Source organism: Flavobacterium plurextorum, from assembly GCF_002217395.1.
In the GTDB taxonomy this organism is placed as follows: Bacteria; Bacteroidota; Bacteroidia; order Flavobacteriales; family Flavobacteriaceae; genus Flavobacterium; species Flavobacterium plurextorum.
This window is the reverse complement of the sequence record NZ_MUHD01000006.1, coordinates 115,344-169,171: the sequence shown is the minus strand read 5'-3', so window position 1 is coordinate 169,171 and position 53,828 is coordinate 115,344. Positions and strand designations below refer to the sequence as shown.

40 protein-coding genes, 1 tRNA gene and 1 pseudogene (1 of these 42 only partly in view) are annotated in these 53,828 nt (G+C 34.9%); 28 read left to right on the top strand and 14 right to left on the bottom strand.

Annotated features, from left to right (window positions below; all coding sequences use genetic code 11):
* Positions 1-353 precede the first annotated feature (353 nt).
* On the bottom strand, positions 354-626 hold the full coding sequence (locus B0A81_RS21790; RefSeq protein ID WP_244281273.1) for an alpha/beta hydrolase family protein: 273 nt from the start codon (positions 624-626) through the stop codon (positions 354-356).
* Positions 610-1,368, bottom strand: a complete 759-nt coding sequence (locus tag B0A81_RS04490) for a proline iminopeptidase-family hydrolase (RefSeq protein ID WP_244281271.1) — start codon at positions 1,366-1,368, stop codon at positions 610-612. The genes B0A81_RS21790 and B0A81_RS04490 overlap by 17 nt, the downstream gene beginning before the upstream one ends.
* Positions 1,369-1,506: 138 nt before the next feature.
* Between B0A81_RS04490 and B0A81_RS04485 the strand changes: the two genes are divergently transcribed.
* The 22 genes from B0A81_RS04485 (at position 1,507) to B0A81_RS04380 (ending at position 36,106) form a co-directional block, all read left to right on the top strand.
* Positions 1,507-1,944 carry a PepSY-like domain-containing protein gene (locus B0A81_RS04485; protein WP_089056903.1) on the top strand — a complete coding sequence of 146 codons (438 nt, stop codon included), beginning with the start codon at positions 1,507-1,509 and terminating at the stop codon, positions 1,942-1,944.
* A 71-nt stretch (positions 1,945-2,015) separates the two neighbouring features.
* Entirely contained in the window at positions 2,016-3,047 is a 1,032-nt protein-coding gene (locus B0A81_RS04480; protein WP_089056902.1) for a LacI family DNA-binding transcriptional regulator, read from the top strand.
* Positions 3,048-3,073: 26 nt separating this feature from the next.
* Complete coding sequence (locus tag B0A81_RS04475) at positions 3,074-3,910, top strand: helix-turn-helix domain-containing protein (protein WP_089056901.1); 837 nt, start codon at positions 3,074-3,076, stop codon at positions 3,908-3,910.
* Positions 3,911-3,998: 88 nt separating this feature from the next.
* Positions 3,999-4,553, top strand: a complete 555-nt coding sequence (locus B0A81_RS04470) for a YbhB/YbcL family Raf kinase inhibitor-like protein (RefSeq protein ID WP_089056914.1) — start codon at positions 3,999-4,001, stop codon at positions 4,551-4,553.
* A gap of 297 nt (positions 4,554-4,850) precedes the next feature.
* Positions 4,851-7,004 carry an alpha-glucuronidase family glycosyl hydrolase gene (locus B0A81_RS04465; RefSeq protein ID WP_089056900.1) on the top strand — a complete coding sequence of 718 codons (2,154 nt, stop codon included), beginning with the start codon at positions 4,851-4,853 and terminating at the stop codon, positions 7,002-7,004.
* A gap of 162 nt (positions 7,005-7,166) precedes the next feature.
* A complete protein-coding gene (locus tag B0A81_RS04460; protein WP_089056913.1) occupies positions 7,167-7,904 on the top strand; it encodes an SDR family NAD(P)-dependent oxidoreductase in 738 nt (245 codons plus the stop codon).
* A gap of 160 nt (positions 7,905-8,064) precedes the next feature.
* A complete protein-coding gene (uxuA, locus tag B0A81_RS04455; protein WP_089056912.1) occupies positions 8,065-9,228 on the top strand; it encodes a mannonate dehydratase in 1,164 nt (387 codons plus the stop codon).
* A 183-nt stretch (positions 9,229-9,411) separates the two neighbouring features.
* Entirely contained in the window at positions 9,412-12,015 is a 2,604-nt protein-coding gene (locus B0A81_RS04450) for a glycosyl hydrolase 115 family protein (RefSeq protein WP_089056899.1), read from the top strand.
* Positions 12,016-12,062: 47 nt separating this feature from the next.
* Positions 12,063-13,172: an endo-1,4-beta-xylanase gene (locus tag B0A81_RS04445; protein ID WP_089056898.1), complete on the top strand. Its 1,110-nt coding sequence runs from the start codon at positions 12,063-12,065 to the stop codon at positions 13,170-13,172.
* A gap of 319 nt (positions 13,173-13,491) precedes the next feature.
* Positions 13,492-14,925 (top strand): MFS transporter, encoded by a 1,434-nt coding sequence (locus B0A81_RS04440; protein ID WP_089056897.1) that lies wholly within the window; start codon positions 13,492-13,494, stop codon positions 14,923-14,925.
* Between the two features lie 23 nt (positions 14,926-14,948).
* Positions 14,949-15,983: a glycoside hydrolase family 43 protein gene (locus B0A81_RS04435; protein WP_089056896.1), complete on the top strand. Its 1,035-nt coding sequence runs from the start codon at positions 14,949-14,951 to the stop codon at positions 15,981-15,983.
* Between the two features lie 23 nt (positions 15,984-16,006).
* Positions 16,007-17,749 (top strand): glycoside hydrolase family 43 protein, encoded by a 1,743-nt coding sequence (locus B0A81_RS04430; protein WP_089056895.1) that lies wholly within the window; start codon positions 16,007-16,009, stop codon positions 17,747-17,749.
* Between the two features lie 404 nt (positions 17,750-18,153).
* A complete protein-coding gene (locus B0A81_RS04425) occupies positions 18,154-19,161 on the top strand; it encodes a GntR family transcriptional regulator (RefSeq protein WP_089056894.1) in 1,008 nt (335 codons plus the stop codon).
* 2 nt (positions 19,162-19,163) lie between these two features.
* Positions 19,164-20,645: a xylulokinase gene (locus B0A81_RS04420; RefSeq protein ID WP_089056893.1), complete on the top strand. Its 1,482-nt coding sequence runs from the start codon at positions 19,164-19,166 to the stop codon at positions 20,643-20,645.
* Positions 20,646-20,654: 9 nt separating this feature from the next.
* Entirely contained in the window at positions 20,655-21,980 is a 1,326-nt protein-coding gene (gene xylA, locus B0A81_RS04415; protein ID WP_089056892.1) for a xylose isomerase, read from the top strand.
* Positions 21,981-22,506: 526 nt separating this feature from the next.
* Positions 22,507-23,163, top strand: a complete 657-nt coding sequence (gene fsa, locus B0A81_RS04410) for a fructose-6-phosphate aldolase (RefSeq protein ID WP_089056891.1) — start codon at positions 22,507-22,509, stop codon at positions 23,161-23,163.
* 575 nt (positions 23,164-23,738) lie between these two features.
* Positions 23,739-26,906, top strand: coding sequence for a SusC/RagA family TonB-linked outer membrane protein (locus B0A81_RS04405; RefSeq protein ID WP_089056890.1), 3,168 nt, complete (start codon positions 23,739-23,741; stop codon positions 26,904-26,906).
* A gap of 10 nt (positions 26,907-26,916) precedes the next feature.
* Entirely contained in the window at positions 26,917-28,548 is a 1,632-nt protein-coding gene (locus B0A81_RS04400; RefSeq protein ID WP_089056911.1) for a RagB/SusD family nutrient uptake outer membrane protein, read from the top strand.
* Positions 28,549-28,581: 33 nt separating this feature from the next.
* Positions 28,582-29,952 carry a glycan-binding surface protein gene (locus B0A81_RS04395; protein ID WP_089056889.1) on the top strand — a complete coding sequence of 457 codons (1,371 nt, stop codon included), beginning with the start codon at positions 28,582-28,584 and terminating at the stop codon, positions 29,950-29,952.
* 12 nt (positions 29,953-29,964) lie between these two features.
* Positions 29,965-32,172 carry an endo-1,4-beta-xylanase gene (locus B0A81_RS04390; protein WP_089056888.1) on the top strand — a complete coding sequence of 736 codons (2,208 nt, stop codon included), beginning with the start codon at positions 29,965-29,967 and terminating at the stop codon, positions 32,170-32,172.
* Between the two features lie 140 nt (positions 32,173-32,312).
* The gene (locus B0A81_RS04385) at positions 32,313-33,935 is read left to right on the top strand and encodes a GH35 family beta-galactosidase (protein ID WP_089056887.1); all 1,623 of its coding nucleotides are present in this window, start codon (positions 32,313-32,315) and stop codon (positions 33,933-33,935) included.
* Between the two features lie 257 nt (positions 33,936-34,192).
* Complete coding sequence (locus B0A81_RS04380) at positions 34,193-36,106, top strand: sialate O-acetylesterase (protein ID WP_089056886.1); 1,914 nt, start codon at positions 34,193-34,195, stop codon at positions 36,104-36,106.
* 238 nt (positions 36,107-36,344) lie between these two features.
* Here the strand turns inward: B0A81_RS04380 and B0A81_RS04375 are convergent, their stop codons facing one another.
* The 11 genes from B0A81_RS04375 to mobA all read right to left on the bottom strand — a co-directional run bounded on the left by B0A81_RS04375 (position 36,345) and on the right by mobA (position 47,075).
* Entirely contained in the window at positions 36,345-38,819 is a 2,475-nt protein-coding gene (locus B0A81_RS04375) for an AAA family ATPase (protein WP_089056885.1), read from the bottom strand.
* A gap of 11 nt (positions 38,820-38,830) precedes the next feature.
* Positions 38,831-39,664 carry a hypothetical protein gene (locus B0A81_RS04370; RefSeq protein ID WP_089056884.1) on the bottom strand — a complete coding sequence of 278 codons (834 nt, stop codon included), beginning with the start codon at positions 39,662-39,664 and terminating at the stop codon, positions 38,831-38,833.
* 427 nt (positions 39,665-40,091) lie between these two features.
* The gene (locus B0A81_RS04365; protein WP_089056883.1) at positions 40,092-40,937 is read right to left on the bottom strand and encodes an RteC domain-containing protein; all 846 of its coding nucleotides are present in this window, start codon (positions 40,935-40,937) and stop codon (positions 40,092-40,094) included.
* A 52-nt stretch (positions 40,938-40,989) separates the two neighbouring features.
* Positions 40,990-42,126: a tetracycline-inactivating monooxygenase Tet(X) gene (tet(X), locus tag B0A81_RS04360; RefSeq protein WP_089056882.1), complete on the bottom strand. Its 1,137-nt coding sequence runs from the start codon at positions 42,124-42,126 to the stop codon at positions 40,990-40,992.
* A gap of 25 nt (positions 42,127-42,151) precedes the next feature.
* Positions 42,152-42,529: a nuclear transport factor 2-like protein gene (locus B0A81_RS04355; protein WP_089056881.1), complete on the bottom strand. Its 378-nt coding sequence runs from the start codon at positions 42,527-42,529 to the stop codon at positions 42,152-42,154.
* A gap of 57 nt (positions 42,530-42,586) precedes the next feature.
* Entirely contained in the window at positions 42,587-43,831 is a 1,245-nt protein-coding gene (gene fabF, locus B0A81_RS04350) for a beta-ketoacyl-ACP synthase II (RefSeq protein WP_089056880.1), read from the bottom strand.
* Positions 43,831-44,169, bottom strand: a complete 339-nt coding sequence (locus B0A81_RS04345; protein WP_089056879.1) for a hypothetical protein — start codon at positions 44,167-44,169, stop codon at positions 43,831-43,833. Before B0A81_RS04345 ends, fabF begins: the two co-directional genes overlap by 1 nt.
* Before the next feature lie 30 nt (positions 44,170-44,199).
* A complete protein-coding gene (locus B0A81_RS04340) occupies positions 44,200-44,385 on the bottom strand; it encodes a TetR/AcrR family transcriptional regulator (RefSeq protein ID WP_089056878.1) in 186 nt (61 codons plus the stop codon).
* 206 nt (positions 44,386-44,591) lie between these two features.
* Positions 44,592-45,221, bottom strand: coding sequence for a type B chloramphenicol O-acetyltransferase (catB, locus tag B0A81_RS04335; protein ID WP_089056877.1), 630 nt, complete (start codon positions 45,219-45,221; stop codon positions 44,592-44,594).
* A 125-nt stretch (positions 45,222-45,346) separates the two neighbouring features.
* Complete coding sequence (gene mobB, locus B0A81_RS04330) at positions 45,347-46,636, bottom strand: conjugal transfer protein MobB (protein ID WP_089056876.1); 1,290 nt, start codon at positions 46,634-46,636, stop codon at positions 45,347-45,349.
* Positions 46,637-46,640: 4 nt separating this feature from the next.
* The gene (gene mobA, locus B0A81_RS04325; protein ID WP_089056875.1) at positions 46,641-47,075 is read right to left on the bottom strand and encodes a conjugal transfer protein MobA; all 435 of its coding nucleotides are present in this window, start codon (positions 47,073-47,075) and stop codon (positions 46,641-46,643) included.
* Positions 47,076-47,605: 530 nt separating this feature from the next.
* Between mobA and B0A81_RS04320 the strand changes: the two genes are divergently transcribed.
* From B0A81_RS04320 to B0A81_RS21970, 3 genes and pseudogenes are all read left to right on the top strand, one after another.
* Positions 47,606-47,830, top strand: coding sequence for a hypothetical protein (locus B0A81_RS04320; RefSeq protein WP_089056874.1), 225 nt, complete (start codon positions 47,606-47,608; stop codon positions 47,828-47,830).
* A 344-nt stretch (positions 47,831-48,174) separates the two neighbouring features.
* Positions 48,175-48,411: a hypothetical protein gene (locus tag B0A81_RS04315; RefSeq protein WP_244281269.1), complete on the top strand. Its 237-nt coding sequence runs from the start codon at positions 48,175-48,177 to the stop codon at positions 48,409-48,411.
* Positions 48,362-49,150: pseudogene (locus B0A81_RS21970) on the top strand (recombinase family protein); the annotation flags it as partial. The gene B0A81_RS04315 and the pseudogene B0A81_RS21970, both read left to right, overlap by 50 nt.
* A gap of 725 nt (positions 49,151-49,875) precedes the next feature.
* Here B0A81_RS21970 and B0A81_RS04305 read toward each other — a convergent pair.
* A tRNA-Ser gene (locus tag B0A81_RS04305) sits at positions 49,876-49,960 on the bottom strand.
* A 416-nt stretch (positions 49,961-50,376) separates the two neighbouring features.
* Between B0A81_RS04305 and B0A81_RS04300 the strand changes: the two genes are divergently transcribed.
* From B0A81_RS04300 to B0A81_RS04285, 3 genes are all read left to right on the top strand, one after another.
* A complete protein-coding gene (locus B0A81_RS04300) occupies positions 50,377-50,748 on the top strand; it encodes a hypothetical protein (RefSeq protein WP_089056872.1) in 372 nt (123 codons plus the stop codon).
* A 311-nt stretch (positions 50,749-51,059) separates the two neighbouring features.
* On the top strand, positions 51,060-51,983 hold the full coding sequence (locus B0A81_RS04290) for a hypothetical protein (RefSeq protein WP_089056870.1): 924 nt from the start codon (positions 51,060-51,062) through the stop codon (positions 51,981-51,983).
* A gap of 4 nt (positions 51,984-51,987) precedes the next feature.
* Positions 51,988-53,828 carry the 5' portion of a TonB-dependent receptor plug domain-containing protein gene (locus tag B0A81_RS04285; RefSeq protein ID WP_089056869.1) on the top strand. Its footprint extends 139 nt past the window's final position, so the window shows 1,841 of its 1,980 coding nt (coding positions 1-1,841); the start codon lies at positions 51,988-51,990; its stop codon lies off the right edge, out of view.

The window sequence follows — 53,828 nt, the reverse complement described above, 5'->3', positions numbered from 1 at the left end:
TGATGAGGATTTTTTGTTTTTACGCAAATACCAAAAGGTATGGTGTATTGCGGGAGCCCCGACAGCCATCGGGGTCGTCGCCTTTCTTTTAAGAATCCTCATTATTTACTTGATGAGGATTTTTTTTGTTTTTAGCGGTTTTAGTTTTTTTTGAAAACTAAAGTGTATCATTTATTTGATATTGAGCTAGGGATAATACCTTTTACAAGGAAAAAAGTTTTTTAACGTCCTTGTCACGAGTTCTTATAAAAGATTTGGCAATGAGTAAGAGTATTGCTCAGAAGAAAGCTCCATAGTAATTATTTAGCTAATGTTATGGTTGTGAATGTCAGTGAATTGGGTTTTATTGATGCTTATATTTTTTTATTATCAACATCGCGTACAAACTGAATTACACCATTCATAAAGACTTTTTGGTCATCCCACATAGCTAAATGGCTTCCATTTGGGCAGTATAAATAACGTCCTTTTTTGACTAATTTGCTTTGTTCTTCCATTGCTTTTGGATCCATTGTATCGTATTTTGCACCAATCATTAGCGTCGGAATTGTAATTTCTTGGAGTCTATTTTTAATATCCCACTTGGCTAATCTTCCGCTGATGCCAAATTCACTTGGGCCTTGCATTAAGGTATAAATTTTCCCATTTACATGTTTGCTGGCACGATTTAATCCGTCTGGCCATTCTTTTAATCGACATAAATGTTTTTTTGTAAAAGTTTGGAAGCAATAATTCCATATATCGTGGATTTCCGAAATCTTTTTTGGCTTCTAAGGCTCTAATTTCTGCAAGAATTTTTGGTTCCATTTGTTTTGCTAAAACTTCATCAGCGTATTTTCCGTACTCAGGAGCGCTTGCCATCATGTTAGATACTAATAATCCTTTCATGTTTTGTTGATATTTCAGTGCATATTCCATTGCAAGGATACCTCCCCAGGAATTTCCTAGAACATAAAAGTTTTCTTTATTGGCATTAATTGCTTTTCGTACTTGCTCAACTTCATCAACAAATCTATCAATTGTCCATAAACTGCTATCTTTCGGCTGATCGCTGTAGTAAGATCCTAATTGGTCATATTCGTAAAATTCAAAACCTTCTCGTTGAAAAAATGTTTCAAAGCATTCCATGTATTCATGTGTCATTGCCGGGCCTCCGTGTAACAATAAGATTTTTATTTTGGGATTATTGCCAAAACGTTTTGTCCATACTTTAAATTCTCCTATCGGTGTTTTTATGGGAATCATTTTTACTCCCGCAGATTCTGGATTGTTTTGATCGTAAGTAAAATAATTGGAAAGATCAGTACTATTTTCTCTTTTACAAGATGTCATAAATAATATAATCGTAAAAGCTAGAATGTAACGCATGTAGTTATAATTTAATGGTTTATACTAAGTTACAAATTATAGGTTCTGGATTCTAAAAACTTTAAAAGTTTCTTAAATAGATTTGATCGGGTTTTTTCTTGCCGTAAATTAGTAATGCTATGTATAAAGTAACGAATTATGAAAAACAGGATATTTATAGCCGTGGTATTATTATTTCTTGCAATTTCAGCAAGTGCACAGAAGAAAATTGAAGTATCGGAACTGCCAAAACCTGCACAAGATTTTTTGAAAAAACATTTTAGCTATACTACAGTTGTAAGTGCTAAAAAAGATGCAGAACACGGTGAAAAAGGTTTTGAAGTAAAACTGAAAGACGGGACAGAAGTTGAGTTTTGGAAAGACGGATCATATCGTGAAGTTGATGGAGGAGATAAACCAATTCCAACTGATTTTATCCCTAATAACATCAAAGAGTATGTCGGGAAGAATCATCCTAACGAAAAAATAACGCACATTGATTACGGACACAAAGATTTGGATGTTGATTTAACAAATAATATTGATTTAGAATTTACAAAAGAGGGAAAGATTCTAAAGGATAAAAAGAACAAATAAAATTTAGTGTCGCAGATGATTAATCCCAATGAGATAAAATAGTTTATATTTACAATTCTATTTTTTATTTTATGGAAGAAAATAAACATGTAACGATTTATGATATTGCTGAGCGTTTAAATTTGGCAACATCTACTATTTCGCGTGCTTTAAAAGATCATCACACCATTAGTGATAAAACAATTAAAAAAGTAAAAAAAACGGCCGAAGAAATGGGTTTTGTACCCAATACTTTAGCAGCAGGTTTACGCGGAAATAAAACTAGAACGATTGGTGTTTTAATTCCAACGGTTACACAGCCGTTTTTATCTTCTTTAATCAGTGGTATTGAAATTACGGCTCAAAAATCTGATTATACTGTAATTATTATGCAATCGCATGACTCGTATGAGGAAGAAGTAAATATGGCCAAATCATTGTACAGCAATCGTGTAAGCGGTGTAATTTGTTCGCTGGCAATGGAAACTAGAGATACAGCGCATTTTCATCAGTTTTCGAACAATAATATTCCACTGGTTTTTGTTGACAGGGTTCCAAAAGATTATAATACTTTTCGAGTTGTGATTGATAATTATTCGGCAGGTTATAAAGCAACTAAACACCTTATAGAACAAGGCTGTATTCGTATTGCACATTTAACTGCTGGCTCTGAATTAGGGAACCTTTATAACGAAAGAAAAAGAGGATATATAGAAGCCTTAAAAGATCATAATATTTCCGTTGAAGAAGAATTAATCATTAATTTGAATTCAGTTACCTATGAAGACGGAGTAAAAGCCAGTAACTCTTTATTTGATTTAAAGCCTATGCCGGACGGATTATTCGCTCCTGGTGATATTTTGGCTGTAAGTGCTGTTCAGACTGCTAAAAAGCGTGGTATTAAAGTGCCCGAAGAGTTTAAAGTAATTGGTTTTAATAACGACCCAATTTCACAAATTATTGATCCTAATCTATCGACTATAACGCATCCGGCGGAAAAGATGGGAAAAGCAGCAGCAGAAATTATTATCAAAAATTTGAAATCGTCTAAAAATGATGATGCAAAAGAAATTACTTTTTTAAATACAGAAGTACTTGCCAGAGAATCATCTAGTAAAGAATAAATGAGAGAGAACTAAATTATTCATTAATGCAAACGGTTATACTTCCAGATGAATTGAATTTTGAAAATTCAAAGCAGGTTTATGTTTTTGATTACAGTAGTTCGAAAGAAATTTCTAAACAACAGATTGTTTTAAATCAAAATACAATTAGTTTTCTTCTTGAAGGAAACAAAGAAGTATTTTTTGATACAACCGCTTTGGCAATAAGTCCTTCCCAATTTTTGATAATGAAATCTGGAAATTGTTTAATGACTGAAAAACTTTCTGAAATTTCAAATTACAGAAGTATACTTTTGTTTTTCTCAAATGAGATTGTCCTGCGATTCATTAGAAAGATTGAATTGAGTAAAATTGAAGCTAGAGAATATAAATCAGTTTATGCTTTTGAGTATGATGCTTTTTTACAGCGATTTGTATGCAGCTTAGTCGATATTTCTGGACTTTCGGGAGAAATTAAATTCAAATTACTAGAAGTTAAGTTTGAAGAAATCATGCTTTATTTAACCGAAAAGTATGGAACCGAATTTTTGTATTCCTTAACTATAAACAGTGATGATGTCTCTCAAAAATTTATTCAGGTAATCGAAAATAGTCATTTGAGTAAATTAACCGTAAAAGAACTAGCATTTTTGTGCAGTATGAGCGTTTCAACATTCAAAAGAGAATTTGAAAAGCATTATGCTGAGTCTCCAATAAAATGGTTTCAAAATAAAAGATTGGAATTTGCACATCATTTACTGCAGCAAGAAAAAAAGAATCCATCAGAAATTTACTTTGAAGCAGGTTACGAAAACCTATCTAGTTTTACGCAAGCTTACAAATTAAAGTATGGCGTCACGCCAAAGCAAAATCAGAAAAATTGAACTTTTATCAATAGTTTTTGATCCTTTCTCTAAAGTTTCTTTGGCATCACTGAACCTAAATTTGCTTAAAATTTTAAAACGAAGTAAAATGAAAAAGCTAAATTTAATTTTGGTGTTGTCTTTAATTTTCACAACAACAACAACAACAATTTTTGCCCAAAAAACATTTACCCTAACCAGTAAAGATTTAGGAGGAGAAACTACTAAGATTCAGGAATTCAACGGATTTGGATGCTCAGGTGAAAATCAATCTCCAGAATTATCATGGAAAAATGCTCCAGAAGGAACAAAAAGTTTTGCCATCACGATGTACGATCCAGATGCGCCAACAGGAAGCGGATTCTGGCATTGGGTAGTTGTTGATATTCCGGTAAACATAAATGAATTGGTAACCAATGCAGGAACAAAAAGTAATTTAATTCCTAAAGGCGCTATTCAAAGTATTACAGATTATGGTATTAAAGGATTTGGAGGTCCTTGTCCGCCAGCTGGTCATGGGTTTCACCAATATATAATTACAGTTTATGCATTAAAAACAGATAAATTAGGAACTAACGAAAATACAAATCCTGCTGTAGTTGGTTTTAATCTTTGGAACCAAACCTTGGCAAAAGCAAGTATTGTAGCGTATTATAAACGATAAAAAAAAATTAAGAATATCGAAATTTTAGGATTTTAAATCTTGGATTCAACCCCGTTAAAGCAGGATAGTTTTTATAATTATCCTGCTTTTATTTGTTATGAAAATATATTTTAATAAAAAAAGAGAGCTAAAATTTTTTTCTTAAACAACAATCTTATATTTTTACGCAACCGATTGCAATTGTTGTTTTATTTAGAATAATATATTTTTTAAATTAAAATTTTATCAAATAGTATTATTTGTATGTAAAATGTTGATTCGGTAAAAATAAAGTTTTATGAGTAAACTAATCAGTAAATGACTTCAATAAGAATTGTTTTCCTGTTTCTTTCGATTTCCTTTTCCGCTTTAGCGCAGAAGGATTATAAATTATGGCTTCAATATGATAGAATAAACAATTTGGATATTACTTTAGAATATAAAAGTAATATCCAAAGAATTGTTTCTCTGGGAAATTCTGAAACTTCTCATATTTCTGTAAAAGAATTGGAAAACGGAATTGTTGGCATGCTGGGAAATAAATTAGAAGTTAAATCAGAAATTAAAGGAGAAAACAATCTGATTGTTGGTTCTCAACTTTCTTTAAATTCTGATTTGCAAAAGGCATTACAAACAGATTTTGATAAAATAAGCAGCGAAGGTTTTATAATTAAATCTATCAACTTAAAAAATAAAAAGCAGTTGATCATTTCAGGAAAAAATGATGTTTCAGTTTTATACGGTGTTTTTACTTTTTTGAGGTTAATGCAGACAAATAAATCAATCCAGAACTTAAATATTACGGATTCACCAAAGACAAATATCCGAATCTTAAATCATTGGGATAATCTGGACAGAACCGTAGAGCGTGGTTACGCAGGTTTCTCGTTATGGAATTGGCAGAAACTGCCTGATTTTATCGATCAACGCTATATTGATTATGCAAGAGCAAATGCGTCAATAGGTATTAATGGAACAGTTTTAACGAATGTAAATGCAAATGCTTTAATCCTGACGCCGCAATATTTAGATAAGGTTGAAGCATTGGCGAATGTTTTTAGACCTTATGGAATAAAAGTGTATTTAACGGCACGTTTTTCGGCACCAATTGAAATAGGGAAGTTAAAAACTGCGGATCCAAAAGATGCTGAAGTGATTAGTTGGTGGAAAAATAAAGCTGCTGAAATTTACAAACGAATTCCAGATTTTGGTGGTTTTTTGGTGAAAGCAAATTCAGAAGGTCAACCTGGTCCTCAAAATTACGGAAGAGATCATGTCGACGGTGCCAATATGCTGGCCGATGCAGTTGCTCCGTTTGGAGGCATAATTATGTGGAGAGCATTTGTGTATTCTGAACATGATGCAAACGATCGGGCAAAACAAGCTTACGCTGAATTTCAGCCGTATGATGGGAAATTTAAAGAAAATGTAATTGTTCAGGTTAAAAATGGAGCAATTGATTTTCAACCTAGAGAACCGTTTCACCCATTATTTGGAGCGATGCCGAAAACACCTTTAATGATGGAATTTCAAATCACGCAGGAATATTTAGGATTTAGCACTCACTTAGTTTTTCTGCCAAAATTATTTCAGGAAGTTTTAGAATCAGATACCTATCAAAAAGGCAAAGGTTCAACTGTTGCAAAAGTCATTGACGGAACTTTATATCAAAATAAACTAACCGGAATTGCCGGCGTTGCTAATATCGGGAACGATTTAAACTGGACAGGACATCCTTTTGCGCAGGCCAATTGGTATGGTTTCGGAAGATTGGCTTGGAATCCGTATTTAGATTCAGAAATCATTGCCGATGAATGGTTAAGATGTACTTTTTCAAACGATGAAAATTTCATAAAACCAGTTAAAAGTCTGATGATAGAATCGCGAGAAGCTGTGGTTAATTATATGACACCTTTGGGTTTACATCATATTATGGATACGGGACATCATTACGGACCTGGACCTTGGGTTTCTAATTTATTACGTCCAGAATGGAATCCAACTTATTATCATAAAGCAGATAAAAACGGAATTGGTTTTGACAGATCAAAGTCGGGAACCAATGCTACTTCACAGTATGCGCCTGAAATAGAGAGAATTTTTGATAATGTAGAGACATGCTCTGAGCAAGATTTATTATGGTTTCATCATGTTTCATGGGATTATAAACTGAAAAATGGACAAACGCTTTGGAACGGACTTTCGCTTAAATATCAGGAAGGCGTAAATCAAGTTACAGCAATGCAGAATGTTTGGAATAAAGCTGAAAAGTATGTTGACAGCGAACGTTTTAACGAAGTAAAAATGCTGCTCGAAATTCAGCAGAAAGAAGCAAAATGGTGGAGAGATGCCTGTTTATTGTATTTTCAGCAATTTTCAGGAAAAGAACTTCCTAACGGAGTTGAAAGACCAACACAAACTTTAGAGTATTTTAAATCACTAAAATTTCCTTTTGCACCAGGAAATGGATAATAAATGGAGTAATTGTAACGCAGATGAGGCGGGTTCGCTATTGCAAAAATGCTGATTTACACGGTTTTTTTGTTTTGCTTTTATTGGAAAAACCTGTTTTTTTCGCGTCTTTGCGATAGCGAATCTGTGTCATCCGCGTTCGATAAATATATTTTAAAAATTATGAGTAAAAAAACAGCAATAGTAACCGGAGGAAATTCAGGTTTAGGATTTGCAACAGCAAAGAAATTTTGTGACAATGGAATCACAACCTACATTATTGGAAGATCAAAAGAAAAGACAGAAGACGCCTGTAAGGAAATTGGAGAAAATGCTATTCCAGTAATCTTCGATTTAAATGAGCTGGAAGGAATTCCTGCCATGATCGAAAGTATTACAAAAAATAATCCAATTGATATTTTGGTCAACAATGCTGGGATCAATATGAAGAAAGAATTTGCTGATGTTACCGATGAAGATTTCTTAAAGATAATTCATACCAATCTTTTGAGTGTTTTTGCTGTGAGCCGAGAAGTGGTAAAAAACATGAAAGAGAATGGAGGAGGGAGCATAATTAATATTAGTTCAATGGCATCACAATACGGAATTCCAAAAGTAATTGCCTATTCCGCGAGTAAAGGCGCGATTGAATCTATGACGCGTGCAATGGCAGTCGAATTGGCTCCGTCTGGCATTCGTGTGAACTGTATTGCACCTGGATTTATTAAAACCAAAATGTCGTCAACAGCTTTGGATAATGATCCCGAAAGAAAAAATAAAGTCTTAGGAAGAACACCAATGGGATTTTTAGGAGAACCTTCGGATATTGCCGATGCCGTTTATTACTTCGCTTTAAGCGAATCAAAATATACAACAGGAACTGTTTTGCCTGTTGATGGTGGAAATAGTATTGGGTTTTAATTTTTTAATTTTTAAACACTTAGAAACATAGTTTTTCTTTGTTTACAAGGCATAGTTATGTGTTAGAAACTAGTTTTTTTTTAAAAAACTTTTTCAAGTTAATTTAAATCTATGTCTCTATGTGTTTAATTAATTTTTACAAAAGTTAAGTATGATAAAAATGCAGCAAACCATGCGATGGTTCGGACCAAGTGATAATGTTAAGCTGATTGACATTCGACAAGCTGGCGCAACAGGAATTGTAACGGCTTTGCATCAAATTTCGGTTGGAGAGGTTTGGACAATTGAAGCAATAAAAGAAAGACAACAAATTATTATAGAAGCCGGATTAGAATGGACTGTTGTTGAAAGTTTGCCTGTTCATGAAGAAATTAAAAGAGCTTCAGGAAATTATCGTCAATACATCGATAATTATAAAATCAGTTTACAAAATCTGGCGGAGTGCGGAATAAAAATTATCACTTATAATTTTATGCCGATTCTGGACTGGGTTAGAACTAATCATAATTTTATCAATGAAGATGGAAGTAAAGCCTTGTTGTACAATCAGGACGCTTTTACCTATTTTGATGTTTTTCTTCTAAAAAGACCAAATTCAGAAAATGATTATTCGGATGCAGAAAAAGAAAAAGCATTACAGTTTGGAAACTATTTGACAGAAGATGAAAAAGCATTGTTGTTTAAAAATGTTTTATTGGGATTGCCGGGAAGTAAAATCAATTTTACGGCAGAACAGATTTTATCTTTATTAGATAATTATGCGAATATTGATAACGAAAAACTAAGAGAAAACTTGATTTACTTTTTATCCGAAGTTGCTCCAATTGCGGAGAAAAATAGACAAAGATTAGCGATTCATCCTGACGATCCGCCGTTTTCAGTTTTAGGACTTCCTAGGATTGTTTCTACAGAAAAAGATATCAAGACCATTTTTGAAGCCGTGCCCTTAAACGCAAATGGTTTGTGTTATTGCACAGGTTCTTTAGGGGCAAATCCGGATAACAATCTGGAGAAAATTATAGATGATTTTGGTGATCGAATTCACTTTTTGCACCTCCGAAATACCATTCGTGAAAGTGAAACTATTTTTAGAGAATCAGAACATTTAAATGGTGATGCGAATATGGAAATTATCGTAGAGAAATTATTGATGCTGATGAATAAAACAAAAATAAGTCTTCCAATGCGTCCCGATCATGGTTTTCTGCATTCGGTTGACGAATCGAAAGAAACGTATCCTGGATATTCTCTAGTAGGAAGATTAAAAGGTCTTGCTGAGTTAAGAGGTTTGGAGATGGGAATTGCTTATAAATTGAATTTGTAATAGTATTGAAATAATACGTGCTATTTGTCATTCCGAGGAACGAGGAGTTTTCACGAGAAATGCTGCAAAGATTGGATTCTTGTTGCGGAGCTGCTTACGAAGATTTTAGGTATACAATGGTAAAACTATGTTTATTTAAACAAGTGAAACGCCTTTTTATAAGCAAAGAAAATCTGTGATTCTATGTGTTTAAAAATTAAAACTTCATATCTAATTCTGTTGCTTTTCCTAATCGGATTAAGTACAAAATCGTATGCTGTAAATCCAGAGAAATATATAGTCAATAAGGGTTCTACTAAAAACTTTCCTTTGGTTTCAAAAGGAAAAACAGCTTCGATTTTAGTCAGCAAGAATGATTTTTCAGGCGTTTTAAAAGTTGCAGGACATTTAGAAAATGACATTTTTCAGGTTTCGAATTTACATCCAAAACGCATCAATACCATTTTTGAAGCTCAGAATTTTGTCGTGATTATTGGGACAATCGGAAAAAGTGAAATCATTGATCAATTAGCTAAAGAAGGAAAAATTGATGCAAACCAACTTCGCGGAAAATGGGAAAAATTTACCACACAAGTTGTCGAAAATCCGTTTAAAGGAATCAAAAAAGCTTTGGTTATTGCAGGTTCAGATAAAAGAGGGACTATTTATGGAATTTATGATCTATCCAATCAAATTGGTGTTTCGCCTTGGTATTATTGGGCCGATGTTCCTATTAAAAAACATTCGGAATTGCATGTTTTACCTGGAATACATTCGCAGGGAGAACCAAAAGTAAAATACAGAGGGATTTTTATAAATGATGAAGCTCCAGCTTTGTCGGGCTGGGCATTTGAGAAATTTGGCGGATTTAATTCGAAATTCTACGATAAAGTTTTTGAATTGATTCTGCGGATGAAAGGCAATTATTTATGGCCGGCAATGTGGGGTAGAATGTTTTATGTCGAAGATCAACAGAATGCAGTTTTGGCAGATGAATATGGAGTTGTAATGGGAACTTCTCATCACGAACCTTTAACTAGAGCACATGCAGAATGGGGAAAATCGAACGGAAAATGGGATTTTAATACCAATTCTGAAGCTTTGATTAATTTTTGGAAAGACGGAATTAAAAGAATGGGAAATAAAGAAACCATTGTAACTGTTGGAATGCGAGGTGACGGCGACGAACCGATGACTGAAGGAACTGCAATTGGTTTATTAGAAAATATCGTAAAAACTCAAAGAAATATTATTACAGAAGTTACTAAAAAACCAGCCGAAGAAACACCTCAAATGTGGGCACTTTACAAAGAAGTTCAGGATTATTATGATAAAGAAATGACAGTTCCTGATGATATTACCCTTTTGCTTTGTGATGACAATTGGGGAAATATTCGCAAACTGCCAGAACTCGATGCAAAACCAAGAAAAGGCGGTTATGGCATTTATTATCATTACGATTATGTTGGTGGACCAAGAAATTACAAATGGATCAACACAAACCAAATCGAACGTGTTTGGGAACAAATGGATTTGGCGTATCAATATGGCGTCGATAAAATTTGGATTGTAAATGTGGGCGATATCAAGCCAATGGAATTTCCGATTGAATTTTTCTTAGATATGGCATGGAATCCTGAAAAATTTAATGCCGGAAATTTAGAGCAATATTATGTGAATTGGACAAAAGAAAATTTTGGCAATCAGTTTACAAAAGAAATTGCCGAGATTTTAAAGTTATACACCAAGTACAATTCACGCAGAAAACCTGAATTATTGGATACTAAGACTTATAGTATTATAAATTATAAGGAAGCAGATCGTGTTGTGGCAGATTATCAAAAATTGGTCGAAAAGGCCAATTCGATAAATGAAAAATTGAGACCAGAATATAAAGATGCTTTTTATCAGCTCATTTTATTTCCAGTTTTGGCAAGTGCCAATTTAAATGAATTATATGTTGCAGCAGCTAAAAATCAGTTATATGCAGAAAGAGGAAATCTCATTGCAAATGTGTATGCTGAAAAAGTAAAAACATTATTCGAAAAGGACAGTTTACTGACGAATTATTATCATACGAAATTGTCAAACGGGAAATGGAATCATATCATGTCACAAACACATATTGGTTATGATAACTGGCAGCAACCGGAAAAAAATGTGATCCCAAAAACGAAAACAATCGAAATTTCAAACCAAGTTGAAGCAGGAATTTCTGCTGAGGATTCGCCAAAGGCTGAAACACTCATTAATAATAGAGATTTAGATCATGTTCATGGCTTTGTTGAGAATAATGGATATATTTCAATTGAAGCTCAAAATTATTCGAAAGCAATACATTCTGACATGGTAAAATGGACAATAATTCTGAACATTGGTCGAACAGAATCTGGTGTTACTTTGAAACCTTCGAACATAAAGGCTATTGAAATTTCGGAGCATTCACCAAGGTTAGAGTACAATGTTCATTTTTTCAGGAAAGGAAAAATTAAAGTAAACGCTTATTTTTCACCGACAATCAATTTTAAAATTGGAGACGGATTAAAATACGGAATTGGCTTTGATGATGAAAAACCGCAAGTCATGAATCTCAACGCAGATTCTTCCGAGAAAGCTTGGGCAGAATCGGTTGCCAATAATATTAAAATCATTATTTCAAAACATGAAATTGAAAATGCAGGAAATCATGTTTTGAAAATTTATGCGATCGATCCAGCTTTGGTACTTCAGAAGATTGTAATTGAAACAGAAGAAGGAAAAGTTTTGAAGTCGTATTTAGGGCCACCAGAAAGTTTTAGAAAGGATTGACAAACTAATTTTAAAGTAGAAATGATTAACTATTAAACCAAAAATATATGAAATTTATTAAACCTTATTTAGTTGCCGTCACGACTATGCTGGCCTTGAGTTGTACGTCGCAGAAAGAAACGACTTCATTAAAAGATGCCTATAAAAACGATTTTTATATTGGTACGGCTTTAAGTGTGGATCAAATTGAAGAAAAAGACAAAAAAGTCGATTCGTTGATAACAAAAGAATTTAATGCGATTACCGCAGAAAATATAATGAAATCGATGTATACGCATCCGCAAAAAGATAAATATGATTTTACCTTATCAGACAAATTTGTGGCTTACGGCGAAAAGAATAAAATGTTCATTCATGGACATACTTTGATATGGCACAGTCAATTAGCGCCATGGATGGAAAAAATTGCGGATAGCACTGAAATGAAAGCGTTTATGAAAGATCATATTACAACGATTGTTTCGAAATACAAAGGCAGAATCAATTCTTGGGATGTCGTAAATGAAGCATTGAATGAAGATGGAACTTTGAGACCGTCTGTTTTTTTGAAAACGCTTGGCGAAAAATATTTAGTTGATGCTTTCAAACTCGCTGAAAAAGCCGATCCAAAAGCGGAGTTATATTACAATGATTATAATATCGAAGAGCCTGCAAAAAGAGCGGGAGCAATTGCTCTGATCAAAAAAATAAAAGCTGCAGGAGGAAAAGTTGACGGCGTTGGTATTCAGGGGCATTGGAGATTGCAAAGTCCGTCATTAGAAGAAATCGAAAAAAGTATTTTAGAATATTCGGCTTTAGGAATTAAAGTCGCTTTTACAGAATTGGATATTACCGTTTTGCCAAATCCGTGGGATTTAAAAGGAGCCGATATAAATCAGAAATTTGAAGGAAGTGCCAAAATGAATCCATATCCTGAAAAATTACCAGATTCAGTTCAAACGCAGTTAGCAGAGCGTTATGCATCAATTTTTAAACTGTTTCTAAAACATAAAGACAAAATTAGCAGAGTTACTTTTTGGGGAGTTTATGATGGACAATCTTGGCTAAATGATTGGCCGATAAAAGGAAGAACCAATTATCCGCTTCCATTTGATACAGCTTTGAAACATAAACAAGCTTACGACAGTATTTTAAAGTTGAAGAAAATTGAAGAATAACAGTTCAAAAACAGCATTCAATTGAAATAATATTAACAATCGGTTGTTTTTAAAAATATTCTTGAAATAAAGCAAACTAAATTTGCACAATATGTTTTTTTGTATAATTTTACACAACCGATTGTTTTGAGTAAAATTCAACGCAATGTTGTCATTTCGATCTCGTGGCTTCGGGAGAGAAATAACACTAGAAGCTCCGCAAAGTATGTCGCCAATCTTTGTTGAATCCCGAGTGTGATTTCTCCTTCCTCGAAATGACAAAAAAACAAAAATTCTTAATTTTAGGATTTAACGAAACTAACTAACCACAAACCACAAAATGAATAACATTTCACAAAAATTATCCATCAAAGAAAAAATTGGATACAGCTTAGGAGACTTGGCAGCCAATTTAGTTTTTCAAACTTTGATGACGTATTTGGCATATTTCTACACAGATATTTACGGATTATCGCCAACAGATTCCTCTATTATTATGTTAGTTGTTGGTTTAGTTGCCGCCTTTATCTTTAATCCGATAATTGGAGTTTTAGCAGATAGAACGAGTACCAAATGGGGAAAATTCAGACCTTGGATTCTAGCAACCGCAATTCCGCTTGGAGTAGTGGCATTATTGGCATTTTCAACTCCAGATTTCGCTTATAAAGGAAAAGTAATTTATGCTGTTGTAACCTATACTTTGCTATTGCTTTTTTATGCAGGAAATAATCTGCCGTATTCCGCTTTAAGCGGCGTAATTACAGGTGATATGTCCGAGAGAAACAGCATGTCGTCCTATCGTTTTGTGGCGGTTATGTTTGCCCAGTTTTTTGTTCAGGTTTTCATGCTGGGAATTATAAAAAGTGCTGGAAACGGAGACAAAGCAATTGGTATCGAAAAAGTAATGACAGTTTTGGCGATTATTGGAACTATTATGTTGTTAATCACTTTTTTGACAACAAAAGAAAGGATTATTCCAAAACCAGAACAGAAATCAAGTGTAAAAGAAGATTTAAGCGATTTAGTTAAAAATAGACCGTGGATAATTATGCTTTCGCTTACCACTTTGGTTTTTATTACGCTGGCAATGAAAGGCGGTTCGTATGTGTATTATTTTGAAAACTATGTAGATAAAGAACAATTAGCAGTTTTTATTCAGCCTATTTTAGATACTTTGTCCAATATTGGATTGAATCATTTTGGTAATGATCCCGTTTCAGCTGGATTTGGATTGTTTAATGCCGGTGGAATAATTTTTATGATTATCGGAATTACGTTATCTAAAAACCTGGCGGATAAATATGGAAAACGAAATGTATTCGGATTGTTTTTATTCATTTCAACGTTGTTTATTATCGCTTTTTATTTCTTTCCGCCAGCATCAATTCGTTTGATATTTTTCTCTCAAATTTTACACGGATTTTTCTACGGAATCACAATCCCGATTCTTTGGGCGATGATTGCTGATGTTGCTGACTATTCAGAATGGTTGAACAATCGCCGTGCGACAGCTATTATTTTCTCTGCTATGATGGTAGGTTTAAAAGCGGGATTAAGTATTGGCGGTGCTTTAACAACATTGTTTTTAGGATATTTTCATTATGTGCCAAATTCTGCCGTACAAACTGAATCTGCGATTAACGGAATCAAATTATTGGTCAGCATTTTTCCTGCAATTCCATTTTTAATTGGAGCCGGATTACTGTTTTTCTATAAAATCAATAAACAAATGGAAGTACAGATTGAAACTGAGTTAAAAGAAAGAAGAACTTAATTATTTAAAATAAAGATAGCACTATGCCTGAAGATAGCATTGAACAAATTAATTTCGAGGAAATTAATGAACTGGCGATTTCAAAGCCTTTAGTTTCTCACATTTACACGGCCGATCCGTCGGCACATGTATTCAATGGGAAGATTTATATTTATCCGTCGCACGATATAGATGCAGGAATTCCTTTTAACGATAACGGCGATCATTTTGGAATGGAAGATTATCACGTTTTTTCGATGGACAGCATTTCATCCAAAGCCGTAGATAATGGTGTTGCACTGCATGTTGATGATGTTGCCTGGGCCGAAAAGCAAATGTGGGCGCCAGATGCAGCACATAAAAATGGAAAATATTATTTGTATTTTCCAGCAAAACGTGCCAACGGAATTTTCCAAATTGGAGTAGCAATCAGTGATTCTCCCTCTGGACCTTTTAAGTCAGAACCAGATGCGATAAAAGGAAGTTACAGCATTGATCCTGCAGTTTTTGAAGACGTAGATGGGAAACATTATATTTATTTTGGAGGAATCTGGGGCGGTCAACTGCAGAAATACCGAAATAATAAATACGATCAAGATAATGAAGAACCTTCTGGAAAAGAGTCTGCTTTAGGTCCAATTGTGGCTTTGCTTCGTGATGATATGCTGGAGTTTGCTGAAGAACCAAAAGAGATTAAAATTCTCGATGAAAGCGGAAATGAAATTTTAGCAGGCGATAATGATCGTCGTTTTTTTGAAGCTTCATGGGTTCATAAATACAACGGAAAATACTATTTCTCTTACTCAACAGGAGACACCCATTTTATTTGTTATGCGATTGGCGACAATCCATATGGACCGTTCATATATCAGGGAAGAATTTTGAATCCAGTTGTAGGATGGACTTCGCATCATTCTATTTGTGAAGTAGAAGGTGAATGGTATTTATTTTATCATGATTCAAGTTTATCAAAAGGCGTAACGCATTTAAGAAGTATGAAAGTAACCAAAATCGATTATCTCGAGGATGGTTCAATCGTAACGATCAATCCTTATGGAATAAGAGGATTACAGGATTAAACCTTAGTTATCAATAAAAAGAGATGTTTAGAACAAAAAGATTAGATATTAAATTAGTAAGCGCAGTCATTTTAATGAGTGCTTTTTCTTCGTGTAAAAAAATTTCACAAAAATCACAATCGGTTGTGTATTCTGATTACGCCGTTTTTGATTGGTTTGATTACCGAGGAAATGATGATGCTTATATTAACTTATCTAAGTCTGAAAGTGAATATCTAAATCCGATTTTGGCTGGATTTTATGCAGATCCTACAATCTGCAGGGTTGAGGACAAGTTTTATTTAGTAAATTCCTCTTTTTGCTATTTTCCAGGATTGCCCATTTTTGAAAGTACTGACTTGGTTAATTGGAAACAAATAGGGAATATTATAAACCGTCGTGAACAGGCTGATTTTGGAAATTCCCGATTATCGGGCGGAATGTACGCACCAACTATTCGATATCATAAAGGCATTTTTTATGTCATTTGCACCAATGTGAGCGGAGTAGGTAATTTTATTGTTACAGCTAAAAATCCGACTGGCCCTTGGTCAAATCCAATTGTGCTCCCTGAAGTTAACGGAATCGATCCAGATATTTTCTTTGATGAAGATGGGAAAGTATACATTACGCATAACGGACCTCCGCCAAATAATGTTTCGCTTCATGATGGACATCGTGCCATTTATATGCTCGAATACGATTTGGAAAAACAAAAAACCACAACAGCTCCCAAATTGGTTATTAACGGCGGAACCGATATGGCTAAAAAGCCCGTTTGGATTGAAGGTCCGCATGTACTTAAAAAAGACGGATTTTATTATATGATCTGCGCTCAAGGCGGAACAGGTTTTAATCACTCAGAAGTTGTTTTTAGAAGCAAGAACGTTTATGGACCTTATGAAAGTTATGCTTCGAACCCTATTTTAACGCAGTTGCATTTAGATCCAAATCGTAAAAACTTAATTTCGACTACAGGTCATGCTGATTTTGTAGAACTTCCAAATGGCGAATGGTGGTCTGTATTTTTAGGATGTCGACCTTATGAAGGAGATTTATACAATACGGGAAGAGAAACTTTTATGATGCCTGTTGAATGGAAGAATGGCTGGCCGGAAATTAAAGGCGGAAACGAACCAATTCCGATGAAAAATAAACGTCCGAATTTGCCTCTTTCAAAAGAAAAAATAGAACCCAATAATGGGAATTTTATTTGGCATGATAATTTTGATTCGAATGAATTGAGTTTGAAATGGAATTTGATAAGAACTCCTTCTGAAAAATGGTATGAATTAACGAATGGAAAATTATTAATTAAACCGAGAAAAGAATCGATTCATACCGAAACTAATTTTTCTTTTATTGGAAGAAGACAGCAGCATTTAAAATTTCAAGCTTCTATTAAATTGGAGTTTAGTCCGAGAGATATTTTACAAACAGCTGGTTTAACAGCTTTTCAAAATGAAAAACATTATTTTTTAATTGGAAAGCGTCTAAATTCAAACGGAAAAGAAGAAGTTTTTGTTGAAAGAACAGCAGAGAAAATCAATAGCGGAAAATCAGAGATTATTTCGAAAAAAGAGCTTTCAGATTCTGATAAAACATTGTTTGTAAAAATTGAAGGAAACGGAAGATTGTATAGTTTTTATTATAAAACAGCTCAAAATGCAGATTGGGTTTTATTAAGTAAAGATGTCGATGGATCAATTTTGAGCACAAAAGAAGCAGGCGGATTTGTGGGAACGTATTTAGCGATGTATGCGTCGAGTGAACATTTTGAGAAATAGTCCCAGAGGGACGGCATATTTATAGGAGATATATTTCCAGAGATTAAAAGCTCCAGCGGGGCGGTATATTATTTGTGGCAAGTGTGTCGCTCCGTTGGAGCTTTTAATCTGTGGGAATTGGAATTTTCTATAAATATTACGCTCTTCTAGAGCTAAATTGAAATGACAAATATCACGGAAATGTTCTTTTGAAAACGTTTTGCATGAGGGATTGAAGTGGAAATCCTTTTGTGCAATGAAATGAAACAAAAGATTGAAGCGGAAAGCCTGACCCGCTTTTTCGGCGGGACATGCCCAAACTAATACAATAAACAGCTTTTAAAAAATAACATAATTCATGTAAAAAATAATTTTTTATAAAAAGAAATTGCCTATTTTAGCATAACAGAACGGAACAGAACGGTATGCTAAAAGAAGAAGAAAAATTTGAGTTTATAATTAATCACGATAGTGATATTCCGAAGTACCAACAGTTGGTGAACGGAATTAATAATGCGATTGCAGAGAATATTTTACAAAAGGGAGATTTACTTCCTTCGGTAAATAGTATTTGTAAAACGAATCAGTTATCGAGAGATACGGTTTTTAAAGCGTATACGATTTTAAAGGATCAAAAAACGATCGATTCTGTGCCGAACAAAGGTTATTACGTTTCAGGCGAGACGAGAAAAGTGCTTTTGGTTTTAGATACTTTTAAAGCATATAAAGAGGTTTTGTATCATTCGGTTGTAAATAATCTGCCTGATAATGTGATTATTGATGTGCAGTTTCATCATTATAATATTGATGTTTTTAAAACGATCATCAATAACGGAATTGGGAAGTATTACAAATATGTGGTGATGAATTTTGATCACAATGATATTGCTCCAACGTTGTCGGCGATTTCAAGTGATAAATTGCTTTTGATTGACTGGAATATTCAGGGCGATAAAACGAATAATTATGTTTTTCAGGATTTTGGAAAAGCTTTTTATGACGCTTTAATTGAAGCTGTTGATTTGTTTAGAAAGTATAAAAAAATAGAATTTGTATATCCGGATTTCACGAATCATCCGTATGAAACGGTTGAGTTTTTTAAGAAAATCTGTACTGATTTTAATTTTCAATATGAGATTATTACGGATCCTAAAAAGTTCAATATCGAAAAAGGAATTGCTTATATCAGTGTAAGCGACAGGATTTTGGGGCACTTTTTAGAACAGTGCAAAGAGAAAGATTTTGAGCCGGGAAAAGACGTTGGTTTTTTGTCGTATAACGAAACGCCAATGAAGAAATTTATATACAAAGGAATTTCGGTTGTGTCAACTGATTTTAAAGAAATAGGAACCAAAGCAGCGGCATTTATTACGCATGAAGAGGATATTCAGTGTTATGTGCCGACAAAATTAATAATAAGAGAATCATTGTAAGTATGTATTATATTGGATATGATATTGGAAGTTCTTCTGTCAAGGCAGCCTTGGTAGAAGCAGAAACGGGTAAAAAAGTAATCGTTTTGAATGAACCGCAGAACGAAATGGAAATCTTGTCGATTCACCCAGATTGGGCAGAACAAGATCCTGAGATTTGGTGGCAGCACATTTGTACGGCGACTAAAAGAGTCATTCGTGAAGCTAATATCGATGCGTCAAAAATTCAAGGAATTGGTATTTCGTACCAAATGCACGGATTGGTGGTTGTTGATAAGGCAGGAAATGCACTTCGAAATTCTATTATTTGGTGTGACAGCCGCGCGGTTGAAATTGGAAACAAGGCTTTTGCCGAAATTGGAGAACAAAAATGTATGGAGCATTTACTGAATTCACCAGGGAATTTCACGGCTTCGAAACTAAAATGGGTAAAAGAAAACGAGCCTCAAGTTTACAACAAAATTGATAAATATATGCTTCCGGGAGATTACATCGCTTTGAAATTAACAGGCGAAGTAACGACGACTAAAAATGGTTTGTCTGAAGGAATGCTTTGGGATTATAAAGAAAATAAGGTTGCAGATTGGCTTTTAGATTACTACGGAATCGAGCAATCTTTGACGCCAAAAATAGTTGAAAATTTTACGAATCAGGAAGTTGTTACCCAACAAGCTTCAAAAGAAACTGGACTTCCAGCAGGAATTCCGATTGTTTATAGAGCAGGTGATCAGCCAAATAATGCTTTGTCATTAAATGTTTTGAATCCGGGCGAAGTGGCAGCTACGGGCGGGACTTCGGGAGTATTTTATGCGGTAAGCGAAATGTCATCAGGAAAAAGCACTCGAGTAAATAATTTCGTTCACGTAAACTACGAATTGGAAACGCCAAGAGTGGGTAAACTTTTAAATATTAATGGCGCAGGAATTCAGTACAGATGGCTTCGCAATAATATGGGTAACGAAAGTTATGAAGCGATGAATGAAAAGGCGTCGAATGTTGAGGTAGGATCAGAAGGCGTTGTTGTGATTCCGTTTGGAAATGGTGCTGAGCGTATGTTCAACAATAAAAACATCGGAACTCATTTCTTAAACCTTAACTTAAATATTCATAACAGCGCGCATTTATTTAGAGCTTCTTTAGAAGGAATTGCTTTTTCGTTTGTGTACGGAATGGAATGCTTGAAAGATGATAATACAACAATTAATGTGATTAGAGCTGGTAATGATAACCTTTTCCGCTCAGAGATTTTCTCAAATACAGTGGCGACTTTAATTGGTCACGAAATTGAAATTTACAATACAACCGGCGCAGTCGGAGCAGCAAGAGCAGTTGGTTTAAAAGATGGTGATTACAGCAAATTTGGAGCTAATGTCAGCGACAACGATCATGTAATGACGTTTTTACCGCTGCACAACAAAGAGCCTTACGAAACGGCTTATAAAAAATGGAAACAAGAATTAGAATTAATATTAACAACTAAATAAAAAGATAAAATGATAGTTTTAGGAGATAAAGAATATTACAAAGGTATTGGTCAAATTAAATTTGAAGGAAAGGAATCTGATAATCCGCTGGCATTTAAATATTATAATCCAGATCAAGTTGTAGCTGGAAAAACAATGCGTGAGCACTTTAAATTTGCGATCGCGTATTGGCATACTTTCTGTGGACAAGGAAGCGATCCATTCGGACCAGGAACACAGCAATTTGCTTGGGATCAGTCTTCAGATCCTTATCAAGCGGCAAAAGATAAAGCGGATGCAGCTTTTGAATTTATCAGTAAAATGGGATTTGATTATTTCTGTTTCCACGATTACGATTTGATTGCAGAAGGAGCAACTTTTGCAGAATCAGAAAAACGTTTGGCTTTTATTACGGATTACTTAAAACAGAAAAAAGCGGAGTCTGGAATTAAATTACTTTGGGGAACTTCAAACTGTTTCTCAAACCCAAGATTTATGAACGGAGCGGCTACAAATCCAGATTTTAATGTAGTAGCAAGAGCGGGAGGACAAGTAAAATTAGCGCTTGATGCAACGATTGCTTTAGGTGGAGAAAATTATGTTTTCTGGGGCGGTAGAGAAGGTTATATGTCTTTATTGAACACAGATATGGGAAGAGAATTAGATCACATGGCGCAATTCTTAACATTGTCTAGAGATTATGCAAGAGCGCAAGGTTTTAAAGGAACTTTCTTTATTGAGCCAAAACCAATGGAGCCGTCAAAACACCAATACGATTTTGACTCTGCAACAGCAATTGGATTCTTGAAAGAATATGGTTTAGATAAAGATTTCAAAATTAATATTGAGGTAAATCACGCTACATTGGCGCAGCATACTTTTCAACATGAATTAGAAGTTGCTGCAAAAGCAGGAATGTTAGGAAGTATTGATGCTAACAGAGGTGATTATCAAAATGGCTGGGATACAGATCAGTTTCCAAATAACATTCAAGAAACTACAGAAGCGATGTTAGTTTTCTTAAAAGCCGGCGGATTGCAAGGTGGTGGAGTGAACTTTGATGCAAAAATCAGAAGAAACTCTACAGATTTAGAAGATGTTTTCTTAGCGCACATTGGCGGCGCTGATACTTTTGCAAGAGCTTTATTGACTGCAGATAAAATCATCACTTCTTCTCCTTACGAAAAATTAAGAACAGAAAGATACAGTTCTTTCGATTCTGGAAAGGGGAAAGATTTTGCTGATGGAAAATTAAACCTAAAAGATCTTTACACTATCGCTCACGAAAATGGAGAATTAAATCTTCAAAGCGGTAAACAAGAATTGTTCGAAAACATCATTAACCAATATATTTAATTGGTTTAGATTTCAATATCAAACCTAACAGGTTTTAAAACCTGTTAGGTTTCTACAAAAAAATATTTAGTGAGAGAAAATTTCTAAAACAAGTTAAATTTTTAAACATGATAGCCGTAAGTAGTTAAAAGTGTTTTAAAAATGATTTTAGATAAAAGCTTTGAAAATGTGTATTAAGATTATGGCTTTTTTTGGCATTGAGATTTAAGAAAAATAGATTGAAGGTTTAGTTACTATTTTTTTGAAAATTGAAATGGATGAAAAGTCAGTTTGATAAAATAATAAGTGAGTTATTTTTTATTGAAGGTTTTTTGAAGAGTAGAATCGATCGAAATGCACATTTTTTTTCTCGCTGGATGTTAAACGCAGTGCTGTGCGTCTCTACTACTTACTTAGACAAAGAACTATGTACAGTTTTGTCATTACGATCCCGAAGCCTCGGGATCGTAATGACAACTATGCGATTATACTTCACATTAAATACTATTGAAACTAGATTATAACCAACCTTAAACCAAAAAAACTTATGAAATTTTTTATTGATACTGCTAATCTTCAGGATATTGAAGAGGCACAAGCTTTAGGCGTTTTAGACGGCGTAACCACCAATCCGTCTTTAATGGCAAAAGAAGGAATTACAGGAAAAGAAAATATATTAAAGCACTATTTAAACATTTGTAATATTGTTGACGGAGATGTTTCTGCTGAGGTAATCTCAACCGATTTTGATGGAATGATCAGAGAAGGGGAGGAATTGGCAGCTTTACATCCGCAGATAGTAGTTAAATTGCCAATGATTGGCGATGGCATAAAAGCTTGTAAATACTTTTCTTCTAAAGGAATTAAAACCAATGTAACGCTTGTATTTTCTGCAGGGCAAGCTTTATTGGCGGCGAAAGCAGGAGCGACATATGTTTCCCCTTTTCTTGGAAGATTAGATGATGTTTCGACTGATGGAATGCATTTAATTGAAGAAATCAGAGAAATCTATGATAATTATAATTATCAAACACAAATTCTTTCGGCTTCGGTAAGGCATACAATGCATATTGTAAATTGTGCCAAAGTGGGGTCAGATGTTATGACCGGACCATTATCAGCAATTAAAGGATTATTGAAACATCCACTTACAGATATTGGATTGAAACAATTTGTTGAAGATGCTAAAAAAATGAATCTGTAATGTAATAAAAGCCGTTTTCTACTATTTTTTAGACTCCCCTCCAGTTATTCTGAGGGGAGTTTTTTGTAAAATAAAAGCAACCGATTGTTTCTGTTTTGTCTTTTGTAAGAAATATATTGTTTAGAGGTTAATTGTTTGATGTGCAGTTTGTAATGTTCTCCACGTCTTATTTTACAAGGGATTGTTGAGGATTTGGTTTAGTATGATTTTCAATAGAATACTGCGATGTTTTAGTCCGTTTAAAAAAAATATATAAATTTAACATTTTATACTTTTTTTAAGATTTTGATCTAAACAATTTATTATCTCTAACGTTTTCGTTGTGATTAAGTCTGTTTTTGAGAATTATTTCATTTTTTTTGATTATTTGTGTTTAAAACGTTTTTTTTTAATGGTATTTTTTTGAAATTGAGAAAAAAAATTAACGCAACCGATTGTGTGTTGTTGTTTTTTGCATATATTTGTTTTGACTATAAGCTATTATTTGTCTGAATTTTAAAAAGGAAAATCTTAGTAAGTCAATAAAAAAGAAAAACTAACTAAACCATACTATTAACTTATTAAACCAATTATTTATGACTAACTTTTTAATTACTAAAAGCAGATCAAAATACTTTAAGAATTTGGGATTCTTGATCCTGATGCTGGTATTTTCTGCTGCAGTAAATGCGCAAATTACTGTATCGGGTACCGTATCTGATAGTAATGGACCAATACCAGGTGTGAATATTATTGTGAAAGGAACAAAGACAAGTACCGTTTCTAATTTTGATGGAACGTACACACTTCAATCTGTTCCTGCAAATAGTATTTTGGTCTTTAGCTTCATAGGATATAAAACACATGAAGTTTCGGTAAATAATAAAACTAAAATTGATGCTTTACTGGAAGAGAATTTAAATGACTTGAAAGAAGTTGTTGTTGTTGGATATGGAACTGTAAAAAGAGCAGATTTAACGGGTGCAGTTTCGACAGTCAGCAGTACTGCAATTAGTCAATCTGTTGCAACAACAATCGATCAGGTTTTACAAGGTCGTGCTGCAGGGGTGCAAATTCAACAAAATAGTGGTACGCCGGGAGGAAGTTCTTCGGTACGTATTCGTGGGATAAGTTCTATTACAGGTTCAAATGAGCCTATTTATGTAATAGATGGTGTAATAATAGATGGAAACACAGGATCTTTAAATTCAAATCCGCTTGCAGGAATTAATCCGAATGATATTGCTTCGATTGATATTTTGAAAGATGCTTCTGCAACAGCAATTTATGGTTCAAGAGCTGCAAATGGTGTGATCATGGTAACTACCAAAACAGGTAGAAAAGGAGATTTGACATTAAACTTTGACAGTTATGTAGGATGGCAGCAAATGCCAAAAGAATTACAAGTATTAAATCTTAGAGAATATGGTACTCTTAAAAATACTCGTGCAGATTTAGGAATTGTACAGCGAGATAATGCTTTCATCAGACCTGATTTGTTGGGAGAGGGAACAAACTGGCAGGACGAATTATTTCAAACAGCTTTAATTCAAAATTATAATTTATCTGCTTCGGGCGGTTCTGATAACACTACTTATGCATTAGGAATGTCTTATTTTGATCAGGAAGGGACTATAATTGGTTCTTCTTTTGATCGTATGACACTTCGTGGAGTAATTGATTCTCAGGTAAAGAAATGGATGAAAGTTGGAGTGAATATGAATGTTTACAAAACTAATCAGGTTACAACAGTAAATGATGATTCGGTAATTCTAACTGCGTTGAAACAAACTCCAAATGTTGCTGCACGTAATGCCGATGGTACTTTTGATGGGCCAGATACGACAGAATTTGTTCAAACAAATCCATTAGGAATTGCTTTGCTTAAAGATAATCATGCTAAAAACTACGGAATTAGAGGAAACGCTTATGCGGAAATTAGTTTCACAAAAGATTTAAAATTCAAAACACAATATTCGCTGGATTACGGTTTTGGAAATAACTACACTTTCAATCCATCTTATACTTTTGGAGCATTATCTAATGAGGTGAGAGAAGGAAGCAGAACAAAATCTACAAGCGAAAACTGGATTTGGAATAATTTATTGACTTATAATAAAGTATTCGGAAAACACAGTATTAACTCGATGTTAGGTCAAGAATTACAGGAACAAAACTGGGAAAATCTTTATGGATATCGCTCAGGATATTTAACAAACGGAGCTACAGATTTAAATGCAGGTGACCCAACAACAGCAAGAAACTCAAACGCAAGTTCTACAAGATCGCTAAGTTCTTATTTTGCAAGAGCAGCGTATTCATTTGATGATAGATATTTTATAACAGGAACTATTAGAAGAGATGGATCTTCACAATTTGCAGAAGAGAACAAATGGGATTGGTTTCCGGCAGCAGGTTTAGCATGGAAAATATCAAGTGAAGGATTTTTAAAAGAGAATCAAACGATTAATAATTTGAAATTACGCGCAGGATGGGGAGTTACAGGTAATTCAACTGTACCTAATAATGCTTACACATCTGTATATGGTACATCTGCAACAAATTGGGGAAGTGGTCAAATTGCAACAAATACAGCTAATCCAGATTTAAAATGGGAAAAAACAAATCAAACTAACATTGGTTTAGATCTTGGACTTTTCAATAACAGAATCGAAGTTACAGCCGATGTTTATTACAAGAAGACAGATGATTTATTATTAAGATTATCACTTCCAGCTTATGTAGGTACAACAGGGCAAGGATCTACAGCACCTCCATATGCTAATATTGGATCACTAGAAAATAAAGGTATTGAGTTTACAATAAACACAATAAATATGCAGCGAGAAGATTTTCTTTGGAAATCAAATTTCAATATCTCGATGAATAGATTTAAAGTCTTGAAATTGAATTCAGAATCTGGAGTTTACGATCAGACTTTACAGCAAGGTTCTGATGTAACTGTGGTTACTCGCAGTGCAGTAGGGCAGACATTGGGACAATTTTACGGATATAAAGTTATTGGACGTTTTGAAAAAGCAACTGATTTTTATTATAAAGATGCAAGCGGAACTGTAAAACCAACAGCGCTTCCAGAAGGAATGCAGATTGGAGAAAACGGAGTTTGGATTGGTGACTATATGTTTGAAGATGTAAACAAAGATGGAGTAATCAATGAGAAAGATGCTGGTTACATTGGAAATCCTAATCCAGATTTTACTTTCGGATTTACCAACAGCTTCTCGTTTAAAGGATTTGACGTGAGTATAATGTTTACAGGATCTTACGGAAATGATGTTTTGAATTACCAAAGACGCTGGTTAGAAAATCCTCGTGAGAATACCAATTTATTGAAAACAGCTTTAGGATATGCGCAATTAGAATTAATTGATCCAACTGGGCCAAACGATTACCGTAATGTACAAATTGTAGGCGGAGATCCATATATGCCAAGAATTGGAGCTTCATCAGCATCTTCGGCTTCTAACTATCGCTTGAGTAATAGATTTGTGGAAGACGGATCTTATGTTAGACTTAAAAACATTTCATTAGGCTATAATCTGCCTAAGAGTTTATATTCTAAATATGGAATTTCAAACATCAAAGTATATTCAAATATGCAGAATGTTTTGACTTTTACAAAGTATAAAGGATATGACCCAGAAGTTGGTGCAATAAACCAAAACCAACTTTTAAATGGCATCGATAACGGACGTTATCCTTCGCCGGTAACAACTACTCTTGGAATAAATGTTAATTTCTAAAAACTGCACAATGAAAACAAAGAAAATATTTTACACGGCTTTAATTATTGCATTGCCATTTGTTTGGACGAGTTGCAGCGACATTTTAGACGTTGAACCAAATGATGTAATTACTAAAGAGAATTTTTATAAAACAGAGTCTGATTTTCAGGCTGCAACAGGACCTTTATACAACAAAGTATGGTTCGATTTTAATGACAAATTTTATTATGGTTTAGGCGATGGACGTGCGGCAAATATGTATGCTCCTTTTTCAGATTACGTTTATCCATTTACAGATTTAACAGAAACTGGATTAACAGGACCATTGGTTTCGGCTTGGGCATCGTTGTACAATGTAGTTCAACAATCTAATAATGTGATTATCGGAATTTCTGGAAGTTCACTTAGTAATGCTGTTAAAAATAAATATATTGCCGAAGCTCGTTTTATGAGAGGAACAGCATACTGGTATTTGGCTTCGTTATGGGGAGATGTAATTATCTCTACAGATCCCAGAGAATTGGTGAAAAATCCAATTGTAAACAAAAATTCAATGAAAGATGTTTACGAGTTTTCGATGCGTGATTTAGAGTTTGCAGCTAAATATCTTCCAGAAACTGCAGGTCAGGCAGGACGTTTAACAAAATACAGTGCATTCGGAATGCTGTCTCGTGTTTACTTATCGTTTTCAGGAGTTAGTGATAATCCAAACAGCGGCACTCGCAATCAAGCATATCTTGATTTAGCAAAAAAAGCTGCTGAAAAAGTTATTAGTTCTGGTCCTTATAGTTTGATGGCAAATTATGAAGATTTATTTATGGTTGACAATAACAACAATACAGAATCAATGTTTGCTTTGCAATGGGTGCCAAATGGAGATTATGGTGTAAACAATACACAGCAGGCTTATTTTGCCTTGGGATCTGATATTACGGGCGACGATGCTGCATGGGGATATTGGACAAGAGCTTCTTACAATGTATTACAAGAATATGAATCAAAAGATCTTCGTCGTAAAGCAACTTTTATGGGTAACAAAGATCATTATGCCGAAATCAACAAAGCAAATGGAGGTTACACGGTTGATCACGGAAATGATTTCCTTACCATAAAAAAAGGAGTTGTAGGTTCTACAAAGGACAATTCTAAAATTACCCGTATGAATTCAGCTTTAAATACTTATATGCTGCGTTTGGCAGAAGTTTATTTGAACTACGCGGAAGCTTCTTTAGGAAATAACGCTTCAACCGCAGATGCCGCCGCTCTTATGGGAGTAAACAGACTTCGTACGCGTGCAGGTTTAGATTCAAAAACAACATTAACTTATGCTGATATTATTCATGAAAGACGCGTTGAATTGTGTATGGAAGGACAATATTGGTACGATTTAGTTCGCAGAGCTTACTACAAACAACAAGAAGTAATCAATTATGTTACAGCACAAAACAGAGGTGTAATTACTCCAATTTTGTATGACACGGCAACTAATAAAGTTACAGTTGACGCTTCAAAAAGTACTAGTCCAAGAGCTATTGGTGTAATTGATGCAACAATTTTTACACTTCCTTACCCAGAATCTGAGTTAGTTCAGAATCCGTTATTGAGAGAAAATCCTGTTCCGTATCAGTTTACAGAAGAGAAAATTAAAGACTTATTCTAGTATTCAGAAATAAAAAATTAAAGAAATAGTAATATGAAATATATTTTAAATAAAAAGTATTGGGCGCCCATCGCACTTCTTACAATGATGGTTTTCGGCATGCTGTTTACCTCTTGTGATAACAATGATTCACAAGGCGGTGCGATCACAATTTCAAAAGTATTTTTAGAAGATGTCAATTCAACAGTGCCGGATCGAGAAGTTAGTTTTGCCCGTTTAGGACAGTTGCTGCGTATTGAAGGTTCAGGATTTGAGGGACTTAAGAAAGTATACATCAACGGATATTCTACCTACTTTAATGTGGTTTTTGTATCTAACAATTCGATGCTTGTAAGCGTTTCGGCTGATACACCAATTTTAGACGCAGATCCATCCGTGAGAAATACAATTCGTTTTGCAAATGATTCTAACGAAACCACTTTTAAATTTGAAATTCGTTCTGGTAAACCTGCTATAACTAATATTTCTAACACAATGCCAAATGCAGGTGAAACCATAACAGTTATAGGAACCGGTTTAACCGAAGTAAGTAAAGTAGTTTTTCCTGGAAATGTTGAGGTAACAACAGGAATTACATCAACAGAAGATGGCGAATTATTTACCGTTAAAGTTCCAAGTGGAATCTCAGATTTAGGAGGATCACTATTTGTTCAAACTTCAAATGGCGGAGTTTATTCTCCAGCATATTTTAACTGTAAAAGAGGTGTTATTTTAGATTTTGACGGAAGAGGACAGCACAGTTTTTGGGGCACACCTCCTGCCACTGGTATGATTTTAGGAACCGATATAGAATCAGCTTCGATAGGCGCAGGAAATCTTTCGCAAGGAAAATACGTACCGCATCGCCCAGCTCGTCTAGCTTCAATTGCTCCAGCAACAGGCAGAGCAACAGAAACATGGACAGGAGGAACTGGTGTTGATAACTGGAGAGCACAGTTAACTCCTTTTATTCCAGCTAGTACACCGCTTGATAAAGTTGCATTTCAATTTGATATTTATGTACCAGACGCATGGAAAGATTCAGGTTACTTAAAAATATGTACAATCAATAATTTTAATGCAGGAACATGGTCTGGCGGAGTTTACAATTATATTCCTTGGCTTATTGATGGAAAATCAGTTGCTTTTCAAACTGCTGGATGGACAACTATTACCATTCCATTAAATAAATTTTATCAATGGTCTAAAGAACCTTTTACTTTCGAAGCTGTTTTGGCTTATCGAGAAGCTGCAACGTATCAAAACTTTGGTATTTGGTTCGAAAATGCAGATGTAAAAATGAAAGATGTTTTAGGAAATACGAGCGAAGTAGAATTTCCTTCAAAAGCAACTTCAGTAAAAGTATATACTGATAATTGGAGAATTGTACCATTAGACACACCAGTTTACAATGATTTTAACTAACAAAACTGCAAAATGAAATATAAATATATCCTACCAATAATTGCTTCATCATTAATGATTTTGTCATCATGCGATGATAATATGATGGAGTGGGGAAAAGACCCAGAACATGGAGAAGTAACAGGAGCTGAGCTTCCGTTAGCTTTAGTAGAAAAAATCAGCCGTTACGAACCTTTAAAAAACTATTCGGACTTTTCGTTAGGTAACGGAATTGGCGTGAGTTTGTACATGAGTGACGCCGCATATAGAAAAATTGTAAATGAAAATTTTGATGAAGTTACGCCAGGTTACGAGATGAAACACGGCGCAATGGTAAATGCAAAAGGAGAAATTAATTTTACTAATATCGATGCTTTTATTGCAGCCACAAAAAGTGCAGGACTAAAAGTTTTTGGTCATACTTTAGTTTGGCATTCCAATCAAAATGCAAGTTATCTGAACAGCATTATTGCACCAACAGTAATTCCAGGTTCAAGCGGAACTAATATTTTGGATGTAGTCGGTTTAAAAAGCGGCACTTTTGCAAATTGGTTAAGAAATAATCCAGGAAAAGGAATTTCAATTGTAGCAAATTCGGGTTTAACAAGCTCGTCACAAGCGATAAAACTAGAAGCAAGTGCAACTTCGTCAGCAGCACATCATCTACAATTAACATCTCCAAATGTTCCAATCGTTACAGGGCATAATTATGAAATTTCATTTTATATAAAATCAGATATTGCCGGTAAAGGACGTATTTCATTCAATGGTTCATTAACAAATATGTATCCGTATAAAGATTGGTATAATACCGGCGGATCTTGGGTAGAGGCTTTTGCAACCACATCTGCATGGCAGCAAGTTAAAATTAAAGTAGCTCCCGGCGATTTTAAAGCAGGAAGCACAACATTTCAGTTTAATTTAGATTTAGGATACCTGCCAAATGTTACCTATTTAATAGATGTAAATACTATTGCTGTTGTGGATCTTGATGCTCCTACAGGAGTTGTAAATTTAGTTTCTAACGGAACATTCAATTCAGGTATCACAGGCTGGAGTAAAGCGAATGGAGCTGATAACGCATTGAGTCTTGCGCCTGCTGCTAATGCTTATGAAGGAAGCGGTGCGATGAAAGTTATTAATGCAACTGATAATCCAGGGCTGCAATATAAAACACAAATTCAAACATTATTTACTACTCCTTTAACAGCAGGTAAAAGTTATACAACATCCTTTATGATTCGTTCGGAAGCACCTGGTTCAATGAGATGTTCAACAATGCCAGGAAGTTTAGCAAATTATCAGGGAGACCAAACAACTTCTACGACTTGGAAATTAATTGAATGGAAAATTACAGCCAAAGGAGGAGAAACAGGATTAAGCTTAGATTTAGGTTTATTAGCAGGAACGTATTATATCGATAATGTTACCGTAACAGACGGTTCATCGTCAGGCGGAGGTGTGACAGCTCCAATAACAATTGAAAAAACAGATGCAGAGAAAGCCAAGATCATTGGCGATGCTATGACGGATTGGATTTCTAAAATGATGACACATTATAAAACTGGAGTTTTTTCTTGGGATGTAGTAAATGAGCCGGTTAAGGAAGATGGAACATTAAGAAATGGAACAGAAGGCGATACAGCAACAGATTATTTTTCTTGGGTAAAATACCTAGGAAAAGATTATGCCGTTACAGCATTCAAACTAGCACGTCAATATGGAAATGCAACAGATAAACTTTTCATTAATGATTATAATCTAGAATCAAGATTAGATAAATGTGATGGATTGATCGAATACGTGAAGTATATTGAAAGTAAAGGTGCTGCGGTTGACGGAATCGGAACTCAGATGCATATTAGTCTAACAACAGACAAAGATAAAATTGTTCAGATGTTCCAGAAATTAGCAGCTACTGGAAAATTGATTAAAATATCTGAGTTGGATATTAGATTAGGAACTGCTACACCAACTGTTGTACAGCAAGCCTCACAAGCTGAAATGTACCAATTTGTTATCGATATGTACAAAAAACACATTCCGGCAGCACAGCAATATGGAATCACTATTTGGGGAGTTTCTGATAATTCAAAAGAACATGAATATTGGCTTCCAAATGAATCTCCAAACCTTTGGGATGCTAATTATGTTCGTAAACATGCATACAAAGGCACTGCAGATGGTCTTGCAGGAAAAGATGTAAGTTTAGGATTTTCGGGTGAGTTAGTAAAACCTTAAATATTTGAATTGGTGATAATCCATAGTATAAAGCTGTAAAAGGGTTTATATTATGGATTATTTATTTCTTAACTTTTACAGCTTATTATTTTACAGAAGCAAATTTAAATGGAATAGCTTTCAATCTTAAAATAAATAGAATGGCATTTTTCTTAAAAAACAGAATTCTTTTAATTGCATTATTATTGGTGCATTTTGGATTTTGTCAAAATATACCCAGCCTTCAGAAAAAAGGAAACAAAACACAATTAATTGTAAACCAAAAACCATTCTTAATACGCGGAGGTGAATTAGGAAATTCCTCTGCAACGAGCATGGAAAGCATGGAAACTATTTGGCCAAAATTGGTTGATATGAATCTCAATACAGTTTTAACACCCGTTTATTGGGAACTTATAGAACCAGAAGAGGGAAAATTTGATTTTTCGTTAATTGATGATTTAATTCTTAGAGCACGAAAAGAAAATTTAAAACTTGTATTTCTATGGTTTGGATCTTGGAAAAACAGCATGTCAAGCCATGCTCCAGCTTGGGTAAAATTAAATCAGAAAAAATACCCGCGAGTTAAAGATGATCAAAATCGCAGTCATGAGATTTTGACGCCTTTTAGTGAAAACAATCTTCAAGCCGATTTAAATGCGTTCAAAAAATTGATGGCACACATTAGAGAATTGGATCAAAAAGAGCAAACCGTAATTATGATTCAAGTCGAAAATGAAATCGGAATGCTGCCAACTGCCCGCGATTATAATCCACTGGCAAATGAAGTTTTCAAAAAAGAAGTTCCAAAAGAATTACTGCAATATCTTCAAAAAAACAAAGAAAAACTGGTTCCAGAGTTTTTGGAAATTTGGAAAAAAAAGGGGTTTAAAACTTCAGGAAATTGGGAAGAAGTTTTTGGAAAAGGACTTCATACAGATGAAATTTTTATGGCTTGGTATTTTTCAAAATTTACCAATCAAATTGCAAAAGCAGGTAAAGACATTTATCCAATTCCGATGTTTGTGAACGCAGCTTTAAATGCACCCGAAAAAAAGCCAGGTCAATATCCGAGTGCTGGACCGCTTCCACATCTTATGGATGTTTGGAAAGCTGCGGGAAATTCGATTGACTTTTTGGCGCCCGATTTTTATAATCCGTCCTTTAAACAGTGGAATGATTTATTTACACGTCAAGGTGATCCTTTATTTATTCCTGAACATCGGTTTGATGAAACGGCGCCTTTTAAAGGTTTGTATGCAATAGGACATTATGAAGCAATTGGTTTTTCGCCATTTTCTATAGAATCTGTGGCAGATGCCAAAAAAGAGCCTCTTGGGAAAATTTATGATTTGGTGCAGCAATTAACTCCAACGATTGAAGCCAATAAAGGACAAGGAAAAATTGACGGTGTTTTATTAGACAAAGAAAATAATACGCAGATTATTAAATTGGGAGATTATGAATTTACATTCAAACACGATTACACCCTAAATTGGTCTGATGGAGCAAAAGCAGATTCTTGGCCAATGTCAAGCGCAATTATTATAGAAATTGCGAAAGACGAATTTTATATTGCGGGTTCAGGAATTGTTGTAACTTTTAAATCTTTAAAAGAGAATTTAAATGCAGGAATTTTAAAAACTGATCAAGGAAAATTTGAAGATGAAAAATGGAAAACGATAAGACATTTTAATGGAGATCAAACCCATCAAGGCAGACATTTGAGAATTTCAGTCGGCGATTACGAAATCCAAAAAATAAAATTATATACTTATAAGTAGTTTTTTTAGCCGCGAATTTACTTCGCCTATTCGCTGTCGCTCGAGTCACGAATTGTCACTAATTTTTATTTTTTTTAATTAAAAAATTGGTGTCACTACAATATTATTAATAAGTGTAATTCATTGTAAACAAAAACACAGTAAGCTCTAAGAGAAAAACTTTAGCCACTGATTAAAAGGATTAGAAGGATTTTTAATAATCTGTGTAAATCTTTTAATCCCGATAGCTATCGGGAGTAGCAAAAAAAATAAACCGCATGAAAAAAATAATACTAGCATTTCTAATAACATTTAGCATTAATGCACAAATAGAACTTCCGCGATTGATAAGTGACGGAATGATATTGCAACGCGATACAAAAGTCAATATTTGGGGTTGGGCTTCTCCAAATGAAAAAGTCGAACTCGAATTTAATCGTAAAACATACAAAACCACAACAGCTCAAAACGGAAAATGGGTGATCGAGCTTCCGTCACAAAAAGCGGGCGGACCGTATGAAATGACTTTAAAAGGTTCCAATACAATTGTATTAAAAAATATTCTTTTTGGTGACGTCTGGCTTTGTTCGGGACAATCGAACATGGAACTTCCGATGGAAAGAATTAAAGACAAATACAAAGATGTAATTGCAAAATCTGCCAATCCCAATATTCGACAATTTTTAGTACCCGATGAATATTATTTTGCGAAAGAAAGAAACGATTTTTCTTCTGGTTCATGGGTAGAAGCAAATCCAAATAACGTTTTGCAGTTTACAGGAGTCGGTTATTTTTTTGCCAATGAAATCTACGAAAAATACAAAATCCCAATTGGTTTAATCAACAGTTCTTTAGGTGGTTCACCAGCTGAGTCATGGATTAATGAAGAAGGCATAAAAAAGTTTCCAGATTATTATGCAGAATATTTAAAATTTAAAGACGGAAAACTCGAAAAACAAATCGATGAAAGCGATCGAAAAGTAAGTTCAGATTGGTATAAATTATTAAATCAAACCGATCTTGGTTTAAAGAATAAATGGGCAAATTCAGTCGATATTTCCGATTGGAAAACAATGAATATTCCAGGTTATTGGGCAGATGGAGAACTAGGAAATACAAATGGTTCTGTTTGGTTTAAAAGAGAATTTACTTTAGACAAAATAAAAGAAAATCAAGCTAAATTAATTTTAGGACGAATTGTAGATGCCGATTCTGTTTTTGTAAACGGAAATTTTGTTGGAACGACGTCGTATCAATATCCACCGAGAATTTATTCTTTTAATGCTAATATTTTAAAGGAAGGAAAAAATGAAATTACCATTCGCGTTATCAGTAATTCGGGCAGAGGAGGTTTCGTAACCGATAAACCATATGAATTAAGTATTGGCGATAAAACAATTGATTTAAAAGGGAATTGGAGCTATAAGTTAGGTTCAAAAATGCTTCCGCTGCCGGGACAAACTTTTGTGAGATGGAAACCAGTCGGACTTTACAATGCTATGATTGCTCCATTGAAAAATTATCCTATAAAAGGCGTTTTATGGTATCAGGGCGAAGCAAATACAAAAAAGCCATCCGAATATTTTGCGTTAATGGAAACCTTGATAACCAATTGGAGAACACTTTTTAGACAAGAAAAACTACCTTTTTTATTGGTTCAGCTTCCAAATTTTATGGAACCAAAACCAGAACCTGCAGAAAGTAATTGGGCAGCTTTAAGACAACAGCAATTGAATACCTTGAAAGTTCCAAATACAGGATTGGCGGTCGCAATAGATTTAGGTGAATGGAATGATATTCATCCTTTAAATAAGTACGATGTTGGAAAAAGATTGTCACTTCAGGCTAGAAAATTGGTTTATGGTGAAAAAACACTAGCAGCTTCAGGACCACTTTACAAATCGATAATAAAAGAAGGAAACAAACTAATTTTAAGTTTTTCAAATGTTGGAACTGGATTGGTAATCAAAAATGGTGATGAATTAAAAGAATTTGCGATCGCAGGAACTGATGGAAAGTTTGTTTGGGCTAAAGCTGTAATTCAGGGAGATAAAGTTATAGTTAGCAATGATTCCGTCGCAGATCCAGTCAAAGTTAGATATGCTTGGGCAGATAATCCTTTAGAAGCTAATTTTTATAATAATGAGGGGTTGCCGGCTTCACCTTTTGAAGCGGGTTTGGATGATGAATGATATAGTTTAGAAGAGTATTCAAGAAGATTAGATTACCAAATCTAATCCTGCACGATCTAAAATAAATAAGAGTGTAAAAAGAAAAAACCGATTAGTTTCCTAATCGGTTTTCTTTTGCGGGCTGACAGGGATTACAGTCGAACACTTGATACCGATTTTGACGTTTTTATCAAAAATAGAGTAATGAATGAATTTGTAAAACTCCTATTCAAAATAAGACTAATTTGTGTATCTCCATTTACAGAGAGTGGTTTTTAATTTTACTAAAATGCAACTTATCGATATATAATATCACTTGTGTTGTGGCTTTTGCAAAGTCTTTTAATTCTTTTTCAGCAATAAAGGAAAATTCTTCTGCTTTATGGATGCTTCCATGCGACTCATGGTCGGCTATCTTTTTAAGATGATTTAATCTTTTTATGACCGTATCTTTTCTTATTCCGTCAATTTCAATATCATCAATGTTATTGAACTCGCTTACCATTTTAGTTATCAGATGTGTAAGACCAGGCAATCGGTCATTACTCTCATTCACAATGGCTAATTTAAAGGACAAAAAGGTTTCCAACACTATGCGTATATAGTTAGCCAAATAATTCTTTGCATTTTGGTAGTCTAATTTGCTATCTCTAAAAGCAATTATTTCATTCAATTTTATGATATAGGTGTTTGTAAAGTTTCTCAATCCTGTTGGTATGTTTTTTATTTTTGGGGCGTTATGATTTAGAAAATAGTCATTTATCAAACTAACATCTTTACCACTCAGTTTGTCATTTCCTTTTAAAGCATTTGAAAGGTATTTAATGAATGTAATATTGTGACTTAATACAAAAAGTTGTTTGGGATAGTGATTGGTATCATTGCTCGAATAAAATAATAAAGAGTCAATCAAATTAGCTGTTTGAAATAATCTGTTGTCATCAAGACTTGAAATAGGGTCATCAATAACAATTATACAGTCTTGAAATCCGACATTGTTGCTTTCTAACTTTTCAACTCTCAATTTACTAACAAAGTATGCAAAAGCCAATGCGGTTTTCTCGCCCTCACTCAACGAAGTGTCAATTTTATTTTTTTGTTTTCCATTAGTATAATGAACAATTAGATTATTGGTCGGTTTATTTTTGTCTGTGTCGATTTCAAAATGGTCTATTCCAAAATGTTTAAGATAGATATTGACATATTTTGATTCTGCATTCAGTTTAGCTATTTCTATATTTCTTTCACTATCAAGAGCCGTTAACTCTGTTGTTAAAATCCCTTTTAAGGAACGTGTTTTTACTGCAATCTGTGAATTGCTCTTTTGGGCACTGGAAATTACAGCATTATCAGATAGATTATACTCGACAGTAGCAATTTGTTTTATCTTACTCTTAATTTGGTTAATAATTGTAGCAATATTTTGTCCCTGAATGGCTGTTTCGATTTCGTCAATAATTGCTAACGTTTCAGTTTTAAAGGAACTAATCTCCTTATTATAAGTATTAATTATTTCCTTGCTTTGAGAGTCTATCTCAACTTTTTCATTGTAACTCTTCTTTTTAAATTTTATTTGAGTGCTGATATTTGATAACGCACTATTTAAAGTAACATCATCATTAAAATCGATACCGTTTTTTGTTTTTGAAAATTCAGTTAATAAACTGATTATTTCATCAATCTCAGTTTTATTGGATTCTATATTATTTGATTGAGTAAAATCAGAAAGTACTGTTGTCTGATTCTCCAAAAATGTAAACAACTTGTCAAGCCCCCCGCTAAAGACCTTACTATATTCATCTAAAATGGAATCAATTGAATTTGAAAGGTCTGTATTACAAAGTGGACAATGGCAATTTTGGTCTTTTGAAAGATGCAATAATCTACCACCTCTTTTATACCAATCGTTTAAATCTCCAATATGGGTTTCAATTTTTTTAGATTCAACAATAGATTGAAGTGTATTTATTCTTTCTTGAAGTTGAGTTTTTGAGGCATCACTTAGTGGGCTTTCAAGATTTTTTACCACTTCATTTAAATTTACATCTATTATCTTAATTTGAGCTACCTTGCTTTTAAGAGTGTTGAGTTTGGTGGTAAGTAATTCTTCTTTTGCCTTATTCTCGTATGATGTGTATAACTCTTTTAATTCTTTTTTTAGGTCATCAATGTTGCCTGTTTCGTTGCCGTAAATATCAGGTTTATTGGTTAATCTTGACCCTTGAATAATTTCATTAAATTCGTTTTTGTAAATATCCCAAATATTGTCCAGTTTGTGTTGTAATTGAGTTTCCCAAGTTCCAACTTTTGTAAATCGGTCGTTTTTTACTTTAATTGAATTATCCAGTATCTTTATGACTTCATTGGTTAGTTTTACTTCATTACTAAAGGCTTCTATATTAGATGTTGTTCCGTTGTAAACAGAGTCAGATATAAATTTTGAATTAAAAACGTATAAATCGAGCTCTTGTGCAGTTATATTTTTCGCTGTTACTTTGTTGCCGTTTATGAAAATTTCAAGTTCTGAATTGTCGTCTATCAATTCTTTGTATAGGTCAGACTTGTTTTTGCAATATCTCGAAAGTAGAAATAGCAGGTTACTAAAAGTAGTTTTACCGCTTCCATTATTGCCATATAGAATATTAACCTTATTAAATTCTTCTGTTATCGCCGAGTCAAATAAATACTCATCGTAACATCCAATATGCTTTATTTTTTGGAATTTGGTAATCATAAATACTGTTCTTAATTCTCTAAATTGATATTTTCATTTCTCTGTATCATGCTCAAAATGATTTCCATCCTATTTGCTATAAGACAATCATATTTGCCCCTCCGAAATTCGGTCATGATGCCTATTAAAAATGCTTCCGAAACAAGCTCGCCTTTCTTTTCATCAAATTCGATAATGATATACCATAATCCGCCACCGCTCAAACCATAATGTTCTGTTTTTATCTTTTCAAGTTTTCCAGTCTTGATATTTATTGCTTTTCCCCCGAATTCAAGAACATAATGAGTTAAAAAATCCAATGAATAATATTCATAAACTTTATCATAAACAGGCGTTAGAAAATATCCGGAAGCAAATGTTCTGATTCCATCTGATTCTTTTCTTTTATTAACTACCGGATAGCCAAAAACACAATAAGTAGGTTCTTCAAACTTTTTCTCATGATACAAACATCTATCATAATGAAGGAACCTATACCATTGAACCAAAATAGAAGCAAGCTCAGGCTTCAGTTTTATGTAAGCAGCATCAATCTTTTCCTCCTTATCCATTTCTGTACCACAGCCTTTTCCTACTATCGATATATACCCGTCTCCAATTTTTACAAATAACCGATTTGAGTCAGACCAGTCTTCTATGACATGAGAAGCTGTAAGTAAATAAAAATCATCTCCCAATACAACAAAAACACCTGAAGCAAAGGGAGTCGTTCCCTTAAGCAAGTCATGCTTAAAAAGTTGACAGGTACAAAGACCTATATCTCCCTCCAGTAACTTGACATATTCCTCATAAATTAGAGTGTCAATATAAGCATCCAGCTCGTCGTAATCTTCTTTTTCGTCCATATAAAAAAATAGAACTATCAACCCCTTAATCTTTCATTAGTTTTTATGTATTTTATATAACGATTTGGTTTAGTAAGGGTTATCGTTTTGTAATATTTTGCTTTTCTTTAAACCATAAAGATATAAAAAATGAACCTTTAAATCTATTATGTTTAAACTAATTATGCAGAACAAATACAACGAAAATAACGATTAATGATATTCTTTGACCTTTGATATAGGTAAATCATTACGGTCATGAGGTTGGTGTGGTTCAATGGAAAACATTCACTCGAAAAGAAAAAAACAGAAAAAAAAGAAAGCCATTCTACCAATGGATATAAGATAACGAAGCACTATAAGTCCCGAAGGGTGGCGAAGCCATTATGCGTGCGCAGTTATCTTATATCCGTTACCTTTGTTTCCCTTTTTGTTTGTTTTGACATCTCTATAAATCTTTGTCCATATATTCTTCCAAAGAGGATTTCAGTTGGTCTAAAAATGCGGTTCGGGAGCCTGCCCGATATTTCATTCGATGGAAAGAGTTGTGCAAGTCTCCCAATGTAATCTGGAATAATTTTTCTAAAGTCAGACTGATTTTGCGTATTCCTAATTTGCCATAGGAAAGAGAGCCATTCGCATAAAGGGCATAAATCAGTTCTATCAGAGCATTTTTGGTATCCGTCCAAAGAATACCATCTGATGAAATATCCCTTGCAGAAAGAGAACCTACTATTTCATCATCGTTAATTTTTTGGAGTATGTAGGTGTAGAGTAGCTCATTTGCTATTATCCGAGCCACTTTGTTGTCATAATAAGTTGAAAAAAGTGGGTCAATTTCAAAGACGAAACTGTTCAGACCATCGTGGAAATTAATGTTGCCTAACCTAAAGTAGGTTTCATCACGATCGGTTCTTCCCGAACGATAATACCTGTAAAAATCAGAATAGTAGATATGCTCTTTGTATTCCTGTTTTAGTTCCTGCAACTGTTCTGAAAAATAACTTGCATACATTTTCCCTCCGTCAACAGGACAAGATGTCTGTATTCGAAATATCTTATTGTGGTAAATGAGTTTAGAGAGAATATACGGTTTAATGTTGCGGAAGAAATTGATTTCCTCCCATTGGTTTTTAAAGCCTTGTTTTGTAACCACTTCCCTAATCGACCATAAATATTCTTTCAGGAACATCAGCATTTGGTACGCTTCATCAATCGCATTGGTGGCAGACAGAGAAATTTTATTTTCTTTTCGCTGTATCTCCGAGATAATATGATTTAATGAAAATACCATTTTTGTTAGTCTGTTTTAACTATTTTCTCTTTCATTTCCTCGCCTTTCTATTTTATAGATTCATTAGTTTTTGGAACGAAAAGTCGGAGCTGAACATTTCCGTTTCGTTTATTATTGATTCTTCCTGTGCTTCTCTTCCATAAGTAAACATTTGCTGTTCATAATTTTCAATAGCCTCTTCAATGCTGTTAAATTTCCTATCGGCCAGATTATCAGACAATATAAAGGCGTCCATCAATCCACTATTTACGCCTTGTCCTGCAAAAGGAGGCATCAAATGAGCGGCATCTCCAATCATCGTTATGGGTAATGGACGACTGCTTTTCCAAGGCTTATCTAAGGGGAATATCCGCGTTGCTAACCCGACAAAAGATGATGTCGAACGAATCAGTTCTTTGTAGCGTTCGTCCCAATCGGAAAATTCTTTCAAGAGAAAATCAACAATATTATTGCTGTCCTGAAAATCTACTTGTGTTTTATTTTTCCATTCGTCAGGTGTTTTAAAACTTATTCCAAAATGCAAAGCACCATTATTATTCGGATTGGCAAACAGTAAATTGCCTTTGTGTGCCGCCATTAACCGGTTTCCGTTGCATAACTGAAAAAATCCGGGGCAATTTACTGCTGGTTGATGAATATCGGCTTGTATATTGAAAGTACCTGTTGCTTCAACTTCCGTGTCGGTAACATATTTTCTTACTTTAGACATTCCACCATTGGCGATAATAACCAAATCTGCTGTTTCGTTCGGCTTATCCTCAAACGATAGTACCCACTTCTCCTTATCAGGTTCAAGGGTAACAAGTTTTCTATCCCAAATGACGGTATTGTTTTGTAAACTATTCAATAAGATAGTCCTTAAATCATTTCTGTTTATTTCTGGATTGTCGAACCGATTTTCGGGCTTTACATTTTTGGTGGTTAAAATATTGCCCTTTTCATCAGCAATATTTACACCCATTGGCAAAGCTAAGTCATAATACGTTTGCAGCAATCCTGCTTTTTTCATTGCTTCCTGTCCCGAATCCCTGTGCAGATCAAGTGTCCCGCCAAAGATCCTAGCATCCCGATTTTTGTCTCTTTCGTAAACTGTAACGTCCACGCCGTTTTGTTGTAACAATCTCGCCATCGTCAATCCAACGGGACCGGCACCAATTATGGCAATTTTTTTATGTTTTAGTAAAATCATTTTTGTTGTTTGCTGGGTTTTCGTTTCAGCTAATGTCGGTCAATTTAATTACTTTGTTGTTTTCAAATTCAAATACGGATTTTCCTGATAACTTTAACTCTTGTCCTTTTTTTAAACCGTTTGGAAAGTCCATTGCTAAAATAGCCGTATAATCAATTTCAATTTCCGTGCTATTGTCGAAATGCCTAAACGATTTAACGGTCTGCATTCTTTTCGCAAAATATGTTTTTGCGGTTTCCGCCTGTTCTTTAAATGCTGTTATTCCTTTCAGCGATAAACTAATCTCATTGTTTTGAATGTTTTCAAAAACAATATTATCGTCAAGGTCTGCAACCATTCTTTCAATATCAAATTGGTTGTATCCATCGATGTAGTTATTGATAATGTTTACTCTGGCTGTCATATTTTGTCATTATTGATGGGTTACATTGTTTATGCGTTCTGCCGGTTGCTCTACTCTTTATTCATCATATTTTTTAAAAATACTTGTGGCAATATGTCCGCCAAAACCAAAAGTATTACTCATTGCGTAATTCACTTGCCGTTGTTGTGATTGATGTAACGTCAAGTTAAATATATCCCTATATTCAGGTTCAATATCTACCGAATTGATTGTTGGCGGAACAATGTTATTCTGAACAGCTTTAATACAAGCGATTGCTTCGATAGCTCCCGCAGCACCTAACAGATGTCCTGTCATTGATTTTGTCGCACTAATATTTAATTTGCCTTGTCTGCCGAAAAGTCTTGCTATTGCTTTTAATTCGCTCATATCGCCTTGTGGTGTTGATGTAGCGTGTGTGTTCAGATAATCTATTTCATTGGCGGAAATGTTTGCGTCTTCCAATGCTAAAACCATACCTAAATATGCCCCTTCTCCCTCTGGGTGCGTACCTGTTAAATGATATGCGTCTGAAGCCATGCCACCGCCAACAATCTCGGCAATAATTCGAGCATTTCGTTTTATAGCGTGTTCGTAGTTTTCCAAAATAATTGCACCTGCTCCTTCTCCCATAACAAAACCGTCTCTGTTGATGTCAAAAGGACGTGATGCCATTTGCGGATTTTCATTTAAGGTTGACAATGCTTTTGACGCATTGAAACCACCAACGGCACTTTCGTTGATAGGCGCTTCCGAACCGCCTGTTATTATCATATCTGCTTTGCCCCAACGGATATAATTAAAGGCATCAATGATTGCGGTATTGGAAGTTGCACAAGCTGAAACAGTTGTAAAATTTATGCCCCGAAGCCCGTATTTTATCGAGATGATCCCCGAAGCAATATCGACTATCATCTTCGGGATGAAGAAAGGGCTAAAACGTGGTGTTCCGTCCCCTTGCGCAAATTCAGTTACCTGCTGTTGAAATGTGCCGATACCACCATTTCCCGACCCCCAAATAACGCCAATACGGTTTTTGTTCAGCGTTTCAAAATTGATGTTGGCATTTTTAACTGCTTCTTCAACGGAAATTAAAGCATACTGTGTAAACAAATCGTATTTTCTTGCTTCTGCTTTTTCAATATGGTTTAATGGGTCAAAGCCTTTGAGTTCGCAAGCAAATTTTGTTTTGAATTTTGATGTGTCAAATTTGGTAATGGGGTTAGTTCCGTTAACGCCTGTTAAAAGCGACTGCCAAAAATCGTGTACATTATTTCCAATGGGCGTTAATGCTCCAAGCCCTGTAACTACTACTCTTTTCATTATTTTTTCTCTATGTCAATTATTATTTGTCGGGCTACGTCTTCAAAATATATTTCCTTCGTTATCATCGATATTCTTGAAATAGCCAATAAATTTGTCAATATCATTAAAGCCTGAATACGTGGAGTTGCTTTATAAACGAATAAGTTTTCTTCTTCTCCTTTATTCAGAATGTATGCTAAGTAATCTATCTCTTCTTCTATATAGTTGTTTAATATCGCTTTGATTTGAGGCTCTAAAGTGTTTATATCTGCCGCTAATGCAGCAATTATTGAGACTTTATTTTGCTCTCTTATTAAAATATGTTCATCTATATAACCTTTTAAAGCCAATTTCATATTGCTGTAATTGTTTCGTTTTCTGTCTTCTTAATTTTTTTGAATAACATGTTCTAAAACAGCTACAATCAAATCATTTTTCGTCGGAAAATAATAATGGATGGAAGAAGTTTTAATGCCAATTTCTTTAGATATATCCTTGTAACTAAAAGCATTTGTCCCTCTTGTCGTGATAAATGTTATGGCTTCGGTTACTATTTTTTCTTTTGTTTCCATAAAGCAAAGATATAAGTTTCTATCTACTAATAGGTAGATAATTTTAAAAACTTTGCTCTACTTCTCTCTTTTTGATTTTTGTAATCATTTCTTTATTCAAATACTCCTTTTCAAATTCTACATTAAAAAAAGCCTTTCAGCAATAAAACTGAAAGGCTTTTCACGGTTTCTACATATAAGTCAAAAACAATAAGGGAAATCTCTCTTTATTTTACAACTTGGTTGTAAAAATCGAAAAGAGACTGTACGTTGCCTGAACAAATTAAAGGTATCGCTTCGGTCAATATGTCTTCATCCCAATCCCACCACTTGATATCTAACAGGATCTGAATCTCTTCGTCCGAAAACCTTTTTTTTATCAGTTTTGCCGGGTTTCCGCCGACAATAGTGTAAGGGGCAACATCTTTGGTGACTAATGACCGACTACCGATTACCGCCCCGTCACCGATTTTCACTCCTGACATAATCATTGCCTCGCTCCCTATCCAAACATCATTACCGACAACTGTATCGCTCGCGTTTTCAAATCCGTTAATTGCTTTATTGAATGCTTCAATCTCCGGCATATAAAAAAAGGGAAAACTGGATATCCAATTATGTCGATGCCCTTGATTGCCCGCCATTATAAAACTTGCACCGCTACCTATGGAACAGAATGAACCTATGACCAATTTATCAACGTCATCTCTATCTGGAAATAAATAGCGAGCGCAGTCATCAAAAGAATGTCCATGATAATAACCGGAATAGTAGGAATATTTCCCAGCTGTGATATTGGGGTTTGTAATATGGTCTTTAATTATTTTGCCCTTAAATGGGCTATAGAAAAAATTCATCTTTTTAGCATTTATTATTAAATAATTCAATAGAATGTCAGGGCAACATCTATTGCCTTGACAGAGATTATATGTTCCTAAAAATATGCTAATCTGATTTTTTCATACAACAAAGGTAAGTAATTCTAAAACTTGTTTTGAAAATAAGGATAATCTCTATTATTTTTTTGTCTTGTTTTCTTCATTCGTTTGGCAAACTGTTCTTCCTCGTAGTCCTCGCTCTGTACTTGGGGCAACAGACTGAACAATCCCAAATCAGAACTCTGCGAATGTTCCTGTGTGATAAATTCGAAAAGGTCTTTTGTCGGTTGGTGGTTTATTGTGTTCGTATTGGAAACAGGACTGTCCTGTATTTTCAATTCGGGTTTGTTACCATTGTTCCACCAATCGTTAAACAGATTGGCAGACAGGTTTCTGTCTAACTGCGAGCCATTCCAAACAGTACGGCTACCATTGTCAATAAACGTGATACCGTAAATCCGTCCGTTGTCGTTCCTACGGACAACTGTCTGAATATTCTGTTCGGCAAGTTGCTTTTTAAATTCCTTTTCGTTGTCTGTGGTATGAATGGCCAGCTCCACCGTATTTTTGAGAACAGACCTCGCAGGATTGGTTTTGATTTTCTCTTTCGACTGTTCAAAGTGCCGTTGTAATCCGTTTACTCCTGCGTGCTTGCCAAACAAAGACGCTTTAAACGGATTGCTTGCCTTTTCTCCCTTGTCGTCCAAAGCGAAATATATCAATCCGTGTACAGGCTCTCCGTTCCGCTCGCCCTTTATTTCCTCTGCCGTGATATTAAAGAACGAAAGCAAAGCGTTGTATGCTCCGAGACTTGTGTATTGGTAATATTTCGGCAGATGCCGAACCACCGAAGCGATTTGGCTTTTAATATCGTCTTTCTGTTGTTCTACCTTTTTGAAAATCTTATCGGCTTGTTTCTGCTCTTGCTCGGTGGCTTTGTGCAGGTTGTATTTCGTTTCCAAATCACGACAGATAGCCATTGAACGTGGGTGGTCGTAATCATCGGGGATTTTCCTGCCGTCAATGCCCACGCAGGTCGAAACAATGTGTATATGCGTTCGGTCAATGTCCGTATGTTTGAATACGATATACGGCTGATTGCCGTAGCCCATACGCTCCATATATTCCTGTGCCATTTCGGTAAACTGTTCATCACTTACCTTGTCTTTCGGATCGGGGTTCAATGAAATATGCCGTACCGTCTTTTCCGTTCGGATATTTGCGGACAAATACGGCTCAAAACACTTGTTGAAATATTGGACGGAATATTTGCCGTTCATCGTGTCGGGTATCTTGTTCAGCAACAGAACCGCTCCGTTTTCCGTTTCCACTTTCTGCTGATTGTACAAAATCGCTCCGTACATATTGCTTCCCTTTCCGATTTTTGCAATCATTTTCTTACTCTTTGTTTAGGTATTTCTTTTCAAATTCATCGGTAAGGACTAAAACTTTGAGCAATAACTCTTTCATTTCTGTGGTCTGTTTTTCCAATTTGTAGAGGTATGCCAATGCTTTTTTCTCCGAAAAGTGCGTGTTCAACAGCTTTACAATCTGATTGTAATTGGTGGCTATCCCTCTGAACTGTCCGAAAAAATTGGTCAATCCTGCGTGGTATTCTACCGCATTCATATCAATTTTTACGGTCTTTACCGTCTTTTGAAAGATACAAGCCGTAATGAAATGTGCCATTACGTTCATTCCCGATTGGTCGAAAAGGGCAAGGAATTTGGCATTATCTTCATCGTTCAGGTTAAAGGAATACCGATGAACCGCAGGGTCAATCTTTGGTTTTCTACCTATCTTTTTAATCTGTTTTCTGTTCATTTCTTCCATAATCAAATCCATTTTAATGTTCATCGAAACTGCGACTTCGGAGCGGTTTTCAGCTCTCCGCCAGCTGGCGGACAAGTGCTTTTGAGGTGCCGAAATTTATTTCGAGGACCTCAAGAGATAACTTGCTCTGAACAGGAGTTCAGAAAATCCGTCCTGCGGAACGGATTGGAGTCAGCCGAAAAAAAGCAATCCGAAACTGTTTTCATATTGTCCGTAAATACTTTGATTTTGAGAAGCTAAACCTATTCCGTTATTCCTTTACAAAATAAAGGAGTAATCCGCTTTCGGCACTCGGACAAATACTGCCACTGAACGCCAAATGCTACCAATCGTATAAGAAAAATTGTAGTAGATTGCCGGCAGGAAGTCAATCAGTCTGCCAATCGGGAATGATTGATGGCTATCCGCAATGCTGATGCTCCTGCATTCCTGCTATCATGCTCGCAAGAATGCAAGCCCGATAGTTTGACGGCTCGCAGGCAGGCTGATGATTTTTGTTGAGCCGTTATTTCATAGCGGAACGGTGTCGGATGTCAGTAAGTCACTCCCTCCTAAATAATTTTCCAAAAGAAAAAAACAGAAAAAAAAGAAAGCCATTCAAACAAGGCGGACAGGCGGAAAGACCAAAAGGAAACGGAATAAGTCCCGAAGGGTGGCGAAGCCATTATGCCGTAGTCTTTTGGTCGGGCGGGTGCGGTGGCTGTCCGCTTTATCTTTGCTACCTTTTTGTTCTTTTTTGGGAAATGGTTTTATAATGCCTTTGACCGTCAAATACTGCAACATAATGACAATGGTAAATAAGGCATTTCTTTATGTCCTATCTTGGGAACGGATTTGAATTATAATACCCGAAAGCTAAAGTTGGTGCTATGGCAATTTCTGAAAAGGATTGACAAAAATTGGAACTTTGCAGAACAACAAAGCAACTGACAGCCAACAGCCCTAAAGGTCATTTGTAAAGTGAGACCTTTGTTTACGGAGCAATCCAAAACAAAGGTTTTTTTGTGCACCTATTCGGCAACTGAACGCCAAATACGACCTCTGACTGCAACATTGGAAAGTCGAACACCCTTTAGAAGTAATTTCAAACTGAAGCTGATTGTCAGCTTCAGTTTTTTACGAACATAAAGGAGGAACAGCGATGAAAAAAAAAGAGAAAAAACAGGGAACTCCCGAAATCGACAAGACCATTTTAGAAATTAACGAGCAAAGGGAGCGTGAGAAAGAAGAAAAATTTGTAGATTTAATAATCGAAATTATTGTGTCAGCAACGTTAAGGGAATACTATGAAAAGAGCGATAAGATACCTACGTTTCAGTCAACTCGGACAAAGTAACGGTTCAATAGAAAGACAGGAGCTTTATACCGACCAATGGCTGAAGTTCAACGATGTCGAACTGGTCGATACCTTTATCGACAGGGGCAAGAGCGCACGGACATTCGACCGCCCCGATTTTATCAAACTAAGGGAGTTCATAACCACACACCACAGGACGGTCGATTACCTATTGGTTGACCAACTCGACCGTTTCAGCCGTGATGCGGGGGAAGCGATGAGCATGGTCAAGCTCCTGCAACAGAAGTACAGCATACAGGTCGTAAGCGTGACAGAGGGCATTACCTTTGATTATGACACACCTGGCAGTTTCTTCCGTGCAGGGTTACAACTTTTGCTTGCCGAAGAGGACAATATCAACCGCAGTATCAAGGTCAAGGGCGGTATCTATACCGCAAAAGCCAAAGAAGGAAGATATGTTTACAAGAACGCACCGTTCGGGTACAGGAAAGAGGGAGAACGCAAGGAACGGCGGTTGGTCATCGAGGAAACAGAAGCCAAGATAGTCCGCTTTATTTACGATTCATATCTGCGGGATACACCGCTCTATCTGATAAAGGAGCAAGCCCAAAGGTTGGGCTTTCCGACAAAGGGCAATATGGCTATCGAGCGTGTACTTAAAAATCCGACCTATGCAGGTTTGCTGAAAGTGGAAGCCTACAAGGACTATGCGGGCGGTCTGTTTGACGGTATTCACGAACCTATCGTTGACAAGACCACTTGGATGATGGTACAGGAGAAAATGAAACGCCCCGAAAAGACAAGAACGGTTATTGATGACGAAATCCCTTTGCGTGGGGTATTGAAGTGCCATTGCGGAAATCCGCTGTCTGGCGCACCGTCAAGGGGCAAATCGGGTAAATATTTCTATTACTACAAGTGCAGGTACTCTAAGCACAACAATATAAGTGCGATAAAAGCCCATAACCAATTTTTAGAAGCCTGTGAACTGATGAGCCTGCCGAGTACAAGGGTAAGGAAGATTAGGACAGTAACGAAAAGCTCTCTCGATTTGGAAATGGAAAACAACCGTAAAAAGGTCATCGAAAAGAGAAACCAATTACAGGAAGTCGAGGAAAAGCTGTTTTCGGTTGAGGAAAAATGGATAAAGAACGAAATAAACAAGGACACCTATGACCGTTGGTATTCGATATACAACAATGAGATACTGAACCTCAAAGGAGCTATTGAAAGGTTAAGCAACGACAAAAGCAAGGCTTTCGGTATCTTGGAAGACAACCTTAACCTTTTAACGGATATGCGACACGTATATACTACTTCCGACACCCTCCAAAAGAGAGAATTTGTAAATATGGTGTTCGACAGCAATCTGTACTATGAAAATGGGATTTATCGAACACCCACAATGCTCGGTTTGGTGTCGCATAACCATTTGAAAATGAAAGAAAAAGGATTGCTAATTTATGAAAAAAAAGAGGGTCTTCTTGATGAAGACCCTCTCAGCGGAGAAAGAGGGATTCGAACCCCCGGACCTGTTACAGTCAACAGTTTTCAAGACTGCCGCATTCGACCGCTCTGCCATTTCTCCAGTATGTTGCTATCGTTTTCTGATTGCGAGTGCAAAGATAAGGTGTTTTTTGAATTGTGAAAATTTTTTTGAAACTATTTGCGAAAAAAAATGCTATAAAAAAAGAAAACCCTTAACGTAAGTTAAGGGTTTTAAAGTTTAGCGGAGAAAGAGGTTCCTCCGACTTTATAAAAATCCTAGTAAATACAAAGGCTGTAATATATTATTCAAGTTTGGGGTCACCAATAGGGTCACTTAACTTTCAGCATATTAAATCATTACAATGTAAAGATAACGATATCTGTGTAAACTAGTAATTTTAGACACCTTTTTATTTTAATCATACTTAGATAATATTAATTTAAAAAAATTAAAATATTAATAAAATTAATTTAAAAATGATCTATTTTTGCAGAAATTACCATTAAAAAAAACTTTTGAAAAGCTTAATCATAATAGCACTTTCCATTTTAATTTTAATGCCATCTTTAGGCAGCCTGTTTGTATATGCTTCATTTAAATTAAATCAGCAGGAAATAGCAAAAACTATTTGTGTACAACGTAAAGTCGCTTTTAATAAATGTAATGGTCGATGCGAGCTTCAAAAAAGTATCAAAAAATATTCTGATAACGAAAGAAAAATGCAGGACAGTCTAAAAGATAAATTAGAGATTGTCTATATTCAAAATACTGCTGAAGTTAATTTCAGTTTGATTTCGGTTATGGAGTCAAAAGAGAATACTTCTATTTTATTGGAAAAGAAACCTATCAAGGCTTCTAATCTTACATTTCACCCCCCGCTGGTCTAATTTTTCAAAAATCAATTTTTCGGTTTAAAAATTTGACGGCATTATTTTATGATGCAAAAAAGGTATGATGCATTTTTATATCGCTATGATGTGATGCATTCCGAAAACTCAGGTTTATCCAATAGATTTCTGTTTTCTGTCTGGACCTATTTTTTAAAACAATAAACAATTGATTTTATTCCTTACCTAATTGAAGATGTATTTTAAGATATTTTTCAGTTAAAAACACCCATTTAAATTTCACGGCACTTTGGTTTTTGAACCTAATAGCTTTGTGCTGCATTTTAAACAGTTTTATACCTTCATTACTAATGAAATCTTTTAAAATTTTAGTAATTGCACTATTAGGTGTGATTACTTCCTGTACCATTGATAAAACAGATTATCAAGCCGAAATTGATGCTGAAATTCCTGAATATTATGAGTTTAAAGAAGCTGTTTCGTTAACAAACGGCAACTATAAAATAAGTGTCGAAGCTTTAAACGGAAGATTTTATAAAGGTTATAATGAGCTTCATTTAAAAGTCGTCAATACACAAACCAATCAAAGTGTAAATACGACAGCGGTAACTTTTTTGCCAATTCTGAGTAATTCTGATGGAAGCCACACTTCTTGTCCGCATGAGTACAATCCGGAATATGATAATGCAAATAAATATTTTGTGGGTTATTCTGTATTTACAAGCGAAACAGCTGAAGGAAACAGTTGGAAATTATATGTGAGTTTTACCGCAGACAATCAGAAGATTGAGGTTAATAAAGATATTTCGGTTGCCAAACAAAGCAATAAAAACCTTAATATGACAGCCTTTACAGGAAAAGACAACGAACAATACGTCATTGCATTGGTTTCGCCTCAAAAACCAACCGTTTCTGAAAACAAATTAACAGCGGGTATCTACAAATACAACAAACCAACAACTCCTGCCGGAGCTTTTCCAAATCCTGCTCAGTTTTCGTATTCAGAAGTAAGCGGATATACTTTAAAACTAGATCCAAGAATGCCTGAACCTTCAATGGGTAACCATTCTTCGCCAAATAATCAGGATTTAACACAGCAAAACGATGGTTTGTATCACGGAGTTGTCAATTATACCATGACAGGAAACTGGACCTTAAATTTAATCATGATGAATCAAAATGGGCTCATCATAAAAGGAACTGTAGTTCCAACAGATTTTACGCCAGGAGTTGAAGGCGTGAAAAGTGAGCTTTATATTGATACCTTATTCTAAAAACATGAAATATATATTAATGTTACTTTTTCTGGGAATGTCTGTAACGGCTCAAAACACGCACGCACATCATGATAGCATAAAAAATCTTGAAGAAGTAAAAGTAAAAAACGCAGTAAAAAAGAAGATTGAAACCGAAATGAAAATGGCAGTTTCTGTAGATGAATTTCTATCATCGTCTGATAATATAAGCTTTATAAAACGCGGAGCTTATGCCTGGGAACCATTATTAAACAACATGAGCACAGAACGTTCAACGGTTACGATTGACGGAATGCATGTTTTTGGCGCGTGTACTGATAAAATGGATCCGATAACTTCATATGTGGAGAGTAATAACCTTTCGACAATTGATATAAAATCCGGGCAGGAAGGAAGCCTTCACGGTTCAACAATTGCAGGAAGTATCGATTTAAAAAGAAAAAGCACTCCGTTTGGTCTTGCCAAGAAATGGAACGGAGCGTACCAAAGCGGATTTGAGTTTAATAATAAACAGTTTTTTAATCTTGGAAATGTAGCATATTCTGGTAAAAAATTTGTTGCAGAAGGAAGTATTTCGTACCGAAAAGCAGATGATTATTATGACGGAAATGATGATGAAGTAAAACATTCACAATACAAAAAGTTTAATACATCATTAGGTTTTGCTTATAAAACAACTGATTTATCATCGGTACGATTAGATGCTATTTTTGATATGGCAAAAGATGTTGGATATCCAGCGCTACCAATGGATTTATCGCTTTCCCGTGCCTTAATTACATCAGCTTCTTATAAACAACTATTTGAAGATGGATTGGTAAAAGTAATTGACTCAAAAATCTATTTCAATGCCATCGAACATTATATGGATGATACAACCCGCCCTGAAAACCTGGTTCATATGGATATGCCGGGCTGGAGTACAACGTATGGTTTGGTTTCTAAAGCTAATTTGAAAAAGAACAGTTATTCATCTGAAATACAATTGAATGCTTATGATAATTTGTCTATTGCCGAAATGAGAATGTACCCTCAGGATAGAAGCAAAAGAACGATGTTTGCTTACAGCTGGCCTTGGGTAACAACACGTTATGTGGGACTTTCGATGAATAATTCGTGGGATCTTTCAGAGAAAAGTCAGGTGAATTTGGGTGGATCTTTGGGCGTAAATTACAATTACTCTAAATATGTTGAATTCAACTGGATTTTTCATCCCGGAGCACCGCAGGAAAAAACAAGATTTTTACCAAGTTTACACGCAGGTTACAATCTTGATATTGATCATTTTAACTTTTCTGTTGGAACAGGTTACGGACATAGAGCACCTTCTGTTTCTGAAGGTTACGGATATTACATTTACAATAGTTTTGACCGGTATGACTACATTGGAAATCCTGATTTGAAAAATGAAATTTCGTATGAAGGAAATGCAAGCGCAGGTTTTAAAAACGAAAGATTAAGTATTCAGGGAAAAATCAATTATTTCTACATTGAGAATTATATCATTGGAAGAATTTTAAGTATGGGAAGTCCGATGAATTATCAATCGGTTGGGGTAAAAGGATATACTTCTTTAGATTATGCAACGCTTTTGAATATGTCTATGAATGCGAGTTATGATATTTTGGAACATTTGCATTGGAACGGAAGTTTAACCTACGCACGCGGGATGGACAATAACGGTGGTAATCTGCCTTTTATTCGTCCGTTGAGTTATTTGACTTCACTTCATTTTATGCATAAAAATTTCGGAATCCAGACTTCTGTCAATGGAGATTTTGAGCAGATTAATTATAGTCCAGAATATGGAGAAGACTTAACAGGAGCTTATGTTATCTGGAATCTTTCGGCCAATTATTCATT

What these genes read in the sequence shown, in the direction of transcription:
- B0A81_RS04390 (WP_089056888.1), top strand. Translation starts at nt 29,965, where the DNA reads ATGAAATATAAATATATCCTACCAATAATTGCTTCATCATTAATGATT.
- B0A81_RS04370 (WP_089056884.1), bottom strand. Translation starts at nt 39,664, where the DNA reads ATGGACGAAAAAGAAGATTACGACGAGCTGGATGCTTATATTGACACT.
- fsa (WP_089056891.1), top strand. Translation starts at nt 22,507, where the DNA reads ATGAAATTTTTTATTGATACTGCTAATCTTCAGGATATTGAAGAGGCA.
- B0A81_RS04385 (WP_089056887.1), top strand. Translation starts at nt 32,313, where the DNA reads ATGGCATTTTTCTTAAAAAACAGAATTCTTTTAATTGCATTATTATTG.
- B0A81_RS04375 (WP_089056885.1), bottom strand. Translation starts at nt 38,819, where the DNA reads ATGATTACCAAATTCCAAAAAATAAAGCATATTGGATGTTACGATGAG.
- B0A81_RS04290 (WP_089056870.1), top strand. Translation starts at nt 51,060, where the DNA reads ATGAAATCTTTTAAAATTTTAGTAATTGCACTATTAGGTGTGATTACT.
- B0A81_RS04345 (WP_089056879.1), bottom strand. Translation starts at nt 44,169, where the DNA reads ATGAAATTGGCTTTAAAAGGTTATATAGATGAACATATTTTAATAAGA.
- mobB (WP_089056876.1), bottom strand. Translation starts at nt 46,636, where the DNA reads ATGATTGCAAAAATCGGAAAGGGAAGCAATATGTACGGAGCGATTTTG.
- B0A81_RS04405 (WP_089056890.1), top strand. Translation starts at nt 23,739, where the DNA reads ATGACTAACTTTTTAATTACTAAAAGCAGATCAAAATACTTTAAGAAT.
- B0A81_RS04435 (WP_089056896.1), top strand. Translation starts at nt 14,949, where the DNA reads ATGCCTGAAGATAGCATTGAACAAATTAATTTCGAGGAAATTAATGAA.
- B0A81_RS21790 (WP_244281273.1), bottom strand. Translation starts at nt 626, where the DNA reads ATGCAAGGCCCAAGTGAATTTGGCATCAGCGGAAGATTAGCCAAGTGG.
- B0A81_RS04450 (WP_089056899.1), top strand. Translation starts at nt 9,412, where the DNA reads ATGTGTTTAAAAATTAAAACTTCATATCTAATTCTGTTGCTTTTCCTA.
- B0A81_RS04490 (WP_244281271.1), bottom strand. Translation starts at nt 1,368, where the DNA reads ATGCGTTACATTCTAGCTTTTACGATTATATTATTTATGACATCTTGT.
- uxuA (WP_089056912.1), top strand. Translation starts at nt 8,065, where the DNA reads ATGCAGCAAACCATGCGATGGTTCGGACCAAGTGATAATGTTAAGCTG.
- B0A81_RS04355 (WP_089056881.1), bottom strand. Translation starts at nt 42,529, where the DNA reads ATGACAGCCAGAGTAAACATTATCAATAACTACATCGATGGATACAAC.
- B0A81_RS04380 (WP_089056886.1), top strand. Translation starts at nt 34,193, where the DNA reads ATGAAAAAAATAATACTAGCATTTCTAATAACATTTAGCATTAATGCA.
- B0A81_RS04425 (WP_089056894.1), top strand. Translation starts at nt 18,154, where the DNA reads ATGCTAAAAGAAGAAGAAAAATTTGAGTTTATAATTAATCACGATAGT.
- B0A81_RS04465 (WP_089056900.1), top strand. Translation starts at nt 4,851, where the DNA reads ATGACTTCAATAAGAATTGTTTTCCTGTTTCTTTCGATTTCCTTTTCC.
- B0A81_RS04365 (WP_089056883.1), bottom strand. Translation starts at nt 40,937, where the DNA reads ATGGTATTTTCATTAAATCATATTATCTCGGAGATACAGCGAAAAGAA.
- B0A81_RS04470 (WP_089056914.1), top strand. Translation starts at nt 3,999, where the DNA reads ATGAAAAAGCTAAATTTAATTTTGGTGTTGTCTTTAATTTTCACAACA.
- B0A81_RS04445 (WP_089056898.1), top strand. Translation starts at nt 12,063, where the DNA reads ATGAAATTTATTAAACCTTATTTAGTTGCCGTCACGACTATGCTGGCC.
- B0A81_RS04400 (WP_089056911.1), top strand. Translation starts at nt 26,917, where the DNA reads ATGAAAACAAAGAAAATATTTTACACGGCTTTAATTATTGCATTGCCA.
- B0A81_RS04395 (WP_089056889.1), top strand. Translation starts at nt 28,582, where the DNA reads ATGAAATATATTTTAAATAAAAAGTATTGGGCGCCCATCGCACTTCTT.
- B0A81_RS04420 (WP_089056893.1), top strand. Translation starts at nt 19,164, where the DNA reads ATGTATTATATTGGATATGATATTGGAAGTTCTTCTGTCAAGGCAGCC.
- B0A81_RS04485 (WP_089056903.1), top strand. Translation starts at nt 1,507, where the DNA reads ATGAAAAACAGGATATTTATAGCCGTGGTATTATTATTTCTTGCAATT.
- B0A81_RS04440 (WP_089056897.1), top strand. Translation starts at nt 13,492, where the DNA reads ATGAATAACATTTCACAAAAATTATCCATCAAAGAAAAAATTGGATAC.
- B0A81_RS04480 (WP_089056902.1), top strand. Translation starts at nt 2,016, where the DNA reads ATGGAAGAAAATAAACATGTAACGATTTATGATATTGCTGAGCGTTTA.
- B0A81_RS04475 (WP_089056901.1), top strand. Translation starts at nt 3,074, where the DNA reads ATGCAAACGGTTATACTTCCAGATGAATTGAATTTTGAAAATTCAAAG.
- catB (WP_089056877.1), bottom strand. Translation starts at nt 45,221, where the DNA reads ATGAATTTTTTCTATAGCCCATTTAAGGGCAAAATAATTAAAGACCAT.
- B0A81_RS04340 (WP_089056878.1), bottom strand. Translation starts at nt 44,385, where the DNA reads ATGGAAACAAAAGAAAAAATAGTAACCGAAGCCATAACATTTATCACG.
- B0A81_RS04320 (WP_089056874.1), top strand. Translation starts at nt 47,606, where the DNA reads ATGTCAGTAAGTCACTCCCTCCTAAATAATTTTCCAAAAGAAAAAAAC.
- fabF (WP_089056880.1), bottom strand. Translation starts at nt 43,831, where the DNA reads ATGAAAAGAGTAGTAGTTACAGGGCTTGGAGCATTAACGCCCATTGGA.
- B0A81_RS04460 (WP_089056913.1), top strand. Translation starts at nt 7,167, where the DNA reads ATGAGTAAAAAAACAGCAATAGTAACCGGAGGAAATTCAGGTTTAGGA.
- B0A81_RS04430 (WP_089056895.1), top strand. Translation starts at nt 16,007, where the DNA reads ATGTTTAGAACAAAAAGATTAGATATTAAATTAGTAAGCGCAGTCATT.
- mobA (WP_089056875.1), bottom strand. Translation starts at nt 47,075, where the DNA reads ATGGAAGAAATGAACAGAAAACAGATTAAAAAGATAGGTAGAAAACCA.
- xylA (WP_089056892.1), top strand. Translation starts at nt 20,655, where the DNA reads ATGATAGTTTTAGGAGATAAAGAATATTACAAAGGTATTGGTCAAATT.